A 57,333-nucleotide genomic window follows, 5' to 3' on the forward strand; every position below is an offset into this window, starting at 1 on the left:
CTTGTATTCTGAAAGCCCTTTTGTAAATGCTTCTGGATTTTCTGCCAAATGGTATCTTGGGTCCTCAATGTCTTCAACAATAACCTCTCGGAATTTCGGATTTGATTTGTAAAGCAGCACTTTACAATCTTCACTCAAATGCTTTAATTTTACCTGCTTTCCTGCAGACTCATACTTTTCAACTAAACTATAAATGGCTTCAATAGCTGAATGATCACTAACTCTTGATTCAACAAAATCTATTTCAACCTTATCAGGATCATTTTTCACATCAAACTTTTCATTAAAAGCAATAATTGATCCAAAAAACAAAGGCCCCCAAATTTCATAAACCTTAGTACCATCGTCCTTCATTCGTTTACGAGCCCGAATACGTTTTGCATTCTCCCATGAAAACACCAAGGCACTAATAATAACGCCTGCTATTACGGCTATAGCTAAATCAAAAATTACGGTTAACGACGATACAGCTACTAAAACGATAACATCGCTCACTGGAATTTTATTTAAGATTCTAAAACTACTCCATGCAAAAGTTCCGATAACCACCATAAACATAACACCCACTAAAGCAGCAATAGGCACTTGTTCTATTAACCCTGATGCAAATAAAATAAACACCAATAATAAAACGGCTGCTACGATTCCAGACAATCTAGTTCTTCCTCCAGACTTGATATTGATTAAGGACTGACCAATCATGGCACAACCTCCCATACCACCAAAAAACCCAGTGATAATATTAGCACCTCCCTGAGCCATACATTCTCTATTGGCATTCCCTCTAGTTTCCGTGAGTTCATCGACTAAATTAAGAGTCATTAAGGATTCAATTAAACCAATAGCGGCAAGAATTAAAGCATAGGGTCCAATAAACTTAATGGTTTGCCAATTAAAAGGTACTTTACTAAAAATGTCAAATTGAAATTGAGGTAAGCCGCCTTTAAGTCCTTCGCCTCCGCCATCTCTAATAAAACTCCCAACAGTTGCCACCTCTAAATTTCCAAAAATAACGATAGCAGATACTACTAAAATAGCAATAAGTGCTTCTGGGAGTTTTTTAGTTAACTTAGGTAATCCATACATAATACCCATAGTAAGAGCTACCAAGGCCAACATAATATATAATTGGTTTCCAGAGAACCAATCACCATTTACATCCTTAAACATTCCCAATTGAGACAAAAATATCACAATTGCCAAACCATTGACAAAACCCATCATAACAGGATGAGGAATGAGTCGAACAAATTTTCCTAGTTTAAAAATGCCAGCAAGCATTTGTATAATTCCCATGAGAATAACGGTAGCAAAGAGATAATATAAGCCTAGCTGCTCGCCTTCAGCCCCCATGGCATTTCCTTCTGCCACCAGACTAACCATAACAACTGCAAGAGCACCCGTGGCTCCACTAATCATTCCTGGCCGACCACCAAAAATGGAAGTGATTAGACCAATCATAAAGGCAGCGTATAAACCAACTAATGGATCGACTCCTGCTACAAAGGCAAAAGCTACGGCCTCTGGCACCAAAGCAAGCGCTACTGTAATTCCACTTAATATATCATTCTTGGCATTTGCTGCTCGTTTTCTTATGAATTCAGTCATGTTAATTTTATTGAAGCTGCAAATTTACGTTTATTATATTGACCTGCAAGTTGAGGCTTTATATTTTAGATTCAAATACACGCAATCGTTTGAAATATGGAACCTCAGAAAAAAACTAAAGACAAAATCTTAACTTTTGTTACCAAATAAAAAAGCCGTTATTTTAGTAATAACGGCTTTCCAATGAATCAACTAAACTAATAAAACAAATTATTTTTCTTTTTCATTCTAGTTTCTAATCATAATTTTCTTAGTTATCGTACGCTGGTCTGAAACAAACTGTACTAAATACACACCTGAATTTAGACGACTAAAATCAAGAGTTTGTTTACCATATTCTAAATCTTTGGCCGCCCCACTCATTACTAAACGACCGCTAACATCCATAACACTATAATTCATAACTTCTTGGTCAAAAACCTCCATTTCTACATTTAAAACATTTACTACAGGATTTGGATAAAATCTAGTTTCCATGTTGTCATCGATAAAAGCATTTTTAAAATCTTCATAACTGTTATATTGGCTAATCAATTGTTCTAAGTCAAGTCCGTCATCTCCTTTATTTGAACCACTCTTACTAGTCACATCACCTCTGTTAAAGTATTTATTAAAGAAATAGCAGAACCATCTCGAACCTATTACAAGATTAACAGCACCTTGAACATCTAATGAGGCACAAATATCATTGTCATTTATGATACCTACTACGTCAAATCCCGTAGTCTGACCCGGAACAACACCACTCAAATCCAAAGTTTCAGGATTGTAGACCAAACTGTGAATTCTGTAAAAGCCACCTTCTGAAACTTCAAACTCAGGTGTGTTAGACACTCCTAAAATAGTCAAAGAAAAGGCCTCAGTAAGTACAAATAATTGGCTATACCCTGATGGAATTGTTGAGGCATCATTGATTCTCGCTGAAATCGATGCAATTCCACCTGTTAAACAATTAATCGGGTTTTTAGAATACATGCTTCCTGAATCCACTACACACACTTCAGATTCCATAACACTAACCTTAGCTCCTGCTACATCTAAACTCGCACATATCATTCCGCCGCCTTGAATCAATAATCCATTAACATCAAAGCCTGTTGTCTGACCTGGTACGACAATATCTGTATCTAAGGTCTCTGGATCAAAGACAATACTGTGAATCGTGTAATCACCCGCTTCTTCTACTTTAAACTCTGGAGTCTCTCCTAAACCTTTTATAACTAAGCCCTCGCCCATAGTGAGTACATAAGCCTGTACATAACCGTCTGGAATATAAGCATCTCCATTAGACATCGCTTGTACTGTGGCCTTACCATCTATCAAGCTTACCATTGGCATATCCGTACTCATTGTTCCTGCCATAGCTTTACACTCCTCTACACTAACCTTAGCTCCTGCTACATCTAAACTCGCACATATCATACCGCCGCCTTGAATCAATAATCCATTAACATCAAAGCCTGTTGTCTGACCTGGTACGACAATACTGGTATCTAATGTCTCTGGATCAAAGACAATACTGTGAATCGTGTAATCACCCGCTTCTTCTACTTTAAACTCTGGAGTCTCTCCTAAACCTTTTATAACTAAGCCCTCGCCCATGGTGAGTACATAAGCCTGTACATAACCGTCTGGAATATAAGCATCTCCATTAGACATCGCTTGTACTGTGGCCTTACCATCTATCAAGCTTACCATTGGCATGTCCGTACTCATTGTTCCTGCCATAGCTTTACACTCCTCTACACTAACCTTAGCTCCTGCTACATCTAAACTCGCACATATCATACCGCCGCCTTGAATCAATAATCCATTAACATCAAAGCCTGTTGTCTGACCTGGTACGACAATACTGGTATCTAAGGTCTCTGGATCAAAGACAATACTGTGAATCGTGTAATCACCCGCTTCTTCTACTTTAAACTCTGGAGTCTCTCCTAAACCTTTTATAACTAAGCCCTCGCCCATAGTGAGTACATAAGCCTGTACATAACCGTCTGGAATATAAGCATCTCCATTAGACATCGCTTGTACTGTAGCCTTACCATCTATCAAGCTTACCATTGGCATATCCGTACTCATTGTTCCTGCCATAGCCGAGCAATTAGTATCTCCAATGATAAACATAATCGTTTTGGTTTGTATTTCTTCCTCTGCATTATCCTTTTTGTACAGTGTCGCTGTGATAGCAAAACTTCCTTTACCTATATCCCAATCACCATTTCCTGCAGGAAATGTATATGGTGGGAGGTTTTCTACAATACTTAACACCTCTCCTGTGTCAATATTGGTCACTTCAAATTTCACGCTTTGCGCATATCCTGAAACATGTGCATTAAGATAAAAGTGACCCGGTAAATCATCGAAAGCGTAACTGCTTCCTTCTTTCACCTGAACAGATTCATGACCGTTTGTAAACTCAAAACCTTCAATTACACCCCATTTTACAGCACCGAAAGATTGTGCTGTTTGAGCTGCGGTTGGCATATAATTGAGAAACAAAATAGAAACAAATAGATAAAGTAGTTTGGGAGTTTGGTAAGATAGTTTTGCTTTCATGCTAATTTTGTTTAAGTTATTATAAGCAAAGTTAAACATTAATTTATTTTGTTTAATTATTTTAACATTTTATTAAACAATAAAATTAACTGTTTATCGAAAAACTATTCCAACAAGGGTTTATTTTGTAAACATATTCCTATTCACTTAATTTACAGAGCAAAAAGCAAGAAAAATAAAAGTATTTCTATTGATTCAAGTGATGGAAAACTAATGAAAGCGCTAAACCAATTGTTTGATATTGGCATACGAATTATCTAGAGCCTTTAGCACTTCACCTTCATTTAACCATGCCACTTTGGTAATTCCTTCATTTTCTTGAGGATAAAGTTTACCATTAAAATCTGTTTTCATTTCAAACCAATAAGTAACCTTTATTTTGTAACGCCCATTGCGTTTAAAAATATGGTAAGTAACCTCCAGAGGCTTGGTTATTTGCAAACCGCTAACACCTGTTTCTTCCGATACTTCGCGTATAGCAGTTTCCTCGATAGTTTCATTTCGCTCCGCCTTACCTTTTGGAAGATCCCATTTATCATTTCGGTAGATAAACAAAACATCGCCATTTTGATTAAAAACTTTACCTCCCCCAGCCACAACATTTGGAAGCTTCTTCAAAAATTTTTTGAGTAGTTTATCTTCATTTTTGTGGATTAAACGTACCTCTTGTAAATCAGAAGCATTCAGTTTTCGTATCACTTTTGGTAGATTTACCGTCTTAAGTAAATAATTCTTGAAATTGGTTTCTCTTTCAACTTTCGAAGTCAAAATTATTGGCTTATCACCAACAAAAATTTTAAACATAGTAAATCCTTATTAGTATTTTGTATCTGGTAAAAATATCATTTTTAGGAAAACACGGCACGTTGTGAAAAAAAATATTTTTTAACCACATCTTGAATTCTGTAGAATCAATTTTATGTTTAATTTTGCTTCTATGATTTTTAATAAAGATACTGCCAAAAAAACAGCTGAGGTTTTATTACAAATAAATGCTATAAAACTGAGTCCTCAAGCCCCTTTTACCTGGGCTTCTGGATGGAAATCTCCAATATATTGTGATAACCGTATTATACTTTCTTTCCCTCCCATAAGGAATTACATTCGTGAGACTATGGGAAAACACATAGAAAGACAATACGGCAAACCAGATGTTATCGCTGGAGTTGCTACTGGTGCTATTGGTATAGGTATGCTGGTGGCAGAATATTTAGGCTTGCCTTTTATTTACGTTAGACCAGACGCTAAAGGTCATGGCCGTAAAAATCAAATAGAAGGATTCGTTGAGAGTGGTCAAAATGTTGTGGTTGTTGAAGACTTAATTAGCACAGGAAAGAGTAGTCTTAACGCAGTTAAAGCCTTGAAAGAAGCTAATGTTAATGTTAAAGGTATGATTGCTATTTTTACTTATGGCTTTGATATTGCTACTGATAATTTCAAAAATGCAGATATCCGTTTAAACACCTTAAGTAATTACGAAAATTTACTAGAGCAAGCTTTAGAAACTAATTACATTTCTAAAAAAGATTTAGAAACCCTATCTGAATGGAATACAAATCCCAGCGAATGGGATGCCAAATAAGTTTACGCCCGTTATAACTATCACTGTAATCAAACAATAATCATGAATTTACAATCTCCAAAAATTAGTATTGACAAATCTCCTGAGGATATCTGCAATTTTTTAGCCAACGTTAAAAACTTTGAATCTCTAATGCCTGAAAATATTAGCAAATTTGAAGTATTATCAGACGATACGTTTGTATTTGCGCTTAAGGGCATGCCAGAAATTGTCTTGAAAAAAAAGGAAGTTATCCCTCCTAATAAGATAGTTTTAGGTGCAGCTGGTGGAAAAATTGATTTTTCTTTAGAAGGTGTAATTACGAAAACGGCCGATGAAAAAAGTGAAGTTCAATTAAATTTTTCTGGAGATTTTAATCCTATGATGGCCATGATGATAAAAAGCCCAATAACGAAATTTATCGAGACATTAGCCTCTAATATTCCACAAGCTATTTAATAAAGAAGGCTTACTTCCTTAAGATCGTATAATTTAGTGACCTGATTTTCTTCAAGAATTTCAAGCTTCCCCGAATCTGAAACCCCTGTAATAAAACCGACAAATGTATTCCCTGCACTACTTTTAAACGTAGAAGGTTTATTCTTTCTAAACAAATGAGACTCATAAGCCCGTTTTATTTCTTGAAACTGACCAGAAGCAAGCTTGTCAAAATACACTTTTAATCTTTTGATTATTAAAATTGCTAATTCATCTAAATTATAATGTATTCCAGTAATACTTTTAAGTGATGAAGCTTTAGGCAAGTTTTCAAATTGGGTTTGGTTAACATTTAAACCTATCCCTACAACAGATGCCGAAATATGTCGCTGTTTTATGACATTCTCAATTAAAACACCGCATATTTTCTTCTCTGCTGACAAAATGTCGTTAGGCCATTTAACTTTTAATCCGGAAATGGATAACATTTGTAAGGTCTTTAATATTGACAACGCTACGACCATACTAATATAAAACTGCCCCTCAATCTCCATCTTACCATAACTCTTGAACACGCTAAAAGTCAGGTTTTTATTAGACTGAGCCTGCCACTGGGTGCCCATTTGACCACGTCCTTCAGTTTGTTCGCCAGCAATTACAACCGTATAATCGTCTAGATTTTCTTGAGTACATAATTCCCTCAAATAACTATTTGTTGATTTGGTGGCACTAAGTTTGATTATACGCATTTGAAAGTTATTATATTACCATAAAATCTTATGATTATTTTGAAGTATAAAGAACTAAAAAAATAATAACTTTGCACAAATTAAATTTAATTAATGGCGAAAGAAAAAATAAGCGCAGACCAATTAATATCGGTAATTCTAAGCGGTATTGAGGATGTTAAAGGAAAAGAGATAAATATTTTAGATTTAAGGGAAATTGAAAACACGGTTTGTGATTACTTTATTATTTGCGAAGGTACTTCAAACACGCAGGTAAATGCTATTGTTAATTCCATTCAGAAAAAAGTTAGCAAAGAACTTAAAGACAACCCATGGCATACAGAAGGTGTAGATAATGCTGAGTGGGTATTAATTGATTATGTAAATGTAGTTGTTCATGTATTTCAAAAACACATTAGAGAGTTTTATGATATAGAAAGTTTGTGGGGTGATGCAAAAACAACCGTAATAGAAACCAGTTACTAAAACACTGAAATGACAAAAGACAATAAAAACATAAAAGATAAAAAACCTAAGTTTAGTCCCTATTGGGTTTATGGCATTTTAATTGCCGTATTTTTAGGATTCCAACTTTTTAGTGGAGGCAGCTACCAAGACGGTAATTTAACAACCCCTTCAGACTTCTTCAAATATTTAGAAGCTGGTGATGTAGAACGCGTTGATATTGTTAAAAATACCCGCGTTGCAAAAGTTTATCTTACAACAGATGCCGAATCTAAAGAAGTACACAAAAATTCAAAACCTCAAACCTTTATTCCATCAACAACAAAGTTACCTAACTACAGGTTTGAATTTGGAGACTTGCAGAACTTCGAGAATAAATTAAACGAATCGACAAAAGATTTGGCCGATAAACCAATAGTAACCTTTGATACAGAAACCAATGATTGGGGAAATTTATTAATGGGTATTCTTCCTTTTATTCTTTTAATTGGTGTATGGATTTTCATCATGAGACGTATGTCTGGTGGTGGTGCTGGTGGTGCTGGTGGTCAAATTTTCAACATCGGAAAGTCAAAAGCTAAACTATTTGATCAAAATACCGAAGTTAAAACAAGCTTTAAAGATGTTGCTGGATTAGAAGGTGCTAAGGAAGAGGTTCAAGAAATTGTAGATTTTCTTAAATACCCAGAAAAATATACAACTCTTGGAGGTAAGATTCCGAAAGGAGCGTTGCTTGTAGGCCCTCCAGGAACAGGTAAAACCCTATTAGCAAAGGCGGTAGCTGGCGAGGCTAAGGTGCCTTTCTTTTCTTTATCGGGCTCCGATTTCGTTGAAATGTTTGTTGGTGTAGGCGCCTCTAGGGTTAGAGACTTATTTAAACAAGCTAAAGAAAAATCGCCCTCTATTATTTTTATTGATGAAATAGATGCCATTGGCCGTGCGAGAGGAAAGAATGCTATGTCTGGGAGTAATGATGAACGTGAAAATACGCTCAACCAACTACTAACAGAAATGGACGGTTTTGGTACGAACACTAATGTTATTGTTATTGCTGCAACTAACAGAGCAGATATTCTTGACAAAGCGTTAATGCGTGCAGGTCGTTTTGACAGACAAATTTTTGTCGATTTGCCTGACGTTCGTGAACGAAAGGAAATTTTTGAAGTGCACTTAAGACCTTTAAAGAAATCTGAAAATTTAGACTTAGACTTCCTTTCAAAACAAACTCCAGGCTTTTCTGGTGCAGATATTGCAAACGTGTGTAACGAAGCAGCCTTAATTGCTGCTAGAAATGGGAAAAAAGCCGTAGACAAGCAAGATTTCCTAGACGCGGTAGATAGAATAATTGGAGGTTTAGAGAAGAAAAACAAAATCATTACGCCCAGCGAGAAAAAAGCCGTTGCTTACCATGAAGCCGGTCACGCCACCGTAAGTTGGATGCTAGAACACGCTGCTCCCTTGGTTAAAGTAACTATAGTCCCTAGAGGTCGTTCTCTTGGTGCTGCTTGGTATTTGCCTGAAGAGCGCTTAATTGTTAGGCCAGAACAGATGCTTGATGAAATGTGTGCTGCTCTTGGAGGTCGAGCCGCTGAAAAAGTAATTTTTGATAAAATATCGACTGGAGCTTTAAGTGATTTGGAGAAAGTAACTAAGCAAGCTAGAGCGATGGTGACTATTTATGGGTTAAGCGATAAAATTGGAAACTTAACCTATTATGATTCTGGACAGAGCGAGTACGGTTTTACAAAGCCTTACAGTGAACAAACAGCGGAACTTATTGATAAAGAGATTTCCAATATTATAGAAGAACAGTATCAAAGAGCCATTAAATTACTTGAAGCTAACAAAGATAAACTTACAGAATTGGCCGAAGTGCTTTTGGAAAAAGAAGTTATTTTTAAAGATAACCTTGAAAAAATATTTGGTAAGCGCGCTTTTGAAAAGGAAGAAGTGGTTAATCCAAACGAAGAAATAAAAACAGAAAAGGAAGAATAAGTGGAAACCTACATGCTTTCTGGGGTTTATGGTAAAAATCTTAAATTAATCGTAGGGTTAATTTAAGATTTTTTATATTTGATAAACCTCTTATGAAACAAGGTTAATAGCATATAACTAGATGAGTCTATTTAGAAAAATTTTTGGTTCCAAATCTAACAAACCTGAAGAGGAACTAAAATCTGATAATAGAGGCAAATATATGCCAGAAATAAAACTGCCCATTGACGAAAGGTTTACTATAAACTTCAAAGCTAATGGGGGTAAGTTCTTGTATTGTGAAAATTTAGATGAGGTTTTTAGTAATTTAGGACATATTATTGTTGAAAATGAATGGCAAGATAAGCAGGTTCTTTTACTAGATTCCAATTTAGAAGATAAATTTAAAGACTGCGACCTAACATCGACCACAAAACTTAGCGAGGCAACATTCTTCTTAACTACTTGCGAAAACTTAATAGCTAATGATGGTTCCTTATTAATATCTTCCAAGCAAATTTTTGAAAAGAAATTACCAGAATTACCTTTTAATTTTATTGTTTTTGCAACTACAAGCCAGATTCTAGAAAATATTGGTGAAGGCTTAAGAGGTATTAAAAATAAGAACAGACAAAAAATACCCACAAACATTACCACTATTAAGCATTTTAAATCTGGAGACGAAAAAGATTTTTTAAGTTATGGAAGCAGTGCTAAAAACCTATACCTCCTGCTTCTGGAAGATTTGTAGAATGAAAGAAACTCTTGTTAGATCACTTTCTGGGTTATTATATGTTTCATTATTAGTTACATGCTTATTTTTCGAACACCTTTTAATCGCACTTTTTTTCGTTTTTGGACTTATCTGTATTGGTGAGTTCAATAAACTTATCCAATTAAAAAGCTACATTCCATACATCATCTTTATTATTTTATTTGCTGTGTTTGGTTATTGGCAAGCTGTTTTGAATACCAACACGGGGATTCATGAGGCCACTCAAATTTTAACCGTTTTATCCATTTTCGTAAACTTATTTCTTATTAAAGATTTATTTTCTGGAAAAACCATTCCTTTATTTAGTACAAAGCGATTTTTACTAACGACCTTCTATTTATCAAGCGCCTTTGTTTTCTTAATTCTTATCGCAAACTACTACCAATCTTATAATCCTTTAATATTATTAGGAGCCTTTATTTTAATATGGGTTAACGATTCCTTTGCGTATCTGGTTGGTAAGAATTTTGGAAAGCAAAAACTTTTTGAGGCCATTTCACCAAAAAAAACAGTTGAAGGCTTCCTGGGAGGTTTATTCTTTTCATGTGTTGCAAGTTATTTTATCGCTACCTTTACTGCAACATTAAACTTTACAAGTTGGTTATTGCTTAGTATTATTATTAGTGTTTTTGGGACTCTGGGAGACTTGATTGAATCTAAATTTAAGCGACAAGCACATGTTAAAGATAGTGGAGTTATAATGCCAGGTCATGGTGGATTATTAGACAGACTAGATAGCATTATATTTGCTGCCCCTTTTATTTATTTATTTTTAAGAATATTACATTATGTTTCATAAAGAAGGCCATAAAATTATCGTTCTCACCCTTATTTTTGTAGTTGGTGGTTTTTTGTTGGCCGACAGTTTTATTAGCGTATATTGGTTAAGAACCCTAATAATGGTTGCGCTGTTAGTTTTCTTAGTCTTAATCCTGCAATTTTTTAGAAACCCTAAAAGGAACACGGTTAAGAATGACAATCATGTAGTCTCTCCCGTTGATGGAAAAGTTGTAGTTATTGAAGAAGTTTTCGAGACGGAGTATTTCAAAGAAAAACGATTACAGGTTAGCGTATTTATGTCGCCAATAAATGTTCATGTAACACGTTATCCTATTGGAGGAAACGTTATTTATAGTAAGTATCATCCAGGCAAATATCTAGTTGCATGGCATCCTAAAGCCAGTGAAGAAAACGAACGAACAACTGTTGTGGTAGAAAACGAGTTTTTCGGTAAGGTTTTATATAGACAAATTGCAGGTGCTTTAGCAAAAAGAATTGTTAATTATGCAAAATTGAATGATAAAGCTTCTCAAGGCGAAGATTCTGGTTTTATAAAATTTGGTTCTAGAGTAGATTTATTCCTACCTATAGACACCAATATTAAAGTTGAACTCAATCAAAAAGTTAGAGGAGGAGAATCTATTATTGCAGAGAAAAAATAATGAGTGAAGACGATTTAGATATAGCATTTAAAGAAGCGGTAAAACGTGTAAATGACCATAAGGAACCTTTTCCTGCAGACACGCTTTTAAAATTATATGCTTATTATAAAAAGGCTACCAATGACTATGGAAGACCCAGAAGCAGAGAGGCACTAATTAACGCCTTTAAAACCAATGCGCTTTTTCAAGCTAAAGAGCTTTCTCAAACTGAAGCCAAACAACTTTATATTGACTTGGTTAACAACTACTTTTTGTACAGAGAATAAAGTCTAGCGTCAAGTTTTTATCTAATCTTTCTTTCTTAGCTTAAAAAATATAGGTCTCAACACATTTCATAGATCTAACGTTTATGGTAGATGTCAAAAATAATTACTGAGCAAGCATAACTCCAGGCTCACTGCCTAAACTACATTCACCATATACAGGCAACTCTGAACGTAAAAAACTACCCTAAACTAGCCAAGCTAGATTTCAAGGTTTCAATTTTGGCCAATGCATCTGCTTCTTTTTTCTTTTCACTGGCTACAACCTGTTCTGGTGCATTATTAACAAAACGTTCGTTAGAAAGTTTCTTTTGCACAGACTTTAAAAACCCTTCCGTATAGCTCAACTCTTCCGTGAGCTTTTTTACTTCAGCCTCCACATCAATACTACCAACCATTGGAATAAAATACTCGTTAGATTTTACTCTAAAGGTTAAAGCACCTTCAACTGCATCATTGGTATAATTAATAGCGTCAAGGTTCCCTAGCTTAGCTATAACACCATCAAACGTGGTGTTAGTCTTTTCATTATTAATAACAGAAAACCCTATCGTTTCTTTAAAGGCAATGTTCTTTTGCTTTCTAATGTTTCTTATTCCTGAAATGACTTCAGAAGCTACTTCAAACTCTTCGATCAAAGTACTGTTTACCCTGCTAGTTTCTGGCCATTTAGCTATAATTAAAGCATCTTCTGGTGTTCTTTCAGACATACACTGCCAAATTTCCTCAGTTAAGAATGGCATAAAAGGATGCAACACCTTTAGGTTATCTTCAAAAATCTCAACAATGGCGTTATATGTTTTAGCGTCTATTGGTTTTTGGTATTCTGGCTTAACAATCTCTAATAACCAACCACAAAAATCATCGTAAATTAACTTATAAAGCCCCATTAAAGCATCACTTAATCGGTACTTACTAAAATGATCTTCAATTTCACCTAATACCTTTTGAAATTTTGACCTATACCACTCCAAAGCCACTTTACTATGCTCTGGTTGCTCTATATCTTTAACATCCCATAAGGTGGTTAAGTAAAAAGCACTCCATACCTTGTTGCCTAAACCCTTTCCTTGCTGGCACAGTGCTTCATCAAACAACAAATCGTTTCCTGCTGCCGAACTTAATAAGAGCCCCACACGAACACCGTCTGCACCATATTGTTCTATAAGCTTTAATGCATCAGGTGAATTCCCTAAGGATTTACTCATTTTTCGACGTTGCTTATCACGCACCAAGCCAGTTAAATACACATTACTAAATGGCTTTTCATCTTTATACTCATATCCTGCAATAATCATACGTGCTACCCAAAAGAAAAGAATATCTGGTCCAGTAACCAAATCGTTTGTTGGGTAGTAGTATTTTATCTCTTCGTTCTCAGGGTTTCTTATACCATCAAAAACACTCATTGGCCATAACCATGATGAAAACCATGTATCTAGAGCGTCTTTATCCTGAGTTAAATCGCTTGCTGATAATTGTGAATTATTTGTGGCTTGTTTAGCCAATTTTACAGCCTCTTCTAAAGATTCTGCTACTACAAAGTCTTCTTTACCATCACCATAGTAATATGCAGGTATTTGCTGTCCCCACATTAATTGACGAGAAATATTCCAATCTCGAATATTCTCCATCCAGTGCCTGTAGGTATTCTCAAACTTTTTAGGAAACAATTTAATATCATCATCTTGTAAAACCGCTTTAATAGCTGGTTTTACAAGGTCTTCCATTTTTAAAAACCACTGATCGCTCAAACGTGGTTCTATAACAGCCTTAGTTCTTTCTGAAGTTCCTACTTTATTTATATGGGTTTCTGTCTTTATTAAAACACCATTTGCTTCTAATTCCTTGGCAATTTCCTTTCTAACAACAAATCGATCTTTGCCTTCATAGTGTAATCCAAAGCTGTTTAACGAGGCATCTTCATTAAAAATATCAACAACTTCTAAATTATGTTTGTCGCCAAGATTCTTATCATTTTCATCATGAGCCGGTGTTACTTTTAAACATCCGGTACCAAATTCAACATCAACATACTCATCTTCAATAATTGGAATAACACGATTGCAAATAGGTACAATAGCTTTTTTGCCTTTTAAATGTGTAAAACGTTCATCATTAGGGTTAATACAAATGGCAGTATCTCCAAAAATAGTTTCAGGTCTTGTTGTTGCAATAGTCAACGTTTCATCACTATCTTCGATTTTGTATTTTAAATAATATAAACTTCCTTGACGCTCTTCATGGATTACTTCTTCATCAGATAATGTGGTTTTCGCCTCAGGATCCCAGTTTACCATACGGTAACCACGATAAATCAATCCTTTTTCATACAAATCCACAAAAACCTTAATTACGCCTTCACTCATATCATCATCCATGGTGAATTTGGTACGGTCCCAATCACAAGAACACCCTAGTTTTTTAAGTTGTTCTAAAATAACACCTCCATATTCTTCTGTCCAGTCCCAAGCGTGTTTCAAAAATTCATCTCGAGACAAATCATTTTTATCTATCCCCTGCTCCTTTAATTTAGCCACTACTTTAGCCTCTGTAGCAATAGAGGCATGATCTGTTCCAGGAACCCAACATGCATTTTTACCTAACAAACGTGCACGACGAATTAAGACATCTTGTATGGTATTATTCAACATATGCCCCATATGCAACACCCCAGTAACATTAGGTGGTGGAATAACAATGGTGTAAGGCTCTCTGTCATCTGGTTCTGAATGAAAATAATTGTGTTTCATCCAGTAATCATACCACTTACTTTCTACCTGACTTGCATCATATTTTGATGGAATTTGCATACTTCGGAATAGTTTTTGAATAATGAAGTGCAAAAGTACTTATATTTCTTTTTCTGTGAAACTAAAAGATGTATTGATAAGCACAGATATTAGGGACAATTTAACAGTATTTAAACCAAAAAATGTCCAAACAATGAATACATTTGATATGTAAAACTAAGGTTAAGAAACATGTATTTCATCTATTTTTTTTGCATATTGTGGAAAAACCGCCTATGTTTGATTAGGTTTTGGACTGGAATTGTATGAATTAACCTAGATATCAAGCCATTATAAATTTTGATAAATAATAAATAAAATCATGAAACAATTAATTACAGTATTATTCGCAGGATTAATTAGCTTTTCTATAAATGCTCAAGCAAAAATTGAGTTTAAAGAAACCACTATTGATTATGGCACTATAGATAAAGGCGCTAATGGTGTTAGAGTTTTTGAATTTACTAACACTGGAGATGAACCTCTTATTATTTCAAAAGTGTCTTCCAGTTGTGGGTGTACCATTCCTAAAAAACCAGAAGACCCTATTTTACCGGGAAAGACAGGACAGATTGAAGTAAAATATGACACAAACAGAGTAAACCCAATTAGAAAAACAATTACCGTAATTTCGAATGCCGAGACCCCTACTGTTGCTTTAAAAATTAAAGGCTTAGTGGTCGATCCAAGCAAAGTAAATGTTATGGAAAAAAAAGATACTAGTGTTATGGAAAAATAGTTTGTTGAATTTTTTCGAAAATATGGCCTTAAACACAGTTTAAGGCCATATTTTTTTAAGAAACTTAAAACAGTGTTTTCAAAACGAAGCTAAAAGTTTTTATTTGTCCGTTTCTATCTACTTTCAACCTAATCTTTTTACCATTTTCTTCATAGAAACTTTGTATCACTTCTTGTAATGAAAGTCCTTTCGTGTTTTTTGAGTTAATACTTAACACAATATCGCCCTTTTGTAAACCCGACTTTGCTGCCGGAGATCCTGGTCTAATCTCAACAATAGCATAGGCAGGCATAAGCACTAATCGATAGCTTTCATTTTTACGAATGCTTATATTACCATAAGTTTTATTACTACTAGGGTAACCACTCCCTTTTAAAGGTTTATCATTAAATACCTTAACAAGTCTGGCTCCAGAATGAGCCAATTCTATCCCACTTTTATTATAAGTAAAGGGATCATTAAAATATTTGTTCTTTTTTAAAACTAAAAGTTTTTTATTGTAATCAAAGACAACATTAAATCGTTTCAATATATTTCCAGACAAACTGCCATTTCTATTTTCTATTTTCTTGGCAAAGTATACAGATTCAGAATCTGGAAAAGACACATTAACATTCTTGAGCTTGAATTTTTTTAGAGAAAATAACGTTACTTTGGAACGCTTGCCATAAACACTACCAGTTAACCCATGCCCCAAAAAATCCTTAAAAAACAGCTTGCCAGAACTTATACCTTCAGAATCATTCTCAAACAGCCATAAAGCGTCACTACTTCCAGAATCAATTAATAATTTTACAGGAATAGCTTTTTCATCAATTGTTACTTCTGCCTTTATATAAGGTTTTTTATTATGAAAAACCAAACCAAAATACTCGCAAGGTTTACAAGGTTTATGTTCAAAGTATTCAGGTTCTGTTAAAACTATGGTTTGCATAGAATAATTAATTTGCACCACTAAATGCTCAAACAAATCATGCCCTATGATACCATGCACTGGTATCCCTAATTTTGGAGCCAAATTGAGATTAGCATTATATACAGCATATAAGTCTTGATTTAGCTTTATGGCATCCCCAATTTTAAAAACATTGTTTTTAGATTTTAATGCTTCAATAGTTTCTTCTCCTCCCAACCCTCTTAAGCGAATAGTTTCTGTGTCTTTTATCTTAAGAGTGTCTGATACGTTTAAATAATTAAATATAATAGGCTTACTAACACCTGTGTCTAATAGAAAGGATAAAGTAACACCATTAACTTCTACAGGAAGAACAATCAAGTTATTGATTAGTTTAAACTTTATTTTATCAGACTTTTGTTTGTTTTGAATAACAAACTGATTTTGAGAAAAGCCAAAAAAACCCATAAACAAAAGCAGAAAACCTAAGAACATTCTTCTTTTCATAGTTTAAAAAGGTTAATGACAACTTTAAATTACAAATCTTTAGCTATGTAAAGCGTATTTCGGTCAATATTTAAAAAAACTTTAAGAATATTTTCTCAACTTTGCAACCAAATTTTTAGTAATGCCAACAATATCAAAAAAGGGTTATAATATGCCTGCTTCACCAATAAGAAAGCTAGTTCCTTACGCTGAACAAGCCTTGCAACATGGTAAAAGCATATACTATTTAAACATTGGGCAACCCGATATTAAAACCCCGGATATTGCCTTAAAGGCTGTTAAGGAGAATGATATTGATATACTTGCTTATTCAAGATCTGAAGGATCGGAATCTTACAGAGAAAAATTGGCTAAGTACTACAGTAAGCATAATATAAAGGTTTCCCCAAAAGATATTATTGTTACTACAGGGGCCAGCGAAGCTTTATTGTTTTTATTTAGCAGTATCATGGACCCTGAAGATGAAGTCATTATCTCTGAGCCATTTTACGCTAATTATATAGCTTTTTCTACCGCTACAGGCGTTAACGTTGTTCCTGCAATATGTAATATTGATGATAATTTTGCACTACCGTCTGTTGCTTCCTTTGAAAAACTTATTACGTCAAAAACAAAAGCTATTTTAATTTGTAACCCTGGAAACCCTACAGGCGCGCTTTATTCTAAAGAAGATATAAAGCAACTTGCAGACCTAGCTGTAAAGCATGACTTATTTTTGGTAGCTGATGAAGTTTACAGAGAATTTATTTATGATGGAGCATCACATTACTCAATAATGGAAGTTCCGGGCATTGAGAAACACGCTGTTATTATTGATTCTGTTTCAAAACGATACAGTATGTGCGGTGCACGAGTTGGTTGTCTTGTTTCAAAAAACAAAATAGTCATGGAAACGGTATTAAAATTTGCACAAGCAAGATTAAGTCCTCCCACCTATGCTCAAATAGCCAGTGAAGCTGCCTTGGATACACCGCAAAGCTATTTTGATAACGTGATTTCCGAATATGCTGAAAGAAGAAATACTTTAGTTTCAGAACTAAAAAAAATAAAGGGTATTAAAGTTGCATTACCCAAAGGTGCATTTTACTGTATGGTAGAACTACCCGTAAAAAACTCTGACCACTTTGCGCAATGGCTTTTGGAGCATTTTGATGTTGATGGAGAAACTATAATGGTTGCTCCCGCTGGCGGATTTTACTCAACACCAAACGTTGGTTTAAACCAAATAAGAATTGCTTACGTACTTAATAAAGAAAGCTTGATTAAAGCTGTAAATATCCTTAAAGAAGCTCTAAAAATTTACAAGGACTAGTGCATATAGAACAAAATATTTCTCTTAAACATTACAACACCTTTGGCATAGACGTTGTTGCCAAATATTTTATTTCCATTAAAAATATAACAGAGCTTAAAGAAGTTCTCTCTTTGGAAGGATATGACCAAAAGTTGATTTTAGGAGGAGGAAGTAATATTCTTTTAACGAAAAATTTTGATGGCCTAGTAATTAATAATAATATTAAAGGCATTGAGATTGTTTCAGAAAACCAGGATTTTGTATATGTAAAGGCAAATGCTGGCGAAAATTGGCATGATTTTGTTTCTTGGTGTATTAATCGTGACTATGGCGGTGTAGAAAACTTATCCCTAATTCCAGGTAATGTAGGCACCGCTCCCATTCAAAATATAGGGGCCTATGGTGTGGAGTTAAAAGATGTTTTTGAGTCATGCCAAGCTTTAAACAAAGAGCGCAAAAAACTAGAATCTTTTGATAAAGACAAATGCGATTTTGGATACAGAAATTCAATATTTAAACAACAAGCTAAAGGAGAATATATTATTACCAGTGTAACTTTTAAACTTACAAAACACAGTCATATTCTAAACATAGATTACGGTGTTATTGCTCTAGAATTGGATAAAAAGGACCTCAAAACACCATCAATTAAAGATGTTTCAGAAGCTGTAATAAGAATAAGAGAAAGTAAATTACCTAACCCAAAAGAAATAGGGAACAGTGGTAGCTTCTTTAAAAACCCTGTTATTTCTAAAACTCAATACCAAGAATTACTTAACAACTTTAGTGACATGCCCTGTTATACAGTTTCTGATAATAAGGTGAAAGTTCCTGCGGGATGGCTTATTGAAAAATCAGGGTTTAAAGGAAAAACTTTTGGTAATTATGGTGTGCATAAAAAACAAGCCTTAGTACTCGTTAATTATGGAGGAGCCAAAGGTTCTGACATCTTAAAGCTTTCGGAATTAATTCAAAAAACCGTTAGCCGTATTTTTAGTATTACTCTTGAAGCCGAAGTTAACATCTTATAATAAAAAAGAAATTTCTAACTTTGAATTAGGAAATTTGTAGTATTTCTCATTATTTAAAAAAATCTGACTTGATTACAGCAATAGAAAAACAAATAGTAAGTTTATTACAAGATGGCGATAAAAAAGCCATTAGCTTGCTTTATGAGAACTATGCTGACTCCCTATACGGTGTTATTCAAAAGATCATTACAGATGAAGATACAGCGCAAGATGTGCTTCAAGAAACCTTTGTTAAAATTTGGCGCTATGCTAAAAAATACGATTCGAGCAAAGCAAAACTATTTACTTGGCTCTATAGAATAGCTTACAATACGGCTATTGATAAAGTGAGATCACAAAAAAATAAAACTGGAAATGAAGTCCAGATTGAAACATCTGCCGTATATAAAATAACATCCACCGAATTAAATCAGGATGTTATGGATATAAAAAAGCATCTAAAAAGTTTAGATGAAAAGTATCAAATAGTTATTGACGCCTTATTTTTTGAAGGTATGACGCAGCAGGAAGCTAGCGATGAGTTAAATATCCCTCTAGGGACTATAAAATCACGATTAAAAATTGGTTTGAGAGAATTGAAAAAGATTTACAATCCTTAAAACATAAAGTCATGAATGAGAAAATAAATACTTTTTTAAGTTCTGGCCTATTAGAAAAATATCTTTTAGGTGATACCACAACTGTGGAAGCAGAAATGGTTGAGTCTTATATTGCAAAATATCCTGATGTGCATAATGCATACAATACATTGCAATTTAATTTGGAAGTTGTTGCTAAAAGCAATGCTATTGAAGCTCCAAAGAAAGTCCTGTTAGACATCTTGGATGAACTTAATGAAAAGCCCGTTATTACTTTAAGTAGTACTAAGAAGACCTATAAGAAATGGTACAAATATAGCGTTGCCGCCAGTGTTGCAGCCTTAATTTTTGCTGGTACTTCTTATATATTCTATAATCAGAATCAAAAATTATCCGAAGAAAACCAGATAGTTGTTGACGAAATTTTTGATTTAAGAAATGACATTGATCAAAACAATAAAATGCTTGATAATGTCATGAGACAGCTTTTAAAACTGAATAACCCTGAGACCGAAAAATACATTATTAAGGGTAATGAAAGGGCTAAAGATTTAAAGACCGTTGCTTATATTAATGCGAAAGAAAAGACATCGATGATTGATGTTGTTTCATTACCAGAGCTACCACCCGAACAATGCTACCAAATATGGGCAGAGCTACAAGGAAAAATGGTTAATCTTGGTGTATTAGATAAAGCAGATAGAAAACTTAGAAACATTCCTTACATGGAAGATGCCTTAGCTTTAAGTATAACTATAGAGCCTAAAGGAGGTAATAGTATTGCTTCTGTTGAAAACTCTGTAGCACAAATTAGTTTACAATAAAATCCATTGAACTAAAAAGTGAAAGCCTCGTTTAAAAAAACGAGGCTTTTTTGTATTCATTAAATTAAAATACATTATTCTTTATCAAATAAGGCTTTATGAATAAAGCCTGCAACTATAGCCCCAGCAATAGGTGCTACCCAAAATAACCATAACTGACCAACAAATTCACCACCAGCAAATATAGCCTGACTCGTTGATCTTGCAGGATTTACAGAGGTATTGGTTATAGGAATACTTATTAAATGAATCAGTGTAAGTCCTAAACCTATAGCTATAGGCGCAAACCCTTTTGGCGCTCTTTCATTAGTACTCCCTAAAATAATCAACAGAAAAAACATGGTCAATAAAAATTCGGCAATTAGTGCTGCCGTCATAGAATATCCATCGGGCGATAAGTCGCCATAACCGTTTGCAGCAAAGCCACCAAGGCTTGTAAAATCAGTCTTATTTGTTACTATTAAATAGAGCGCTCCAGCTGCTACAAATGCCCCTATTAATTGCGCAATTATATAGCCTGCCAAATCTTTTGTTTCAAACTTGCCTCCTGCCCATAACCCAAATGAAACCGCAGGATTAAAATGGCCACCAGAAATATGCCCTACAGCATAAGCCATGGTTAACACAGTAAGACCAAAGGCCAAAGACACTCCTACAAAGCCAATGCCTAAATCTGGGTATCCTGCCGCAAAAATAGCACTACCACAGCCGCCAAAGACAAGCCAAAAAGTTCCAAAAAACTCTGCAAATAATTTTTTCATAATCATAATGATTTTAAAAGGTTAGTAATTAAATGTACGAATAATTTGTAAATAGGACCCAAAACAAATAGTTAGTCACTTCTTTTTAGCCCATTTTCTTATATAAATTAGCGCCTAAAACTATATCTTTGCGTAAACCCTTTATGATTTATAAATGAAACTTCTTTTAATTACCATTGTACTCTTAGGAATAGGAATTGCTGGCATTGCCATTAAAATATGGGCGAAAAAAGACGGTAAATTTGCTGGTACTTGTGCTAGTCAAAACCCCGTTCTAAATAGGGAAGGTGAAGCTTGTGGGTTTTGTGGTAAAACACCCGACCAATTTAGTGAATGTAAAGAACCTCAACATTCATAAATAATTCATGGGGCTTATTGATCTGGTTTTCTACACATTTCTAGTTGTAGTTATTATTCAAATTACCTTTTACTTGCTGCTATTTTCAAGGTTTTCATTCTTGAAACCAGAGAAAACCGTTTTAAAAGAAGTTCCAGTATCTGTTATTATCTGTGCTAAGAATGAAGCTGAAAATTTAAAGACTTTTTTACCTTCAATAATCGATCAGGAATATTCAGAATTTGAAATTTTACTTATCAATGATTCTTCAAAAGACAATACTCTGGAGGTTATGGAGTATTTTGAGAACCTTCATAACAATGTTAAGATTGTTGATGTAAAAAGTACCGAAGCTTTTTGGGGTAATAAAAAATATGCTCTAACATTGGGCATCAAAGCATCAACTCATAACCACTTAATATTCACAGATGCAGACTGCAAACCTTTATCAAAATATTGGATTAAGGAAATGAGTGCCCGATTTAATACGAAGAAAGAAATTATTTTAGGTTATGGCGCCTATTCAAAAATTAAAAATTCATTTTTGAACAAAGTTGTAAGGTTTGAAACCATGGTTACAGCCATAAACTATTTTTCTTTTGCTTTAGTGGGAATGCCATATATGGGTGTTGGAAGAAATTTGGCGTATACAAAAAAAGCCTTTTTCAAGGCAAACGGATTTATTAATCATATTAAAGTAAAATCTGGTGATGATGATTTATTTGTTAATCAAGTAGCCAATGCAGAGAATACTGCCATATGCGTATTGAAAGAAACATTTACAGAATCTAAGCCAAAAACAACTTTTGCGACATGGTTTAAACAAAAAAGGAGACATGTATCTACCGCTAAATACTATAAACCATCTCATAAAGTAATTTTAAGCGTCCTATATGTTTCAGGTTTATTATTTTGGTTACTCGCAATTTTGTTATGCCTAAATAGCTTTAAATGGCCGATAGTTTTAGGCTTGTTTTTATTAAAAATTATAATCCAGTATATCGTATTTGTGCCAGCTTCAAAAAAACTAAATGAAACAGATCTTTTGGTTGTGCTTCCCTTTTTAGAAATCTTTTTAATTATTTCTCAATTGATTATCTTTATAAACAATCTTATTTCAAAACCCAACCATTGGAAATAAACGAAGCTATTAAACTTGCCAAAAAAAATGACCAAAAGGCATTTAATTACTTATTGGACATATATTGGGATAGTGTTTACGGTTTTCAACTAAAGCGCACTCAAAATGAAAATGACGCTGAGGATATTACCATACAAACTTTCTCAAGAGCTTTTGATAAAATTGATACATTTGATGAAAATTACAAGTTTAAAACTTGGCTTATTTCGATTTCTAAAAATATTCATATTGATTTATTAAGAAAGGAAAAAAATTCGATCGCTCAAATCTTATCAAAAAACGATAAAGAAGCCTATCAAATACTTGATGAATCTCCTTCTCCCGAAGACAAACTCATTACAGAGCAGCACTTAGCTAAACTATTAAGAGATATTAAAAAACTAAAACCACACTATCAAGAAATTATTAACTTAAGATATTTTCAAGAATTGAGTTATAAAGAAATCTCTCAACAGTTGGATGAACCAATGAATAATATAAAAGTTAAATTATTGCGGGCAAAGAAGCTACTTTCCGAAATTATTAGAGAAAAATAAATGCTTTCGAAATTAAAAAATCTTGGTCCGGGGCTATTATTTGCAGGAGCAGCCATTGGAGTTTCTCATTTAGTACAATCTACTAGAGCCGGAGCCGATTTTGGCCTAGGGTTTGTTTGGGCACTGTTACTTGTTAACCTATTTAAATATCCTTTTTTTCAATTTGGCCCTAGGTATGCTACAGCTACTGGCGAAACACTATTAGACGGTTACAAAAAACTTGGTAGAGGTGTCTTAATTGCTTATTTAATATTAAGTTTAGCAACAATTTTCACCATTCAAACAGCAGTAACCATTGTAACAGCCGGGCTAGCCTCTTCTATTTTTGGGGATTTCATTAGTATTGAAATGTGGACTATCATTGTTTTACTGGTTTGCTTAGGGTTATTAATTGTTGGTCGATATAAACTACTTGACAACCTTATAAAAATTATTATTGTCACTCTTACATTAAGTACTATTGTAGCAGTAAGTATTGCACTCTTTAATAACACCTCACATATCTCTTTCAATCAAATTCTACCTAAAAACGGTGTTGAAATAGCTTTTTTAATTGCCTTTATGGGCTGGATGCCTGCCCCTCTCGATATTTCCATTTGGCAATCATTATGGTCCATTGAAAAAAATAAAGCTACTAAAAGCTACAACACCAAATCTGCCTTATTCGACTTTAATGTGGGGTATATGGGAACCATTACCCTAGGCTTAGGGTTTCTTCTTTTAGGAACACTAGTAATGTATAAAAGCGGCGAAGTATTTAGTAATTCAGCTGGAGTTTTTTCTAGCCAGTTAATAAAAATGTACACCACAAATCTAGGTAATTGGTCTTATATTATAATAGGAATAGCTGCTTTTACCACCATGTTTAGCACAACACTAACCACCTTAGATGCTTCTCCAAGAGCCATGAGTAAAACGGTCGAATTACTGTCAAATAAAACTTCCTATTTTAATTATAAATTTTGGATTACATTGCTCTCGTTGGGAACTATTGGCATTTTTATTTTTTTGGCTTCAGAAATGGGATTTCTCATAAAAGTGGCAACAATTTTATCTTTTATAACAGCTCCTTTTTATGCGATAATTAATTATATTTTGATTTCTGGAAAACATACACCAAAAAAGTGGAGACCTTCCAAATTTATGCATGGTTTAAGCATTTCAGGTATTCTTTTTTTAATAGGATTTAGCCTATGGTATCTTGCAACGCTTTAGGATAATTTCAAAAGAATACTTTGTATCTTTGCAGCTCATATTTTTTTGATTATGGACAGTAATACTACTTCAAATATCTTACCAGAACGTCAGGCCAAACCCAAATGGCTACGCGTTAAACTACCAACAGGAAAAAAATACACAGAACTAAGGGGTTTAGTAGATAAGTATAAGCTTAATACGATATGCACCTCTGGTAGTTGTCCTAATATGGGTGAATGTTGGGGAGAAGGTACTGCAACCTTTATGATTTTAGGTAATATTTGTACAAGATCTTGTGGTTTTTGTGGGGTAAAAACAGGTAGGCCAGAAACTGTAGATTGGGATGAACCCGAAAAAGTGGCTCGATCCATAAAAATTATGAATATCAAACATGCCGTTCTAACTAGTGTGGATCGGGACGATTTAAAAGATATGGGGAGCATTATGTGGTCTGAAACTGTAAAAGCAGTAAGACGCATGAACCCCAATACAACACTGGAAACACTCATCCCTGATTTTCAAGGTATTGAAAGACATATTGATAGAATTATTGATGTAGCACCCGAAGTAGTTTCACATAATATTGAAACGGTTCGCCGCCTTACAAGACAGGTTAGAATTCAAGCTCAGTACGACAGAAGCATGGGAGTTCTTAAGTATTTAAAAACCCAAGGCCAGCGCAGAACAAAATCAGGGATTATGCTTGGATTAGGAGAAACGCGAGAAGAGGTTATACAAACGCTTAACGACTTAAAAGAAAATGATGTAGACGTTGTAACTATTGGTCAATATTTACAACCAAGTAAAAAGCATTTGCCGGTAAAACAATTTATAACCCCAGATCAATTTAAAGAATACGAAGAAATTGGTTTGGGCTTAGGGTTCCGTCATGTAGAAAGTAGCGCCCTAGTTAGGTCTTCATATAGAGCTCAAAAGCACATCAACTAGTATGATTAATATTGCTATCAATGGTTTTGGTAGAATAGGAAGACGGGTGTTTAGGTTGCTCGATAATCACCCCGATTTTCAAGTGGTTGCTATCAACGATTTGGCAAACCCTGAAACACTAAGTCATTTACTAAAGTATGACAGCGTTCATGGAACCTACCAACGTGAAATTAGTTTTAGCCAAAATCAGATTGAAGTAGCAGGCGCAAAAATCCCAATTCTAAATCATAAACATCCCAAGCTAATAAACTGGAAGCCCTTTAAGGTGGATTTTGTTATTGAATCCTCCGGAAAGTTTAAAACTTCTCGAGAGTTAAATTATCATATAAAAAATGGGGCTCAACAAGTTATTTTAAGTGTTCCTGCTGCAGAAGACCAAATTAAAACCATTGTTTTAGGAGTTAACCACCATATTATTACTGGGGAAGAACGCATTATATCTAACGCTTCTTGTACTACCAATAATGCAGCCCCAATGATAGATGTTATTAATGAGCTATGTGGTATCAAGCAAGCTTATATTACAACTGTACATTCATATACCACTGACCAAAGTTTACATGACCAACCCCACCGAGACCTAAGACGTTCTCGTGCCGCAGGGCAGTCCATTGTTCCAACTACCACAGGTGCCGCTAAAGCCCTCACAAAAATATTTCCAGAGTTATCAGAAGTTATTGGTGGTTGCGGCATTAGAGTCCCTGTTATCAATGGTTCTTTAACAGATATCACATTTAATGTTGAAAAGGAAGTTTCTATTGAGGAGGTAAATCAAGCGTTTAAAGCGGCTTCAAAAAATAAATACAAAGGTATTTTAGAGTATACCAAAGATCCTATTGTCTCTATTGATATTGTAGGGAACCCGCATTCTTGTATATTCGACTCGAAAATGACATCAGTCATTGGAACCATGGTTAAAATTATTGGCTGGTATGACAATGAAACAGGATATTCTCAAAGAATAATTGACTTAATATGTAATTTGTCGGAAAAAAAGTGTCTTTTATCGATAAAATAATTATATTTGTCGATGAATCTTAAGTAATTATGTCCCATAATAAACATTACATATATATCATAATTTTACTTTTCAGCTGTTGCCTATCAGCTCAGAAGTCGATAGAGGAAGATCCAGAAATAGCCCAAAATAACATTAGTTATCGTATTTCTCAATCTCAGATTGAACTAAAAAAATACAACTATTTTAATGCGCAGAAACATTTGGATGATGCATTATTACTGGCCGAAAAATTAGATAATAAGAAAAGTATTGGCTTAATATATGCGCTCAAGGGGCGTATCCAGCTTCTTATTGAACAAGAAGACAGAGCTATAAAATCCCTAAATAAGGCCATTGAGGTTCAAAGAATCATCGATGATAACTTTAATCTTGGGGGCTCTTATAAAACTTTTGGCGATGTATATTTAGCTAAAGCAGACTATTATTCAGCATTGGATTCTTATAGAGCGGCCAAATCGAAATTTGAAGAAGAAGAATTAAACGAGGAACTTGCGGAAACCTTGCTTTGCGAAGGCAAAACCTATATTGCTTTAAAAAACTATAATAAAGCCAGAGATGTTATTGAACAAGCACTGGCTATTACTATAAAGTATGATTATCCTAGAACACAAAGTGAAGCTTTAATTAACCATGCTCTGGTTTATGACAAGCTTGGAAATAATGACAAGGCTTTGGCTGTAGGCATAGAAGGTATTCAAATAGCAAAACAGGCAAACTATAGCAATATATTAAATGAGGGGTATCTTATACTTAGTAATCTTTACAACAATATTGGAGATTATAAAGCTTCTAGAAACTATTTAAATGCCTATTTAAAGTTATCTGATTCTATAAGGGGTTTAACTAAAATTCATTCCTCCCAAGATCAAGAAACTCAATATTTACTCAATGAAGAAATTGAAAAGAACAACCAAATTGTTGAAAAACTAGAACAGGCTGAAGACGATAAAAATTTAGGAACTTTAATTTCTATTTTAAGTGTTGCTTTAATTACCATCTTATCGCTTCTAACCTTATCACTCTACAAAAACAACAATATTAGACTAAAAACCAATAATATGCTCCATAAAAAAAACGGGGAGTTAATTATTGCAAAAGAAAAGGCTGAGTTAGCATCTAAGACAAAAGCTAATTTCTTATCTACCGTAACACACGAGTTAAGAACACCTTTGTACGCAGTTACTGGTTTAAGTAATATGCTTCTCGAAGAAAACCCGAAACCAGAACAAGTTCAGCATTTAAAATCTTTAAAGTTTTCGGGAGATTATTTGTTAACCTTTATAAATGATATTCTTCAAATTAATAAAATTGAGGCTAATAAGGTTGAGGTAGAATTAGAACCTTTTAATCTTAAAAAGAAGATAAACAACATTATTCTTGCACTAAACAACTCTGCTCAAGACAATAATGTTAAAATTCACTTTGAATACGATCAAAATCTGACTGAAAACTTTATCGCAGATCAACTGAAGATTTCTCAGATACTAATCAATTTAGTTGGTAACTCAATTAAATTCACCAAAGATGGAGATATCTGGATTCGCGTTTATAAAATTGAAGAAGCTGGTAAAATTTACACCTTAAGATTTGAAGTTGAAGACAATGGTATTGGTATAAGTCAAGAAAAGCAGGATCATATGTTTGAGAGTTTCTCTCAAGGCTCTATTCAAATCAATCGTAAATACGGCGGTACAGGATTAGGGTTATCCATTGTAAAAGGGCTTATCGATATTCTTAAAGGTAAAATATACGTTAAAAGTGAATTAGAAAAAGGAACGACTTTCTATTTTGAAATTCCTCTTGAGCATACTACTGTAGAAGAAGCTAAAGAGAAAAAAGTGAATTATTTTGATGGTAACAAAGAAGATCTAGACTTAACCAATGTGAAGATTTTAGTGGTTGAAGACAACAAAATAAACCAAATGATCACTAAAAAGATTCTTACCAAAATGGAGTTAAAATGTGATATTGTAGACAATGGAGAAGATGCTGTAGATATGATAAAAGCCAACGACTATAACATAATTTTAATGGATATTCATATGCCAGGAATAAGTGGTATTGAAGCGACTAAAATTGTTAGGTCATTTGATAAAGAATTAACCATATTCGCACTTACAGCAGTTACTATTGAAGATAAAATGCATGAATTTGAAGAAGCTGGTTTTACAGATATTATACCCAAACCTTTCAAACAAGAAGAATTCGAGAAAAAGCTTTATAACGCCCTAGCTTCAAAAAAAGGAAGTTCTACGAATGCTTAACAAAGTCTAAAATGTACTCATTAAATCCTGCGGCGTCATCAATAGTAACAGCTATTGGTAAATAATAGAGCTTATGTTCAAGTATTTCATATTGTTTTAAGCGCATAAAGTCTTTTTCGGTAGTTAGTATTAACTCTTTTTTAGACAGATTCATAATATCATCTTCAGAAAAATTATGATGATCGTTAAACTCTAAATGATCAAATAATAGAGTTTCACCTTTTAGAAAATCTACTAACGGGAAGGCATTGGCAATACCAGTAACCAACGTAAATCTTCGCAAAGAACTAAGTTCGATAGAATCATTGGTAGAATAAACCAATTTTGAATAGGATATTGCACTAAAAAAAACTTTTTGATGTGCTAATGGGCTTATATACTTTATTATCTTATTTTTTTCTGAATCATTTAAGTCTGGAGGGCACTTCGTAACAACAATTGCATTGGCTCGTTTAGCCCCACTTTTAGGTTCACGCAAGTCACCAAATGGCAAAACAATATCTTTATAATAAGGTTTTTTAAATGTGGTAAGTAAAATATTAAAGCCTGCCTTCACCTTTCTGTGCTGATAGGCATCGTCTAATAAGATAACCTCTGGTTCAAATGCCTTTAAGTTATTAATCCCACGTCGCCTATTAGCATCTACTGCAACGCCAACACCATCGTTATGATACTTTGTGTAAAATTGAAATGGTTCATCTCCAATAGTATCGGCAGAGTCATTAGAATCTGCTAAACGGAAACCTTGTGTTTTTCTTTTATATCCCCTACTTAATGTTGCTACTTTATAATCATCTTTTAATGACTCTATTAAATACTCTATCATGGGTGTTTTTCCTGTACCCCCAACACTTAAATTCCCAACACAAATTACTGGGAAGTTATATGATATAGAAGGTTTCATTCCAACATCATATAACTTGTTTCGCAACCAAGTAACCATATAATAAATGGGAACAACAGGAAACAATAATTTTCTTAGTAGGTTCATAGCAACGAAAGTAATTCTTTTATCTTTGAAATTAAATACAAATTAGTATGATTGTACAAGACGTTATAAACCATATTGAAGAATTTGCGCCATTGGCCTATGCAGAAGACTTTGACAATGTAGGGCTTCTGGTAGGAGACAAACAACAAAAAGTTACTGGCATTCTGGTTACACTTGACACCCTTGAATCTGTTGTTGACGAAGCTATTTCAGAAAAATGTAATGTAATTGTTAGTTTTCATCCCATAATCTTTAAAGGTTTAAAAAAACTAAATGGTAAAAACTATGTTGAACGTGCCGTAATGAAAGCCATAAAAAACGATATTGCCATTTACAGCATGCATACAGCCTTAGATAATGCCATAAACGGCGTGAATAGTATGATCTGTGATCGATTGGAGTTGATTAATAAACGTATTTTAATACCACAAAATGGGAATATTAAAAAACTAACAACCTATGTTCCTGCAGCTGAAGCAGACTTGTTAAGGACAGCTTTGTTTAAAGCTGGAGCAGGGAAGATTGGTAACTATAGCGACTGTAGTTTTAATATTGATGGTATTGGGACCTTTAACGGTAATAAGGAATCAAATCCTACTAAAGGCATAAAAGGAACTATTCACAAGGAAAATGAAACCAAAATAACTGTAACCTTTGAAAAGCATTTAGAATCTAGAATTTTAAAAGCACTGTTTAAAAATCATTCTTACGAAGAGGTGGCCTATGAAGTGATTAGTTTAGAAAACAAAAATCAAGCTATTGGTATGGGCATGATTGCGGAGCTCCCCGAATCGTTAAGCGAACCGAAGTTTCTGGACTATCTAAAAACCAAAATGAACACACCTTGTATAAGACATTCTGCTTTTTTAAACAAACCGGTCAAAAAAATAGCTGTTTTAGGAGGCTCAGGTAGTTTTGCTATTCAAGCCGCCAAAGCAGCAGGTGCAGACGTTTTTGTAACTTCAGATTTAAAATATCACGATTTTTTTACGGCAGAAGATAGCATCCTTTTAGCTGATATTGGTCATTACGAAAGTGAGCAATTCACAAAAAATGGTTTAGTAGCGCTTCTTACAAAAAAAATTACTAATTTTGCAATCATTTTATCAAAGACAAATACCAATCCTGTTAAGTATTTTTAAAGTATGGCTAAAAAGAAAGAAGTAACTGTTGAAGAGCGCTTAAGAGCTTTATACGATTTACAACTCATCGATTCTCGTATAGATGAAATAAGAAATGTTCGCGGAGAACTTCCTTTAGAAGTTCGTGATTTAGAGGATGAAGTTGCTGGATTAAACATAAGACTAGAAAAACTGGTTGCTAACTTGGAAGTAATAGATAATGATATTGCTGGAAAAAAGAATTTGATTGAAGAATCAAAAGCTTTAATGAAAAAATATGCCGAACAGCAAAAAAATGTTAGAAACAACAGAGAATATAATTCTTTGACTAAAGAAATTGAATTTCAAGAGTTAGAAATAGAGTTAGCTGAAAAGCATATTAAAGAATTTAAAGCTCAGATTGAGCAGAAGAAAGAAGTTATTTCTGAGACCAAAGAGCGTTTAAAAGAACGTGAAAATCACTTAAAGCACAAAAAAGGTGAACTTGATGCTATATTAGCGGAAACCGAAAAGGAAGAGCAAGCTTTGCTTGAAAAATCGGAGGAATACAAGAGACAAATCGAAGAACGCTTAGTCTCTGCCTATACAAGAATAAGAACCAACGTAAAGAACGGATTAGCAGTAGTACCTATTGAAAGAGGAGCTTCAGGAGGTTCTTTCTTTACCATCCCACCACAAATACAGGTTGAAATTGCTTCTCGTAAAAAAGTAATTACAGACGAGCATAGTGGAAGAATTTTAGTGGATGCCGTTTTAGCTGAAGAACAAAAAGAAAAAATGGAAAAACTTTTTTCAAAACTTTAATCCATTTTAATCATAAAGATTAAGCCTCCATTTATTGGGGGCTTTTTTTGTGATAAATTTTTTACCATACTATTAAGGTTTTAAGTTTTTATTCGTCTACTATCAAGTAAGACTTTAATAAAATTACCTTTAATTAGGAAATGAAACCTATTATTTCAAATGAAAAAGCTAATACCATTATTGATCGTAACCATTCTGTTTAGTTGTCACAATACGGCTCAAGTGAGCTCAAAACAACAAGCAGTTATAACAGCGCAGCCTGTTGAAGTACCCATAAAAGAAGGAAAAGCCCGAGCCTATTTTGCAAGTGGTTGTTTTTGGTGTGTTGAAGCCATTTACGAAAGCGTAAAAGGCGTTGAAGAATCCATATCAGGGTATTCTGGTGGCTACACTAATAACCCCACTTATAAGGCTAGCAATACAGGGAAAACTGGACATGCCGAAGCCGTTGAAATTATTTACGATCCTAAAGTTGTAAGTTTTGAAACCTTGGTGAATGTATATTTTGCCTCTCAAAACGTGACTCAAGTCAACGGGCAAGGTAACGACAAAGGCTCGCAATACCGTTCTATCATTTTTTATCAAAACGAAAACCAAAAAGCCATCATTTTAAAAAAGAAGGACTCATTGGAAAAGACTTTAAAAATAAAGGTAGCGGCAGAAGTTTATCCCTTTCAAAAGTTCTGGATTGCTGAAGATTATCACCAAGATTTTGAAAAACGCAACCCCAATCATCCATATATTCAGAATGTATCCATTCCGAGATTAAATAGATTTAAGTCTAAGTTCCCAAAAGAGTTTTTAAAACATTAAATATTTAAAAACACAAACCCTTACTATGTTAAAAATAGTAAGGGTTTAACGTTTATAATATATCAGCCTATTTCGAAAAAAAGAATAATATAAATCTAAGAATAAAAGAGGGCTTACAATTTCATAGTAACCCCTAAGGCTCCAGCTGTTCCTTGGGTACTGCCTCCACCAAACTCTAAGAAAATACCCCATTTATCATTCCAAAACCATCTTCCACCAACATGGAGTCCTATGTCAAATCCACTACTATCATTTCCGTCTCCAATATGTATGGCATATCCTGCGCCAGCTCCACCATAAACATCCCAGGCCTCATCTGTTAAACCAAAGATATTATCAAAATAATAATTTGCTCGAACAGCTAAGGTTAACCAATCCAAATTAAGATTAGTTCCAGCACCAGGAGCAATTGTAATATCATTATGCACTGGAATCTCATAGTTTACTCCTACAAAACCAAAGTTAAGCTCACTTCTGGCTTGACCAAAAACATGAGTAGAAAGGCACATAATTAGTAGTGCTGTAAAAAAAAGTGTTTTCTTCATAATTAATAAGTTTTTATGGTTGTAATGTTTAATCTAATTTACAATTTATTTCTAAGCTACAACTATTTTATACTTCTAATCTGATGCTTTTTACCTAAGGTTTAGTTGCTTTAATTTCAAAAATTAAAGGATACAACTTATCCTTTGTTATATACATACCCGACTGTGTCCTTATTAAATTAGGCAGAACATTATAGGGACTTTCGTTATGTTCCCTCAAAAATTCGATTCGCAGACCTGCTTCGCTTAAAGCTGAAATTATTTCACCCAAACCATGATTCCAGGTATACTCTTTACTCATAATTTTTGAACTTTCATCTGCATAAGTTCCTTCATATGCTTCATAAATAACATCTTTTTGCATGTAGCCGTATTTTAACTTTGGTACATTTTCTAAATAATCAAACATCCATACTATCGGATGAAATTCTGCCATAAAAAAAACACCCCCTGGTTTTAAACACTCAGCAATCATTTGTCCCCAAGGCTCTAAATCTGGCAACCATCCTATTACACCGTAACTAGTAAAAACAATATCGAAAGTCTCTTTTATAACACTAGACGTATCTAAAACATTACAACAAATAAACTTGGCATCTAAATTCAATTCCTTATTTAATTGTTTAGCGAAAACAATACCTTCATCACTCAAATCTACACCCGTGCATTTAGCACCTAACCTACTCCAACTTAATGTATCTTGTCCAAAATGACATTGCAAATGCAATAATGATTTCCCTGAAACATCGCCTAAAGTGGCCAATTCATAAGGCATTAGAGACGATTTACCGTTCATAAAAGATTCTAAACTATACATATCACTTTTTGCATGCACTTTCACCTTAGCATTCCAAGTGGCTTTATTAGTTTCAAAATAATTATCGTTATTAGTCATTTTCAAGTAATATCTTTGTTAAAATCTAAATTATGAAAAAACTTCTTTACTCCTTTTGCTTCCTTACAATAATAACAAGTTGCAAACAAAAGCAAGCTTCTAAAATTCTTATAAATAAGCTCTCTACAGAAGAAAAAATAGCCAATGCACATGGTTTTGAAAACTGGAAAAACGTTTCTGAAATTCAATTTACTTTCAACAAAAAAAGGAATTGGATATGGCAACCAAAAACTGATGATGTAACGTTAATAACAGAAACGGACACTATAAACTACAACAGAAAATCAATAGACAGTCTATCCAAAAAAACAGACCGCGCTTTTACAAACGATAAATTTTGGTTATTAATTCCATTTCAGTTGGTTTGGGATGCTGGAACAACAATTTCGGAACCTATTAAAGAGATAGCTCCTATTAGTAAAACTGAAATGAATAAAATTACCCTTTTGTATGGCTCGGAAGGAGGCTATACACCGGGTGATGCTTACGACATTTATTTTGACGACACTTATACTATTAAAGAATGGGGCTTTAGAAAAGGAAATAAGCCAAAAGCTGGATTAATAAACACCTTTGAAAACTACAAGGATTTTAACGGTATAAAAATTGCTCAAGATCATAAAAGAAACAAAGGCGACTGGAATTTGACGCTTACCGATATTAGCGTTAAGACAAATTAAATTTTTTTAACTCTAACCGTAAGTAAAACATCTAAATACTGACCCATTATCGTATATAAAGTATAGTAGTATTTTCCGCGTTATGCGTCTATATATATTTAAAGTGCTTAAATCAATGGTTTAAGCACTTTGTTTTTCTAGCCAATAAATTGTGATTTTACATGAGACCCGTCGCAATAAGGCTTATTGTGGGAAGCTCCGCACCTACAAAAGGCGGTGGTTTTATTTTTTATTTCTGAAGTGCCGTCCTTATTTACCACATTCAACGTACCGTAAACTAACAACGGACCATTTTCTAGAACTTCAACTTTCGTATCTAAAGTAGCGGCCGAATGATCTTCTTTGTTATTCATATAAAAGCTTAAGGCTCCAGAAGGACACTGTTTCACTTGATTAATTAAATCTTCTGTTTCAGCCTTATCAATTCTAATCCAAGGTCTTACTTTGGGTCTAAACACGTTTGGGAGCCCTTTTACACAAATTCCTGAGTGAATACATGATGCTGCCTCCCAAACAATAGTAACCTCTCCATTAGTATATTCTTTTACTTTCCCCATAATTTGAAGTTTTTACTAAATATACGAAAAAATCCGCCTCGAAATCTTATGTTTTCACTCATAAGTTCTAAGTTTATATTGTTTATTTTTGTTAGAAACCGAAAACTAAATCACCTTGTCTAATTATAAATCTGGACTTGAATACGCCCTAGAGCAAGATCTAAATGACCCATTAAAAGCATACAGAAATCTATTTCATATACCAAAGAACGAACGTGGTAACGAATGGATTTATATGACGGGTAACTCATTGGGGCTTCAGCCTAAAAGCACAAAAAAATATATCAATCAAGAATTAGGCGACTGGGCAAATCTGGGTGTTGAAGGACATACCCAAGGTAAAACACCATGGCTTCCTTACCATGAATTTTTAACCAAATCTATGGCAAAAATTGTAGGGGCCAAACCTATAGAAGTCGTTGTTATGAATACCCTTACGGTAAACCTCCATCTCATGATGGTATCCTTTTACCAACCTACCAAATCGCGTTATAAAATACTTATTGAAAGTGATGCCTTTCCTTCCGATAAGTACGCTGTTGAATCTCAACTACGTCATCACGGCTTTAATGATAAGGAAGGTGTTGTTTTATGGAAACCCAGAAAAAACGAAACCTTACTCCGATATGATGATTTAGAAGATATTCTTGAAAAACAGGGGAATGAAATCGCCTTAATCATGATAGGTGGCGTAAATTATTACACTGGCCAGTTTTTTGATTTGAAACGAATTTCCAAACTTGGACATGACAAAGGTTGTGTTGTTGGTTTTGATTGTGCTCATGGCGCTGGGAATGTTAAACTTAATTTACATGATTCTGGAGCGGATTTTGCTGTTTGGTGTACCTATAAATATTTAAACGCTGGTCCTGGCAGTTTAGCAGGATGTTTTATTCATGAACGGCATGCTCACAATAAAAACCTAAACCGATTTACAGGATGGTGGAGCCATAATAAGAATACGCGATTTAATATGCGAGATGAATTTGACCAACTTCCCGGCGCTGAAGGCTGGCAATTAAGCAACCCCCCTATTCTATCTCTAGCAGCCATAAAAGCCTCATTAGACATGTTCGAAGAAGTTGGAATGGACAACCTTGTGGTTAAATCGAAAAAACTAACTGGCTATTTTGAATTTCTGCTAAAAAATCTTGGGGAAGATATTGTCAAAATTATTACTCCAAACGATGTAAACCAACGAGGGTGCCAACTCTCTATTCAGGTTAAACGTAACAATAAAGCGTTACACGATAAATTAAACAGTCAAGGCTTTATTAGTGACTGGAGAGAACCTGATGTGATTAGGTGCGCCCCAGTACCACTGTATAATACATTTGAAGACGTCTATAAATTTGTGGAAAAACTAAAAGCTATTATAAATGAATAAACAACAAAACGTTCTCATTATTGGTGCTGGGCTTTGCGGAAGCCTTTTAGCGCTTAGATTAGGTCAAAGAGGCTATAACGTAAACGTTTATGAAAAAAGACCTGATCTACGAAAGGTAAATATAAGTTCAGGACGCTCGATAAATTTAGCATTTTCAAATAGAGGCCTGAAAGCTATGAAATTAGTGGGATTACAAGATTTGGTTACTAAGCTATGTATTCCCATGCATGGAAGAATGATTCATGATAGTCATGGAAATGTATTTCTATCCAATTACAGCGGAAGATCGAATGAGTATATTAACTCTGTTTCTCGGGAAGGCCTTAACGCACTTCTTTTAAATGAAGCTGAAAAACATGAGAATGTAAATCTATTTTTCAATAAAAAATGTAAATCTGTAGACTTTCAAAAAACAACCGCATTATTCAAGGACTATGGTAGTAAAAACGAATTTATTGAAGATGCCGATGTTATTATCGCAACCGATGGAGCAGGATCCGTTATGAGGAAAAGTTATTATTTGGGAAAGAAGTTTTTATTTAGTTTTTCTCAACAGTATTTAACTCATGGTTATAAAGAGCTGTGTATTCTTCCAAAAGAAAATGGTGATTTTAGAATTGAAAAAAACGCACTTCATATATGGCCAAGAGGCAGTTTTATGCTCATTGCACTGCCAAATTTAGATGGTAGTTTTACCGTTACACTTTTCTTGAGTTTTGATGAAGGCAACTACAATTTTAACAATCTAAAATCAGAAGATGCCGTCTTGGAGTTTTTTCAGAAAGAATTTCCAGATGCCCTAGCCCTGATGCCAAATTTAATTGATGATTTTTTCAACAACCCAACCTCTCCTTTGGGAACTATAAAATGTAACCCTTGGCATTATAAAGGGAATACCCTTTTAATGGGTGATGCCGCTCATGCCATAGTTCCTTTTTATGGCCAAGGCATGAACGCCTCTTTTGAAGATGTGGTAGAGTTTGATAAGGTATTAGACCAGAATTTAGGTAATTGGGAAGCAACCTTTAAGACATACGAGGCTACCAGGAAAAAAGATACTAATGCTATTGCTGATTTAGCTATTGATAATTTTCATGAGATGAAAGACCATGTTGCTAACCCCATTTTTATTGAAAAGCGCAAACTTGAAATGGCTCTAGAAAACCAATTCCCAACAAAATATGCATCAAAGTATTCTATGGTCACATTCAATGAAAATATGGGATATAACGAGGCGATGCTAAAAGGAAGAGCACAGGATAAAGCAATAATAAACCTATTATCTCAAAATAACTTTAATTTAGAAGACGATTTAGAGTTAACTCTTAATAAAATAAATCAAGAAACCGAAACCATTCTTGAAGAAGATAGAATTGCTGGTTTTAAACATGATTAGAAACCTATTTAACCTATTCTTAAAGTAGAATACAACCATAATGCTTAATGACTGAAATCGCAAAAGGGGTTTATTTTTCATCGGATTATACACAAATGAATTTTGACCTAATTTATGATGTTATAAAGAATTCATATTGGGGGAAGTCAAGAACAAAACAACAGCAGTTATTAGCAATGAACAGCAGTATTAATTTTGGCCTTTTCATTAATAAAAAACAAGTTGCCTACACCCGAGTTTTAACAGATTATTCTTTTTTTGCATACCTTATGGATGTTTTTGTTGTAAAAAACGAACAAGGAAAAGGATACTCTAAATTATTGCTTCAAGCCGTTTTTCAATTCCCAAAATTAAACAACATTGATAAATGGATGCTAGCAACTAAAGACGCTCATAGCCTTTACAATAAGTTTGGATTTAATACCATAGAGAGCCCTGAAAAACTGATGGAAAAACTAAATACTAAAGCAAAAAAACATATTTGAATAACAATGGATCTTAAACTCAATAATAAAAACGCACTTGTTTGTGGTAGCACGCAAGGAATTGGAAAAGCAACAGCTTTCACTTTGGCTGCTGAAGGCGTTAATGTTACGCTAGTAGCTAGAAATAGAGAAAAGCTTAAAGCGGTTTTAGCTGAGTTACCTCAGCACAGAAATCATAGTTATATTGTTGCAGATTTTTCAAATCCTAGAGACCTTCAAGAGCAAGTTATTAAGTTTATTGAAAAACAGCATGGCTTTCATATTTTAGTAAATAATACGGGAGGCCCAAGAAGTGGCGATATTTTACATGCTAGTCTAGATGAATTTGAAAACGCCTTTACTAAACACGTTAAATGTAATCATATATTGGCACAAGCTACAATACCCTATATGAAAGATATAGGTTTTGGAAGAATTATTAACATAATTTCAACCTCAGTAAAAGAACCTATTCCTGGGCTTGGCGTGAGTAATACCATTAGAGGTGCGGTTGGTAATTGGAGTAAAACTCTTTCTGTTGAAGTCGGGGCTTTTGGAATTACAGTTAATAACGTTTTACCAGGTTTTACAGATACAGAAAGATTGGCTGAAATTATTGCAATTAAGGCCAAATCTGAAGAAACCAATGAAGATGAAATGACAGAGATTATGAAAAACTATACACCGGCTAAACGATTTGCTCAGCCAGAAGAAACAGCAAGTTTAATAGCCTATTTAGCAAGTGAATCTGCAGGATATATCAACGGTGTAAATATTCCTGTTGATGGTGGCCGAACAAAATCTTTATAAATACCATTAATTTTTACAGTTAGCATTTCAGATTAGCAAAACCAGTTAATCTTTTTTATCTTTAACTATAAAGTTTTTTAAGATAAACCAAACTCAAAGTTTAATTTGAGTGACTCTCTACTGGGGAGATAAACGTATTTTTTTCTATGAGTCATTTAACGTCTCCTATAAATTTTAAAGCTTGGATTGAAGAAAACAGACACCTTTTAAAACCACCTGTTGGTAATAGAGTGGTATGGAAAGATGGCGATTTTATTGTTATGGTTGTAGGTGGTCCTAACAACAGGAAAGACTATCACTACAATGAAACTCCAGAGTTTTTCTATCAAGTTGAAGGTGATATAGTTTTAAAAATTATTGACAAAGGCACACCTAAAGATGTACATATAAAAGAAGGCGATATTTATTTGCTACCCCCAAAAGTACCACATTCACCTCAGCGCGGGGCTAATACCGTTGGTTTGGTTATTGAGTATAAAAGACCCAAAGGCATTCGGGACGCCTTACTCTGGTTTTGCGAAAATTGCGTCACTAAACTCTATGAAGAAGACTTTACCTTAGAAAATATTGAAACAGATATGCCTAAAATTTTTGACACGTATTACAAGGACAAAGACAAACGAAGCTGTCCAAATTGTGGTCATATTATGGAACCGCCAAAGAAAGTTAAAATTGATTAAAATGAAAAACGTCATTACCAGAAAGTTATGACGAAGTAATTTCTTAATAATAAATAGATTGCCAGAGCTAGTGCCTCGCAATGACATCATGGAAACACGTAAGCTTAGAATTAACGGTCATTCTCATCTACTTCCCTATCCAGAAGAGATTCCTAAATTTATGCATGAAAAAGGAATTTTTTGGGTAGATAAAGACCGTAAATTTATGCTTCAAAAAGGATGGAAACGCCCTGTTACAGACTCTAGTTTTTTTTTAAATGAAAAGCTTGAGTGGATGGAGCGAAACCAGTTAGATCATGCCGTTGTTTTAAATCTTTCTCAGCTCTATGGAAACGGATTACGCGTGGAAGAAATGAAAAAAGCGCTTAGATTTCAAAATGATTTTAATGCTAGAATACAACATGACCATCCCGATAAATTTACATGTGGATTTGTGGTACATCCTGGTTTTGTAAGAAGTGCTTGTTGGGAAATTGAGCGCTGCGTTGAACAACACGGGCTGCAACTACTTTGTTTACCAACTCATTACATGGATACTATTGGCACCTGGCGGTGTATTTTTGACGAAGAAAACGAACCTATTTTTGAATTAGCAAATCAATACAATTTGGCGGTAGAAATACATCCTTATGATGGTGAAAAATTTATTAAGCTAGAGAACACCTCGTGGCGATTTCATCTTATCTGGATGTTAGCCCAATGTGCAGATGCCTATCACTTCTTAACTCTTAATGGCTACCAAGAGAAATACCCCAATATGCGCACCTGTTTTGCTCATGGTGGACAACTAGCACAAATTAATTTAGGCCGACGTATACAAGGCTTTGACGGTAGACCTGATTTATTTGAAGGCAAGCACCACCCAAGAAAAGCAGTAGGTCATAAAAATATTTTCTTTGATACATTGGTTCATGATACTGGTGGCTTAGAACTCTTAATACGGAATCATGGATCTAAACAAGTTATTATGGGACTGGACGATCCTTACCCTTTAGGGGAAATGGAAAGCGATAAACAATCATCTTATCCTGGGAAAATATTAGATTTGGCCATAAAGAGAAAGATTATTGATCAAGCAGACTATGATGCTATTTGGGAAGGTAATGTTATTAGGTGGCTTTGTGGCGATGATATTATTGCTAAAAAACAATTAATTAATAGAATCTTAAATTAATGCATTTTATACCAGAAAACTTAGACGATTATGTAGTGGCACATTCAGAAGACGAACCTGAATTATTACAGCAATTAAACCGAGAAACCAATCAAAAAATCCTACAACCACGTATGCTTAGCGGGCATTACCAAGGACGGCTGTTAAGCATGATTTCAAAGCTGGTTAACCCAAAAAACATATTAGAAATTGGCACCTACACAGGTTATTCGGCACTATGTTTAGCTGAAGGCATGCAGGCTTCTGGACAACTTCATACTATTGATATAAATGAAGAATTATTTGATTTCCAAAGGAAGTATTTCGACAAATCTGGTTTGGGTAAACATATCATACAGCACCTTGGTAATGCATTAGACATCATCCCTAAACTTGAAAATACTTTTGATTTAGTTTTTATAGACGCCGATAAAGAAAATTACTCCAATTATTTTAATGTCGTTATAGACAAACTAAACCCTGGTGGTATTATTTTATCAGATAATGTTCTTTGGAGTGGCAAAGTACTTGAAAGTACCTTTAAAAAAGAAGATACGTCCACCCCAGCCCTAATTGCTTATAATGCCCTTTTAAAAGAAGATAATAGAGTAGAGACCGTGATGCTCCCTATAAGAGATGGTTTGACTATAAGTAGAAAAATATAACACCACGCTAGGATGCCTTTATATGGGTTTTCTTGTAGGAATCACGATCGCAAAGCGTATGTGTTAGTTTAATCTGGTTTTTTACCAAATCGATTAAATGATCTTTAACCATTGGTTTTTCTATGATATCGTTAAAACCAATAAACAGAAGGTCTTCAAATGCTTTAGCGGACAATGAATAATCTGTTACCCCCAAAACAGGTATGTGCTTATTCGATTTTCTAATGGCTTTAGTAGCTTCACACCCATTCAATATTGGCATTTGCAAGTCCATAATAATTAAGTCATACTTGCAGGTCTCAAAAGCACAAATGGCTTCCCAGCCGTTTTCTACGCTATTTACCTTAAAATGTTCCTGCTCTAATATGTCGGCAATATTATTTTGGCTTATTATATCATCTTCAGCTATCAGAATAGTAAATGAGTTGGTTTTATTGGTTTGTTCAAAACTTTGATGAATTAATCTTTTATTGTAAGACGATGAATGCGGCCTAGCTAAACTAAATTCAAAACCATTGTTATTTTTAGTTTGCCGCTGCAGTTGTGGTTTAGAACGTCTATTTACTTCAAATTTATCTGAAAAAAGTGAACGCCAACAACTACTAAGTAGATTGATTTTCATGAGGTTAAATTCTTAGTTTTGGGATAACTAATCTAGAAAAATCAACTATTAAAATATTTTTTCTATCAAAAATTTCGTTGAAACGAATATTTTTAATGACAAAGAAAAAAAGCTCACATTAAAAATCGGTAAAACTAATTGATTCTAAAATTTACGTTTTACAGAGCCTGTAAAATCTTCTAAATCATCTTTAACCTTATCTAACTCCTTTTTCACATCGGAGGTAATACTGGTATCTATACCGTTGTTTTCTGCCGTTTTGGTTATTTCATGCTTAATATCATTAGTGGCGTCTTTTAAAGTTCTCATGCCTTTACCAAGTCCTCGTGCTATTTCTGGTAATTTATCTGCACCAAACACCATGATGACAATAAATAGAATAAAAGCTATTTCTGCACCGCTGATAAATAAAAATGTAGTTTGTTGTATCACGACACAAATATAGTGAGTTGTTTGCTTAGAATAAAAAAAGCCGATTTAAAAAACCGGCTCTTTATAAATATTATCCTTTTACTTTTTTCTTAAATTGCTCGAACTCGCTTGGTTCTTCTTTTCGAGGCCAAGAATTATTTGAGGTATCAATATCGGCTGTTTCTTCATTTGGATCAATTACAATCGACACAATCTCTTTTTCTGAAGCTATAGCTTTGCTTACTTCATTATCATTAAACCTCCATATTTGAGCTGGATATGTTTCTGTTTTCGAGGTACCATCGGCGTAAACATACTTCACAATTATAGGCATAACTAACCCCCCTGGCTTTTCGAAAGTAATATTGTAGAAAAATTTTGGTGATTTCATATTGGCTCTTTCTTCCGCAGTAAAATTATCCATAAGATATTCTTTCACGGGTACTGAACTCTCTAAAAGCGATTTCCCTTTCATACTTGTCTTATAGTCCTCACTACCCTCTTCTACCATATAAACTAATGGTGCTAAATCTTTAAGCTTAAGTCCTCTTTCTTCTGCTATATCTTTAACATATCTATTAGGTTTAGAGCTCACATAATACTTTTTCACTTCTTTGACTCCAATATCTACCCAATCGGTTGTGTAAAACCAACCTCTCCAATACCAATCTAAATCGAAGGCAGAGGCGTCTTCCATCGTTCTAAAAAAGTCCTCTGGTGTGGGGTGCTTAAATTTCCAACGATTAGCATATTCTTTAAAGGCATAATCAAACAACTCCTTGCCCATTACGGTTTCTCTAAGAATATTTAATGCCGTTGCTGGTTTTCCATAGGCGTTATTACCAAATTGATAGGTATTTAGACCCTTGGTCATTATTGGAGCTATGTAATCCTGATTACCACTCATGTATGGTACAATCATTTTTGCTGGACCCCTATCTGAAGGGAAGTGTTTATCATCAGGTGACAAGGCAGCCGGATATTTTTCTCCAAAATCTTGTTCGGCTACGTATTGTAAAAAGGTATTTAAGCCCTCGTCCATCCATGTCCATTGACGCTCGTCACTATTAACAATCATAGGAAAAAAGTTATGTCCTACTTCATGAATTATAACGCCCATCATGCCATACTTTACCCTATCACTATATGTTCCATCTGCTTTAGGCCTTCCATAATTCCAGCATATCATGGGGTATTCCATACCCTGTTGTTTGGCATGCACCGATATCGCTTTATGGTAAGGATAATTGAATGTCATTCTTGAATACGTTTCAAGAGTACTTGCAACAGCCTTGGTAGACCATTCTTCCCACAAGGGGTTACCTTCTTTAGGATATAAGGACACAGCCATAACGTCTTTATCTCCAATTTTTACGGCCATCATATCCAAAATAAACTTTCGCGAAGTCGCAAAACCAAAGTCGCGCACGTTTTCAGCTTTGAATTTCCAGGTTTTTGTGGCTTCTGAAAAACCTTGTTCCTTTAATCTCGCTTCGGTTTCATCAACAATTATAATAGGAGTATCAAATGATTTCTTTGCTTGTTCATACCGTTGCATCATTACTTTCGTGTAAACCTCTTTTCTATTGGTTAGTACCCCAGTTCCATCCAAAATATGATCTGCAGGTACTGTAATGTTTACCTCATAATCGCCAAATGGCAGGGCAAACTCATCTCGTCCCCAAAATTGAGAATTCTGCCACCCTTCAACATCACTATATACCGCCATTCTTGGAAAAAACTGAGCTATTACATAAGCTTTATTACCATCTTTTGGGAAATATTCGTAACCCGATCGACCATCTTCAACAACATGGTCGTTTATATTATACCACCACTTAATTGAAAAGGAAAACGTATCACCATGGTTTAATGGTTGCGGAAGCTCAATTCGCATCATCGTTCTGTTTATCATGTGCTGTAATGGATTACCACCTGTATCTGAGACTTCTAAAATATTAAAACCTCTTTCTTGCGGTTCCTTCAAATAACTATTGGTAAACCCTTCTGGTCTAAAAACAGGATCAAAACTCCCACTTTCAATTAACGGCGACTTAGAATCTTTGGCTCGCTTATTTTGCTCAAGCTGAACCCATAAATATTTTAATTGATCTGGAGAATTATTCGTGTAAGTAATGGTTTCGTAACCAGATAATTTAGAGTTTTTGTCATCTAGTACAATATCCATCTTGTAATCTGCCTGCTGCTGATAATACGCATGTCCTGGTGCTCCAGAAGCTGATCGATACATATTTGGGGTAGCAAACTCATCATATAATTGCTTAAACTTATTCGTATTGGTATGTCCTTTTTGAGGCTCTTTTAGTTCCTGCTCTTGAGTGAACCCGACAAATGACATTAAAATTAAGCATAACAAGCTGCAAGTAATTTTTCTCATAACACTCTTAGTTTATTTAGATAGCGCTTTATTTATTCTTTTATGTAATAAATTCCAATAAAAAGTTGTCGAAAGTAATAAATTTACGAGGTTATTAACCTTTTTTAATTAAATTTTAACACCGCAGTGTCCTTTTTAGGATATAAAATAAAACTCTTTTCTTTAGAGTTAATTTTAGTCTTTACAATATTTTGCTGATCACTGAACACATCAAATAATACTTTATTGCTTACCTCGAAACTTTTAACATCCTTAATATTAATTATTTCGAGATAACATTTAACAACATCGACATCATATTCCTTCCCGATATAATTGAGTTCAACTGGAGTTTCGTTAATCTTAATTTTTAATTTTTCTTTTAAATAGCGTTCAATATAGAGCTCAACGATTTTCTGTTCGGTTTTGCCTGCAAGAATGATATTTTCATCATAACGCTCTTGCAGTAACTTTTCAAAATCATCAATAAAAATTCTAGATATTATTTGAATCGATTGTTTATCTTGAACATACTCTACCTGAGTAACACTCACATAATACTTATGCATACCTGAAAATGCAAGTAATGGTATTGCAACAAAGAATAAAATTATTCGAAGATATCTCATAATATCATTTTTGGCTAAAGTAATTAAAGAATAGAACTTCTATTACCTTTAAGTGGTTGTATCTTTTTCAAAAAACATTCTATAAAAACACTCTAGTCTTTATCTTCTCTTTTATTTTTCATGTATTGTGTATACTTTTCTTCCAAAAAAAGCCAAACTTCGAAATCGGTTTTATTTTGGCACCGCTCTAAAAAATTAGCATCATCCAAACAAAAGTAAAAGTAATCCATTCTATAATCTTGTAACAAAGGATTTAAATGAAAAAAGTCCTTGGATAAACGACTTTTAATACTTTGCATTAAAGTATTTTTCTTTTCAATAAGTATATGTTCTTTAAGCATTTTGGTTCGTCCAGTTATGGCATTTATTATTGGATTTAAAGGAAGTATTCCACCACCTGTTGTAGCTTCATGAAGTCTCCTCTCTGACTGCGTTGCAAGTTTCCCTGTGTATCCCGGAATTCCTAAATCGTAAAAATTTATGGGAGCTTTCCCTTCTGTGTTTTTAACATCATGTAACAAATCTCCAGTAAGTACCTTACCTACTATAACTTCATCCAGCTCGTTTACCTGTGTTTCTAAAGTTACTACCACTACGCCTGATTCCAGTATTTGTTCTGAAATAATTAGTTCTTGCGGCTTATATTGTATGGACGAAAAACTCAAAGTATCATGCAATTTTATTGGAATAACAAATGCTCCTAACGCATCTGTAACGGTAAAACGCCCAGATGTCCTATTTATAACATGAATATTTTCAGTACTCCCTTCTGATTTTGCAATTAATTCGCCATGCAATGCTTTAGACTGACTAAAACCAGAAAGTGAAATTATGCATAGTGAAATAACAAGAAAAAAAGACTTCAAACTACGGACTTTTGTTTTCTAAAGAACGTATTTCAAATCTTAAATAAAGTGTAAAGAGGTTATAATACTTTGTTAAAGATTATACAATATCAGCTTTTGTCTTTCAAAAATTCGATACTTTTTTTGTTGATGTACTCTAAAAATTCCATTTCATTTCCATAATTGAGCAGATTATAATCAAAATTATCTGCTTCAACGAATTGAATAAATTCTTGAACTCTATGTTCAGGAATGCTAAAATTATCAACCAAAAACTCTGCTCCAAAATAATACTTAATGGATTCAATAGGAACTTCTGGAACCCCAGACTTTTTCTTATCGGGAACTTCACTTCTAAATAATGGAAGTAATAACTGATCCACAACATTAACAATATTTAATCCGTTTATCATGTGCTGCTGCTGATAGTTCATTCCTAAATTACTTACCTGAGTTTTTTCATCTGTTTCAAAATTATACTCAGAACTATGTCGAACTCCAAAATATAGCGCGTCTAATTTAGGGTTAAACGAATCACTATCCTCTACATCGGCTCCCAAATTACCTGTAAGTCCCTTTGTACTAACAACAACCTCATCTAATTTATTTATCTCTTCAATCAAAAAGAGTTTCATCTTTCTGGACTCCATTATTGCTTCATTTACAGAAAACTTAATATTTTGATATTGCAGCGCACTAACCTCTATATTATCGTTAAGAAGCACCTGAATCTTGAACTCGCCATTTTCGTCGGTAATGGTACCATTATTAGATGTGGTATTAAAAATGGTAATCCCTGCAACATCGCTACCTTCTACAATAATTTTTCCAGATACCTCAACACGAGTTGCATTTTGAGCTGAAACTAAAAATGATATTAAGAATGCAAAAATTGGAACTATTCGTTTCATACACTTTTTATTTTCAAATTACTACTTTAATTTTTATTCTTAAAGTAAATAGATTATTTTTTTAAAAGTAAATTTAACGCGCCTAATACATTTTTTTATGAAGCATATTATTATTGCCAGCACTTCTACCATTCATGGAAGTACTTATTTAGAGTATATACTTGAAGATTTACAGGTTTTTTTTAAAGATGTTGAAAGTATTTTATTTATTCCTTATGCCAGACCCAGTGGCATCTCTCACGACGATTATACCATAAAAGCAAAAAGTGCCTTTGAAAAAATTGGAATAGCTGTTCGTGGCATCCACGAATATGACCAACCGAAAGATGCCATAGAAAAAGCTGAAGCTATTTTTGTAGGAGGCGGCAATACTTTTGTACTTACCAATCAATTGTATAAAAACGATTTAATTTCTACTTTAAAAAGAACCATCAATAGAGGTACGCCTTACCTTGGAACTAGTGCAGGAAGTAATATTTGTGGGCTTTCAATTAAAACTACCAACGACATGCCCATAGTTTATCCTCCTAGTTTTAATGCATTGGGCTTGGTGTCTTTTAATATTAATCCACATTATCTTGATCCTGATGCCTCTAGTACGCATATGGGAGAAACCAGAGAAACGCGAATTCAGGAGTTTCACCATTACAATACACAGCCAGTTATTGGCCTTAGAGAAGGAAGTTGGTTAGAAGTTAAAGAAAACTCTATCTTACTAAAAGGAGCGCTTACAGCAAGAGTGTTTGAGTACAACAAACCTCCTTATGAAATAGCTCCTAATTCTGAATTAAGAGATTTAAAATAAAAAAGCTTCATCGTTATGATGAAGCTTTTTGAGCGGGAGACCGGGTTCGAACCGGCGACATTCAGCTTGGAAGGCTGACGCTCTACCAACTGAGCTACTCCCGCAATAATTCGGATGCAAATATATATAAACCCCGTTATCTTTCCCAAGAAAAAATTACAACTTTTTTAAAAAATGAAATCCTAATATCTTGAAACCCTCATTAAAATAAAACTTATGTGACGAAGCATTTGTAACATAGGTATTTAGCTCCATAGCCTCACAACCTTTGGTTCTAACATGATTATAAATCCAATTAAAAAAATCTTTACCTATACCCTTTCCTCGATAAGCTTTCTCGATAAAAACATGATCTGGCTCAACACTTTTGCCAGAATAATGCCTTGTACAGTACCAAAGCCCACAAACCCCCACTAGGGAACCTGAATCGTAAATACCCATACACTCATAATTCTGGGTAAACATTTCCTCAAATCTGGCTCTTAAAACTGTGACAGAAACCTCATTATTATTAAGTTTTTGCACCAACGGAATAACATCGCCTATTCTATTAGCTTCCACTCTACTAAAAGTAATATTCATACTAAAATTATAACATCCTGTTAATTATGGCTAAAATTTTCTAAGTTTGAGATAATAACAATAATAATAAATAACACTGAATCATCAATACCTCTAACTATCATATAAAACTAATCAATTCTGAAGAGACTTATAAGGTTAGACACCCTGTTTTAAGAACCAATAAACCAATTAAGACCTGTGTCTTTAATGGAGATAACCTCCCATCTACCTTACATATAGGTCTTTACAGTAATAACAATATAATTGGTGTGGTCTCTTTTTTTAAAAATACGCACAAAACCATATTTGGTCCCAATCAATATCAATTAAGGGGTATGGCTGTTTTGGAGGAATTTCAGGGTAGAGGCTTAGGGACTAAATTACTCAAGTTTGGCGAAAATATTTTAAAAGAAAAAAACATAGACATAGTTTGGTGCAATGCTAGAGAGATAGCCGTTCCATTCTATAATAAAAACAACTACAAGACTACTGGAGAACCTTTTACAATACAGAGTATTGGTATTCATTATGTTATGTGTAAACCACTAGGAACTTAATGTTTGCAGTTTTTTGTGACTTAATATCAAAATAGGGTCTAAATATTATCGCCAAAAAATTTTGTAATTTTAGTTACTAATCAGTTTTAAAATGAGAGGAAGAAATCTAAAAGTACGTTTGTTAATAGGTGCTGCTATTGCATTATTTTTTGTTTTTAAAAAATGTAGTCAGCAAGAAGTAAATCCTTATACTGGGAGAACTCAAACTATTTCAATGACGCCCGATAAAGAAATTGCCATTGGCTTACAAAGTGCACCTCAAATGGCACAACAGCATGGCGGACTTCATCCTAACAACCAATATCAGGCACTGGTTGATAACGTAGGCAGTAAATTAGTTACTAATAGCATAGCAAAAGAAACTCCATATCAATATGAATTTCATCTATTAAGAGATCCCAAAACCATTAATGCCTTTGCACTTCCTGGAGGTCAAATATTCATTACATACGCTTTATTTTCAAAATTAGAAAATGAAGATCAACTAGCTGGTGTTTTAGGACATGAAATAGGACATGTACTAGGAAGACACAGTGCCGAAAGAATTGCTGAAAGCGAATATTGGCAAGGTCTTGCAACAGCAGGTTCTGTTGGTGCCGATATGGGTGGCGTTGTTGCAGGAATCGGGCAAAATACCCTTTTAACTAACGGAAGAGATGACGAACTTGAAAGTGATGACCTAGGTGTGAGGTTCATGATAAAAGCGGGTTATAACCCAGAAGAAATGATTGGTGTAATGGAAATATTAAAATCTGCTGCTGGCCCCAATAGAGTACCGGAATTTCAAAGCACCCACCCCGATCCAGATAACCGAATTGAGAAAATTCAAGAGTCCATAGAAAAGTATAAAAACATGTAAAATAAAAGCCTTGATAATCAAGGCTTTTTGTACTGAGTGACTAACTCAAAATAATTATACTATTTCAATAATTACTTTTTCTTTTTCTTTGCTGTAGCTTGCTCTATAATAGCCAAAGCATCTTTTGCTCCATGCAATTCAGCATAATCTGCAGCCGTCATTTTTTTATCAGATCTGGCTTTTAAATTGGCACCTTCAGCAATAAGTAAATTTAAAATCTCAACCCGATTAAACTTTGCGGCGTACATCGCTGGAGTCATTCCATTAGACTTCGCATTTACATCTGCTCCTCGATCGATAAGTTTTTTTACGGTCTCGAAATCACCTTTGGCTATAGATACGCAAAAAGAATTCACTTTAAAAAAAGCTTCAACGTCATAATTCTTAACTACTGGGTGGTCTGTTTCTGCATTAACGGTCAAAATAGAAAAGCATAATGCAACGGCGGAAATAATGATTGTTTTTTTCATGATGAAAGAATTTAAGTTTGATTAATGATTTTTACGTTTTTTGATATATTAAAGAGACGATTTTATTTTTAAACTGTTACACCAAAATTTATAAATAACTTATTTTTAACGTTTGATTCACAATTTTTTAACGAAAACGTTTTCTTTAAAAAAAACATGAAAACTCCTTAAAAAACAAGGTTTTTACTGACCTTTATCAGGCTCTTTTCTGGTTAACTTATGTATCTTTGCGTAGTTTTAAATTTTAACAAAAAATGAATAAAAAAGTTATTTTAATGATACTTGACGGGTGGGGAAATTCGCCCGATCCTAAAGTTTCTGCTATTGATCACGCCAAAACACCATTTATAGATTCACTTTATAAAAAATATCCATACGCCACCTTACGTACAGATGGCTTACATGTTGGACTACCTGAGGGTCAAATGGGAAATAGTGAAGTAGGACATATGAATTTAGGAGCTGGACGTATTGTTTATCAAGATCTAGTAAAAGTTAATTTAGCTGTTGAAAATAAAACACTTAATAATGAGAAAGTATTAGTGGATGCCTTTGAATATGCTAAAAACAATAACAAAGATGTTCATTTTTTAGGTTTACTAAGTAATGGCGGTGTACATTCTCATATTAACCACTTAAAAGGGTTAATTGATGCTGCCAATGGGTATGGACTAAAAAACACCTATGTGCATGGTTTTACAGATGGACGCGATGTAGATCCTAAATCGGGTGCTGGCTTTATTAAGGATTTAGAGTCTCATATTGAAAATACCAATACGGAAATAGCATCTATCTCTGGCAGGTACTATGCTATGGATAGAGACAAACGCTGGGAACGTATAAAACTTGTTTATGATGCCTTAGTAAATGGCGTCGGCGTAAAAGCCAAGCACGTTGTTGAAAAAATTGAAGCCAATTATGCCGAAGATATTACAGATGAATTTATCAAACCAATTATAGCTGTAGATGACACCAACGAACCAAAAACTAGAATAAAAAATGGAGATGTTATCATTTTTTTCAATTTTAGAACGGATCGCGGACGAGAGCTTACCGAAGCCTTATCTCAGGTAGATTTTCCAGAATTTGGTATGCAAAAACTAGACCTTCATTACGTAACACTTACAAATTATAACGATACTTATAAAAATGTAAATGTTATTTTCAACAAGGAAAACCTAACCGAAACTTTAGGTGAAGTTCTTGCGAAGCACAACAAAAAACAAATTAGAATTGCAGAAACAGAAAAGTACCCTCACGTAACGTTCTTTTTCTCTGGGGGAAGAGAGGCCGAATTTGAAGGAGAAAAGCGTCTATTGCGAAACTCACCAAAAGTTGCAACCTATGATTTAAAGCCAGAAATGAGTGCCTACGAACTCCGTGATGCTTTAATCCCTGAATTACAAGAAGGTGAGGTTGATTTTGTTTGTCTAAATTTTGCAAATGGAGATATGGTTGGCCACACCGGCGTTATGGAAGCCGCCATCAAAGCCTGCGAGGCTGTTGATGCATGTGTAAAAGATGTTGTTGAAACGGCTTTAGACAATGGCTATACCACCCTGTTAATTGCAGATCATGGAAATTGCGAAACTATGATTAACCCAGATGGTACACCAAACACGGCGCATACAACCAACCCAGTTCCAGTTATTTTAATTGACAACGAATTAAAAGAGATTAAAGATGGTATTTTAGGAGATATGGCACCGACCATCTTGAAACTTATGGACGTACCTCAACCAGAAGCCATGACAAGACATGCTCTTATTTAGAACCGAATAAGTTTATTAATTATTTAAAACCCTGCTAATTAAAACAAGTAGGGTTTGTTTTTATATCTAGTCATTAACAATCATTGCTCAAAATTTATTGTATTTTTGCAATAAACCCGATTCTTTTACTTTAATATGAACTTTAGCCTAGATACCCTTATAATAGCTGTTGATTTTGATGGTACCATCGTAGAAGATGCTTATCCTAAAATTGGAAAACCGCAAATTTTCGCTTTTGAAACCTTAAAAATGCTTCAAGAAGAAGGGCATAGATTAATTCTTTGGACTTATAGATCTGGCGATAAATTAAATGAGGCCGTTCAGTTCTGTAAAGATAATGGCATTCATTTTTATGCTGTAAACCAGAGCTTTCCGGAAGAAGAATATGATTTTTCGATAAGCAGAAAAATTCATGCCGATTTGTTTATTGATGATCGAAATATTGGTGGATTCCCGGGTTGGGGTGAAGTATACCAGAAACTAACGAATACCCCCCCTCCTATTCCTCAAAAAAAGAAAGGCTTCTTTGGACTATTTAAGTAATTTACGTTTTCTTATAGCAGCTTAAAACAGTTTGACTTTTTAAGTATCTTTGCACTCATATATTTTGCGACTATGATCATTGTTAAAACAAGAGAAGAAATTGAATTAATGCGTGCAAGCGCTTTAATTGTTTCTAAAACATTAGGCGAACTAGCTAAAGAGATTAAACCAGGTGTTACCACCTTACAATTGGACAAAATTGCAGAAACGTGCATTCGGGATCATGGCGCTGTTCCAGGTTTTTTAGGGTTATACGATTTTCCAAACACCTTATGTATGAGCCCAAATTCGCAAGTGGTACATGGTATTCCCAATGGAGACCCTCTAAAAGAAGGTGATATAATCTCTATAGATTGTGGCGCTTTAAAAGATGGTTTTTATGGTGATCATGCTTACACTTTTCCTGTTGGGGAAATAGATGCCGAAACTAAAAAACTACTTCAAGTAACTAAAGAGTCTCTTTATGTTGGCATTAAAGAATTTAAGGCTAATAATCGTGTTGGAGATGTTGGATATGCCATTCAAAAGTATTGTGAAGATCATGGTTATGGTGTTGTTCGCGAACTCGTAGGGCATGGTTTAGGGCGTAAAATGCATGAAGATCCTGAAATGCCTAATTATGGAAGAAGAGGTCGAGGTAAAAAATTTATTGAAGGTATGGTTGTAGCCATTGAACCTATGATTAATATGGGAACACATCGTATAAAGCAACATAGAGATGGCTGGACGATAACCACCCTAGACAATAAACCTTCTGCTCATTTTGAGCATGATGTGGCTCTTATTGATGGTCAACCGGAGTTGCTTTCAACCTTTGCCTATATTTATGAAGCTTTAGGAATTACTTCGGATGAAGAAGATGAATTTCGACAAAAAGCGCTCGTGCTTTAATGAAAAAACTCTTTAAAGTTGTTCTGAACATAGTTCCTAGACCGATATTAATAAGGTTAAGCTATGTTATTCGTCCTGTTTTAGCCTTTGCTTTAAAAGGTAATAACTTTACCGATCCTATTGATGGTAAATCATTTAGGTCGTTCTTGCCCTATGGTTATGGAAGTCAGCGACAAAATGTTTTGTCACCATCAACGCTTTCTTTAGAGAGACATAGGTTACTGTGGTTATACCTTAAAAATGAAACTAGTTTTTTCTCGGATAATTTGAAGGTATTGCATTTTGCTCCTGAGCAAGCGTTTTACAAACGATTTAGAAATATGGCTAACTTAGAGTATGTTACCACAGATTTAAATTCGCCTTTAGCAGATGTTAAAGCTGACATATGTGAACTGCCTTTTAGTGATAACGAATTTGATGTTGTTTTATGCAATCATGTTTTAGAACATATTCCTAACGACAATCAAGCTATGAAAGAGCTTTACCGCGTACTAAAACCTGGCGGCATGGGGATATTTCAAATTCCACAGGATTTAAATAGAGACAAAACCTTTGAGGATAATAGCATTACTGATAAAAAAGAACGTGCTCAAATATTTGGCCAGTATGATCATGTTCGCGTTTATGGTCGGGACTTTTTTGATAAGCTGAGACAAGTTGGTTTTCAAGTTAATGAGGTTGATTACACAAAAACGCTTTCCTCTTTAGAGGTAAGCTCCTATTGCTTAGCTAAAGGTGAAATTATTCCGGTAGTGTCAAAATAATTATTTATGATTAACCAAGATATTATAATCATTACAGGAGCGCTATTTGGCATGCTAGCTGTTATACTTAGTGCTTTTGGCGCACATGGATTAAAAAAAAGACTTTCTTCAGAACAATTAAAGAACTTTGAAACTGGAGTGAAATATCAAATGTATCATGCCATTGTCTTACTTTTATTGGGTTTTAATGACATTAACTCCTCTGCTTTATATAGCTGCTTTACCTTTGGAATCCTATTCTTTTCCTTTAGTATTTATGGCTTGGTAATATCTGATACTTTCAGTAAAAAACTACGTTTTCTTGGTCCCATAACACCACTAGGCGGACTATTGTTAATTATTGGGTGGCTACTAGTTATTTTTGAAGTTTTATAATACCGTTATTCTTTAGGGAAGTTATTCAAAGCCAAAGTTTCTAGCTCGTTATTTTCGTTTTCAAATATTAAAAACACCTTTAGCTCTGGGTGTGTTTTTAAAAACGATTTAACCTTATCAATTCCCATAGCCTTAAAGGCAGTGGCATAAGCATCAGCCATCATACAAGTTTTTGCAATAACAGATATACTCAATAAGTTAGTTTTACTAGGGTATCCTGTTTTAGTATCAATAATGTGGGCATATCTATTGCCAGTTTCATCTATTTTAAACTTTCGGTAAGTTCCAGAGGTGGCCATTGCGTTATCTTCTAGAGGTATAGCCATTAAAATAGATTGCTTCCCATCAAAATTTGGATTCTCAACCCCTACGGTCCAAGGTAACTGTTTCTCAACATTTATGCCTTTAACCCTAATCTCTCCACCTATTTCAACCAAATAATTTGTAACATTCTTAGACTCCAAATACTCCCCAATAACATCAACTCCATATCCTTTCGCAATAGCATTAAAATCAATAAAAGCCCCGTGAGGTTTAATTACTTGATTACCTTTACTAACGACTTTATTCAAACCAACAGAAAGCATCAAGCTATCAATTTTTAAGCTATCAAGGTTTTTAATACCGCCTTGTGGTCCAAAATCCCAAGCATTCACAACCGCTCCTATTGTTGGATCAAACACACCATTAGTTTCATTATAAACCTTTCTAGACGCCTCAAGTACCTTAATAAAATGTTTATCAACTTGCACAGATTCATTCCTATTCAACTTAGAAATATCAGAGTCTATTTGGTAGGTAGACATCGATTGGTTTACCATATTAAACAAGCTATCAAAAGCTTGTTTGTAATCAACTTCCGATGCATAAATAACTGAGTAACTTGTACCAAAAACAGAACCAGTCAACTTGGTATTCTTTGGCTCTTTACTACAAGATAAAACCAGACAGGTAGTTAGTAAACACAATAAAAGCCTTTTCATGATTGATTTTTTAGACATAGAAAGAAAAAGTTAGTTTAAGTTAGTCTCTAAAACCTGAATACCATTATACTCCAACAGGTAATCTTGATTTAAATAAATAGGTTGTTTTTCTCCTTCCGTACTTCCAATACCAACCCCAGCGTAAAGCACTATGGCATCTTTCTCTCTGGCATGTTTTTTAAAAGACTCCATCCAAACAACATCATAGTTGTTCGGGTTATCAGGCAAAATCACGGCTCTTACAATTACAAAATAATATTGACTTTTTTTATCAATACACACGAATTGCGGATGTTTTTTTAGTTTACTATTTACGGCAATAAATTCAAAACCACGCTTTTCTAGGTCTTTACCCACATGATTCATGGCTAGGTTATGTAATTCTTGTTCTGTAAGGGGTTTACTCATGCTACAAATGTAAGATTAAAATTCATAATTTTTTTGTAACTTAATGCAAAAGAAAGCTTATGAAAACGTCAAAACGATTCGATCTTGCCATAAAAAAACTTTACACAGCGTTTCATGATAACACCCTACATCCTGAATGCGCAAAGCAATGTGCTGTTGGAAACATTTTGGACCACACTGATAGTTGGAAACATCTATCTGACTTACATGGTTCCTTAAAATTGAATTATGTGGGTAGGGTACATCAAAATTTGGGCAGAAAATTTAACGGCTATTCTCCTCAGGAATTACTTCGTATTGAGGTCGCATTTTTGGTTGGTTGTGGATATCGTGTTCCCTTAAACTATCAAAATACCAAGCCTAAAAACATAAAAGATAAAGATTTACTTTTTAAAGGACTTTGTGCTGTTATTGAATATTTATGCAAGCTAGAAGGTAAACAAAATATTATGGACTACACGAAATTGCTTGATTACGAACCTGTAGCGTGTCATATTCATAAGCAATTGGAGACCACGCATTAAATAAAGTCTTTTTTAATTATGGATATTCTATCCAAAAGCAAATAAGACTAAGCAAAGTAATAGTTTTAGATACCGTAGGCCAAAAAAAATCCCAGCTAATTAATGCTGGGATTTTTTTTATTATGATAATGATATTCTATTAGTTATCCTCCAAAGTCATCAAAACGGATGTTTTCGTCTGGTATACCAAAATCTTCACCCATTTTTTGAACCGCTTTATTCATTAATGGCGGTCCACAGAAGTATAATTCAATATCTTCAGGTGCATCATGCTTACTTAAATAGTTGTCAATCACACAATTATGAATAAACCCAACAAAACCATCACCTTCAGTATCATGAATATCTTTCTTTTCTTTCCAGTTATCTTCTGGTAAAGGCTCA

The 57,333-nt window shown here is 34.2% G+C and carries 62 protein-coding genes and 1 tRNA gene (2 of these 63 only partly in view); 40 read left to right on the forward strand and 23 right to left on the reverse strand.

The annotated features are described in order from the left end of the window. The 3 genes from E5D58_RS00835 to E5D58_RS00845 form a co-directional block, all read right to left on the reverse strand. Positions 1-1,608 carry the 5' portion of a SulP family inorganic anion transporter gene (locus E5D58_RS00835; RefSeq protein ID WP_136479936.1) on the reverse strand. Its footprint begins 6 nt before the window's first position, so the window shows 1,608 of its 1,614 coding nt (coding positions 1-1,608); the start codon lies at positions 1,606-1,608; the stop codon falls past the left edge of the window. Positions 1,609-1,836: 228 nt separating this feature from the next. After that, entirely contained in the window at positions 1,837-4,167 is a 2,331-nt protein-coding gene (locus E5D58_RS00840; RefSeq protein ID WP_168796604.1) for a T9SS type A sorting domain-containing protein, read from the reverse strand. 222 nt (positions 4,168-4,389) lie between these two features. Continuing rightward, entirely contained in the window at positions 4,390-4,971 is a 582-nt protein-coding gene (locus tag E5D58_RS00845) for an NUDIX hydrolase (protein WP_136479938.1), read from the reverse strand. A gap of 133 nt (positions 4,972-5,104) precedes the next feature. Between E5D58_RS00845 and pyrE the strand changes: the two genes are divergently transcribed. Beyond that, the gene (gene pyrE, locus E5D58_RS00850) at positions 5,105-5,749 is read left to right on the forward strand and encodes an orotate phosphoribosyltransferase (protein ID WP_136479939.1); all 645 of its coding nucleotides are present in this window, start codon (positions 5,105-5,107) and stop codon (positions 5,747-5,749) included. A 42-nt stretch (positions 5,750-5,791) separates the two neighbouring features. Beyond that, on the forward strand, positions 5,792-6,187 hold the full coding sequence (locus tag E5D58_RS00855) for an SRPBCC family protein (protein ID WP_136479940.1): 396 nt from the start codon (positions 5,792-5,794) through the stop codon (positions 6,185-6,187). On the opposite strand, the gene E5D58_RS00860 is transcribed toward E5D58_RS00855, so the two are convergent. Next, on the reverse strand, positions 6,184-6,915 hold the full coding sequence (locus tag E5D58_RS00860) for a biotin--[acetyl-CoA-carboxylase] ligase (protein WP_136479941.1): 732 nt from the start codon (positions 6,913-6,915) through the stop codon (positions 6,184-6,186). The genes E5D58_RS00855 and E5D58_RS00860 overlap by 4 nt on opposite strands. A gap of 93 nt (positions 6,916-7,008) precedes the next feature. Here E5D58_RS00860 and rsfS point away from each other — a divergent pair, with 93 nt between their 5' ends. The 6 genes from rsfS (at position 7,009) to E5D58_RS00890 (ending at position 11,816) form a co-directional block, all read left to right on the forward strand. Next, positions 7,009-7,380, forward strand: coding sequence for a ribosome silencing factor (gene rsfS, locus E5D58_RS00865; protein ID WP_136479942.1), 372 nt, complete (start codon positions 7,009-7,011; stop codon positions 7,378-7,380). A gap of 9 nt (positions 7,381-7,389) precedes the next feature. Further along, positions 7,390-9,354: an ATP-dependent zinc metalloprotease FtsH gene (gene ftsH, locus E5D58_RS00870; protein WP_136479943.1), complete on the forward strand. Its 1,965-nt coding sequence runs from the start codon at positions 7,390-7,392 to the stop codon at positions 9,352-9,354. A 121-nt stretch (positions 9,355-9,475) separates the two neighbouring features. Next, on the forward strand, positions 9,476-10,084 hold the full coding sequence (locus E5D58_RS00875; RefSeq protein ID WP_136479944.1) for an LUD domain-containing protein: 609 nt from the start codon (positions 9,476-9,478) through the stop codon (positions 10,082-10,084). A gap of 1 nt (position 10,085) precedes the next feature. After that, positions 10,086-10,907 (forward strand): phosphatidate cytidylyltransferase, encoded by an 822-nt coding sequence (locus E5D58_RS00880; protein WP_136479945.1) that lies wholly within the window; start codon positions 10,086-10,088, stop codon positions 10,905-10,907. Continuing rightward, positions 10,897-11,550: a phosphatidylserine decarboxylase family protein gene (locus E5D58_RS00885; protein ID WP_136479946.1), complete on the forward strand. Its 654-nt coding sequence runs from the start codon at positions 10,897-10,899 to the stop codon at positions 11,548-11,550. Before E5D58_RS00880 ends, E5D58_RS00885 begins: the two co-directional genes overlap by 11 nt. Beyond that, positions 11,550-11,816, forward strand: coding sequence for an acyl-CoA-binding protein (locus E5D58_RS00890; protein WP_136479947.1), 267 nt, complete (start codon positions 11,550-11,552; stop codon positions 11,814-11,816). The genes E5D58_RS00885 and E5D58_RS00890 overlap by 1 nt, the downstream gene beginning before the upstream one ends. A gap of 179 nt (positions 11,817-11,995) precedes the next feature. On the opposite strand, the gene E5D58_RS00895 is transcribed toward E5D58_RS00890, so the two are convergent. Further along, a complete protein-coding gene (locus E5D58_RS00895) occupies positions 11,996-14,626 on the reverse strand; it encodes a valine--tRNA ligase (RefSeq protein ID WP_136479948.1) in 2,631 nt (876 codons plus the stop codon). A 301-nt stretch (positions 14,627-14,927) separates the two neighbouring features. Between E5D58_RS00895 and E5D58_RS00900 the strand changes: the two genes are divergently transcribed. Further along, positions 14,928-15,344 (forward strand): DUF1573 domain-containing protein, encoded by a 417-nt coding sequence (locus E5D58_RS00900; RefSeq protein WP_136479949.1) that lies wholly within the window; start codon positions 14,928-14,930, stop codon positions 15,342-15,344. Between the two features lie 64 nt (positions 15,345-15,408). On the opposite strand, the gene E5D58_RS00905 is transcribed toward E5D58_RS00900, so the two are convergent. Next, on the reverse strand, positions 15,409-16,746 hold the full coding sequence (locus E5D58_RS00905) for a pepsin/retropepsin-like aspartic protease family protein (protein ID WP_136479950.1): 1,338 nt from the start codon (positions 16,744-16,746) through the stop codon (positions 15,409-15,411). A 121-nt stretch (positions 16,747-16,867) separates the two neighbouring features. On the opposite strand from E5D58_RS00905, the gene E5D58_RS00910 reads away from it, so the two are divergent. The 4 genes from E5D58_RS00910 to E5D58_RS00925 all read left to right on the forward strand — a co-directional run bounded on the left by E5D58_RS00910 (position 16,868) and on the right by E5D58_RS00925 (position 20,473). Beyond that, positions 16,868-18,058 carry a pyridoxal phosphate-dependent aminotransferase gene (locus E5D58_RS00910; protein ID WP_136479951.1) on the forward strand — a complete coding sequence of 397 codons (1,191 nt, stop codon included), beginning with the start codon at positions 16,868-16,870 and terminating at the stop codon, positions 18,056-18,058. Continuing rightward, the gene (gene murB, locus E5D58_RS00915; protein ID WP_136479952.1) at positions 18,058-19,071 is read left to right on the forward strand and encodes a UDP-N-acetylmuramate dehydrogenase; all 1,014 of its coding nucleotides are present in this window, start codon (positions 18,058-18,060) and stop codon (positions 19,069-19,071) included. The genes E5D58_RS00910 and murB overlap by 1 nt, the downstream gene beginning before the upstream one ends. A gap of 68 nt (positions 19,072-19,139) precedes the next feature. Continuing rightward, positions 19,140-19,670, forward strand: coding sequence for an RNA polymerase sigma factor (locus tag E5D58_RS00920; RefSeq protein ID WP_136479953.1), 531 nt, complete (start codon positions 19,140-19,142; stop codon positions 19,668-19,670). An 11-nt stretch (positions 19,671-19,681) separates the two neighbouring features. Beyond that, complete coding sequence (locus tag E5D58_RS00925) at positions 19,682-20,473, forward strand: anti-sigma factor (RefSeq protein WP_136479954.1); 792 nt, start codon at positions 19,682-19,684, stop codon at positions 20,471-20,473. A 74-nt stretch (positions 20,474-20,547) separates the two neighbouring features. On the opposite strand, the gene aqpZ is transcribed toward E5D58_RS00925, so the two are convergent. Next, positions 20,548-21,234, reverse strand: coding sequence for an aquaporin Z (aqpZ, locus tag E5D58_RS00930; protein ID WP_136479955.1), 687 nt, complete (start codon positions 21,232-21,234; stop codon positions 20,548-20,550). Between the two features lie 154 nt (positions 21,235-21,388). On the opposite strand from aqpZ, the gene E5D58_RS00935 reads away from it, so the two are divergent. From E5D58_RS00935 to E5D58_RS00965, 7 genes are read left to right on the forward strand one after another with little or no spacing between them, the layout of a single operon-like run. Then, a complete protein-coding gene (locus E5D58_RS00935) occupies positions 21,389-21,592 on the forward strand; it encodes a membrane or secreted protein (protein WP_136479956.1) in 204 nt (67 codons plus the stop codon). A gap of 7 nt (positions 21,593-21,599) precedes the next feature. Then, a complete protein-coding gene (locus E5D58_RS00940) occupies positions 21,600-22,712 on the forward strand; it encodes a glycosyltransferase (RefSeq protein WP_136479957.1) in 1,113 nt (370 codons plus the stop codon). After that, positions 22,703-23,248 carry an RNA polymerase sigma factor gene (locus tag E5D58_RS00945; protein ID WP_136479958.1) on the forward strand — a complete coding sequence of 182 codons (546 nt, stop codon included), beginning with the start codon at positions 22,703-22,705 and terminating at the stop codon, positions 23,246-23,248. The genes E5D58_RS00940 and E5D58_RS00945 overlap by 10 nt, the downstream gene beginning before the upstream one ends. Next, complete coding sequence (locus tag E5D58_RS00950; protein ID WP_136479959.1) at positions 23,249-24,463, forward strand: Nramp family divalent metal transporter; 1,215 nt, start codon at positions 23,249-23,251, stop codon at positions 24,461-24,463. Positions 24,464-24,514: 51 nt separating this feature from the next. Further along, a complete protein-coding gene (lipA, locus tag E5D58_RS00955; protein WP_136479960.1) occupies positions 24,515-25,393 on the forward strand; it encodes a lipoyl synthase in 879 nt (292 codons plus the stop codon). A gap of 1 nt (position 25,394) precedes the next feature. After that, on the forward strand, positions 25,395-26,411 hold the full coding sequence (gene gap, locus E5D58_RS00960; protein ID WP_136479961.1) for a type I glyceraldehyde-3-phosphate dehydrogenase: 1,017 nt from the start codon (positions 25,395-25,397) through the stop codon (positions 26,409-26,411). A gap of 29 nt (positions 26,412-26,440) precedes the next feature. Then, positions 26,441-28,678, forward strand: a complete 2,238-nt coding sequence (locus E5D58_RS00965) for an ATP-binding protein (protein WP_136479962.1) — start codon at positions 26,441-26,443, stop codon at positions 28,676-28,678. On the opposite strand, the gene lpxK is transcribed toward E5D58_RS00965, so the two are convergent. After that, on the reverse strand, positions 28,665-29,669 hold the full coding sequence (lpxK, locus tag E5D58_RS00970; protein WP_136479963.1) for a tetraacyldisaccharide 4'-kinase: 1,005 nt from the start codon (positions 29,667-29,669) through the stop codon (positions 28,665-28,667). The two genes, E5D58_RS00965 and lpxK, sit on opposite strands and share 14 nt — an antisense overlap. Before the next feature lie 47 nt (positions 29,670-29,716). On the opposite strand from lpxK, the gene E5D58_RS00975 reads away from it, so the two are divergent. The 3 genes from E5D58_RS00975 (at position 29,717) to msrA (ending at position 32,407) form a co-directional block, all read left to right on the forward strand. Then, positions 29,717-30,811 carry a Nif3-like dinuclear metal center hexameric protein gene (locus E5D58_RS00975; protein ID WP_136479964.1) on the forward strand — a complete coding sequence of 365 codons (1,095 nt, stop codon included), beginning with the start codon at positions 29,717-29,719 and terminating at the stop codon, positions 30,809-30,811. 3 nt (positions 30,812-30,814) lie between these two features. Then, positions 30,815-31,594: a zinc ribbon domain-containing protein gene (locus tag E5D58_RS00980; RefSeq protein WP_136479965.1), complete on the forward strand. Its 780-nt coding sequence runs from the start codon at positions 30,815-30,817 to the stop codon at positions 31,592-31,594. A gap of 159 nt (positions 31,595-31,753) precedes the next feature. After that, positions 31,754-32,407: a peptide-methionine (S)-S-oxide reductase MsrA gene (gene msrA, locus E5D58_RS00985; RefSeq protein ID WP_136479966.1), complete on the forward strand. Its 654-nt coding sequence runs from the start codon at positions 31,754-31,756 to the stop codon at positions 32,405-32,407. A 113-nt stretch (positions 32,408-32,520) separates the two neighbouring features. Here the strand turns inward: msrA and E5D58_RS00990 are convergent, their stop codons facing one another. Further along, complete coding sequence (locus E5D58_RS00990) at positions 32,521-32,952, reverse strand: hypothetical protein (protein WP_136479967.1); 432 nt, start codon at positions 32,950-32,952, stop codon at positions 32,521-32,523. A 94-nt stretch (positions 32,953-33,046) separates the two neighbouring features. Further along, positions 33,047-33,847: a class I SAM-dependent methyltransferase gene (locus tag E5D58_RS00995; protein WP_136479968.1), complete on the reverse strand. Its 801-nt coding sequence runs from the start codon at positions 33,845-33,847 to the stop codon at positions 33,047-33,049. 32 nt (positions 33,848-33,879) lie between these two features. Here E5D58_RS00995 and E5D58_RS01000 point away from each other — a divergent pair, with 32 nt between their 5' ends. After that, the gene (locus tag E5D58_RS01000; protein WP_136479969.1) at positions 33,880-34,527 is read left to right on the forward strand and encodes a hypothetical protein; all 648 of its coding nucleotides are present in this window, start codon (positions 33,880-33,882) and stop codon (positions 34,525-34,527) included. Positions 34,528-34,664: 137 nt separating this feature from the next. On the opposite strand, the gene E5D58_RS01005 is transcribed toward E5D58_RS01000, so the two are convergent. Continuing rightward, positions 34,665-35,084, reverse strand: coding sequence for a (4Fe-4S)-binding protein (locus E5D58_RS01005; RefSeq protein ID WP_136479970.1), 420 nt, complete (start codon positions 35,082-35,084; stop codon positions 34,665-34,667). A gap of 115 nt (positions 35,085-35,199) precedes the next feature. Here E5D58_RS01005 and kynU point away from each other — a divergent pair, with 115 nt between their 5' ends. The 7 genes from kynU (at position 35,200) to E5D58_RS01040 (ending at position 41,639) form a co-directional block, all read left to right on the forward strand. Then, on the forward strand, positions 35,200-36,471 hold the full coding sequence (kynU, locus tag E5D58_RS01010) for a kynureninase (protein WP_136479971.1): 1,272 nt from the start codon (positions 35,200-35,202) through the stop codon (positions 36,469-36,471). Next, positions 36,464-37,867 carry an FAD-dependent oxidoreductase gene (locus E5D58_RS01015; RefSeq protein WP_136479972.1) on the forward strand — a complete coding sequence of 468 codons (1,404 nt, stop codon included), beginning with the start codon at positions 36,464-36,466 and terminating at the stop codon, positions 37,865-37,867. Before kynU ends, E5D58_RS01015 begins: the two co-directional genes overlap by 8 nt. A gap of 47 nt (positions 37,868-37,914) precedes the next feature. Next, positions 37,915-38,352, forward strand: coding sequence for a GNAT family N-acetyltransferase (locus tag E5D58_RS01020; protein WP_136479973.1), 438 nt, complete (start codon positions 37,915-37,917; stop codon positions 38,350-38,352). Positions 38,353-38,358: 6 nt separating this feature from the next. Further along, complete coding sequence (locus tag E5D58_RS01025) at positions 38,359-39,141, forward strand: SDR family oxidoreductase (protein ID WP_136479974.1); 783 nt, start codon at positions 38,359-38,361, stop codon at positions 39,139-39,141. A 146-nt stretch (positions 39,142-39,287) separates the two neighbouring features. Further along, positions 39,288-39,821: a 3-hydroxyanthranilate 3,4-dioxygenase gene (locus E5D58_RS01030; protein WP_136479975.1), complete on the forward strand. Its 534-nt coding sequence runs from the start codon at positions 39,288-39,290 to the stop codon at positions 39,819-39,821. An 88-nt stretch (positions 39,822-39,909) separates the two neighbouring features. Continuing rightward, the gene (locus E5D58_RS01035; protein ID WP_136479976.1) at positions 39,910-40,995 is read left to right on the forward strand and encodes an amidohydrolase family protein; all 1,086 of its coding nucleotides are present in this window, start codon (positions 39,910-39,912) and stop codon (positions 40,993-40,995) included. Further along, positions 40,995-41,639 (forward strand): O-methyltransferase, encoded by a 645-nt coding sequence (locus E5D58_RS01040; protein WP_136479977.1) that lies wholly within the window; start codon positions 40,995-40,997, stop codon positions 41,637-41,639. Before E5D58_RS01035 ends, E5D58_RS01040 begins: the two co-directional genes overlap by 1 nt. Before the next feature lie 7 nt (positions 41,640-41,646). On the opposite strand, the gene E5D58_RS01045 is transcribed toward E5D58_RS01040, so the two are convergent. The 6 genes from E5D58_RS01045 to E5D58_RS01070 all read right to left on the reverse strand — a co-directional run bounded on the left by E5D58_RS01045 (position 41,647) and on the right by E5D58_RS01070 (position 47,434). Then, positions 41,647-42,261: a response regulator gene (locus E5D58_RS01045; protein WP_136479978.1), complete on the reverse strand. Its 615-nt coding sequence runs from the start codon at positions 42,259-42,261 to the stop codon at positions 41,647-41,649. 144 nt (positions 42,262-42,405) lie between these two features. Then, on the reverse strand, positions 42,406-42,693 hold the full coding sequence (locus tag E5D58_RS01050; protein ID WP_136479979.1) for a Sec-independent protein translocase subunit TatA/TatB: 288 nt from the start codon (positions 42,691-42,693) through the stop codon (positions 42,406-42,408). Between the two features lie 70 nt (positions 42,694-42,763). Then, positions 42,764-45,070, reverse strand: coding sequence for a M1 family metallopeptidase (locus tag E5D58_RS01055; RefSeq protein ID WP_136479980.1), 2,307 nt, complete (start codon positions 45,068-45,070; stop codon positions 42,764-42,766). A gap of 104 nt (positions 45,071-45,174) precedes the next feature. Then, on the reverse strand, positions 45,175-45,678 hold the full coding sequence (locus E5D58_RS01060; protein ID WP_136479981.1) for a DUF6702 family protein: 504 nt from the start codon (positions 45,676-45,678) through the stop codon (positions 45,175-45,177). Between the two features lie 92 nt (positions 45,679-45,770). Beyond that, positions 45,771-46,544 carry a peptidase associated/transthyretin-like domain-containing protein gene (locus E5D58_RS01065; protein WP_136479982.1) on the reverse strand — a complete coding sequence of 258 codons (774 nt, stop codon included), beginning with the start codon at positions 46,542-46,544 and terminating at the stop codon, positions 45,771-45,773. Positions 46,545-46,633: 89 nt separating this feature from the next. Continuing rightward, positions 46,634-47,434, reverse strand: a complete 801-nt coding sequence (locus E5D58_RS01070; RefSeq protein WP_136479983.1) for a carboxypeptidase-like regulatory domain-containing protein — start codon at positions 47,432-47,434, stop codon at positions 46,634-46,636. Between the two features lie 97 nt (positions 47,435-47,531). Here E5D58_RS01070 and pepE point away from each other — a divergent pair, with 97 nt between their 5' ends. Then, the gene (gene pepE / locus E5D58_RS01075; protein ID WP_136479984.1) at positions 47,532-48,239 is read left to right on the forward strand and encodes a dipeptidase PepE; all 708 of its coding nucleotides are present in this window, start codon (positions 47,532-47,534) and stop codon (positions 48,237-48,239) included. A 31-nt stretch (positions 48,240-48,270) separates the two neighbouring features. Here the strand turns inward: pepE and E5D58_RS01080 are convergent. Then, positions 48,271-48,343, reverse strand: a tRNA-Gly gene (locus tag E5D58_RS01080). A 52-nt stretch (positions 48,344-48,395) separates the two neighbouring features. Continuing rightward, on the reverse strand, positions 48,396-48,821 hold the full coding sequence (locus E5D58_RS01085; protein ID WP_136479985.1) for a GNAT family N-acetyltransferase: 426 nt from the start codon (positions 48,819-48,821) through the stop codon (positions 48,396-48,398). 170 nt (positions 48,822-48,991) lie between these two features. On the opposite strand from E5D58_RS01085, the gene E5D58_RS15080 reads away from it, so the two are divergent. Further along, positions 48,992-49,360, forward strand: a complete 369-nt coding sequence (locus E5D58_RS15080; protein ID WP_394345700.1) for a GNAT family N-acetyltransferase — start codon at positions 48,992-48,994, stop codon at positions 49,358-49,360. Positions 49,361-49,451: 91 nt separating this feature from the next. Further along, entirely contained in the window at positions 49,452-50,219 is a 768-nt protein-coding gene (locus tag E5D58_RS01095) for a M48 family metalloprotease (protein ID WP_136479987.1), read from the forward strand. A 71-nt stretch (positions 50,220-50,290) separates the two neighbouring features. On the opposite strand, the gene E5D58_RS01100 is transcribed toward E5D58_RS01095, so the two are convergent. Then, the gene (locus E5D58_RS01100) at positions 50,291-50,689 is read right to left on the reverse strand and encodes an ankyrin repeat domain-containing protein (protein WP_136479988.1); all 399 of its coding nucleotides are present in this window, start codon (positions 50,687-50,689) and stop codon (positions 50,291-50,293) included. 254 nt (positions 50,690-50,943) lie between these two features. Here E5D58_RS01100 and gpmI point away from each other — a divergent pair, with 254 nt between their 5' ends. From gpmI to E5D58_RS01125, 5 genes are all read left to right on the forward strand, one after another. Continuing rightward, complete coding sequence (gene gpmI, locus E5D58_RS01105; protein ID WP_136479989.1) at positions 50,944-52,461, forward strand: 2,3-bisphosphoglycerate-independent phosphoglycerate mutase; 1,518 nt, start codon at positions 50,944-50,946, stop codon at positions 52,459-52,461. A gap of 135 nt (positions 52,462-52,596) precedes the next feature. Beyond that, entirely contained in the window at positions 52,597-53,004 is a 408-nt protein-coding gene (locus E5D58_RS01110; protein WP_136479990.1) for a BT0820 family HAD-type phosphatase, read from the forward strand. Positions 53,005-53,076: 72 nt separating this feature from the next. Beyond that, the gene (gene map, locus E5D58_RS01115) at positions 53,077-53,895 is read left to right on the forward strand and encodes a type I methionyl aminopeptidase (protein WP_136479991.1); all 819 of its coding nucleotides are present in this window, start codon (positions 53,077-53,079) and stop codon (positions 53,893-53,895) included. Next, complete coding sequence (locus E5D58_RS01120; RefSeq protein ID WP_136479992.1) at positions 53,895-54,659, forward strand: class I SAM-dependent methyltransferase; 765 nt, start codon at positions 53,895-53,897, stop codon at positions 54,657-54,659. The genes map and E5D58_RS01120 overlap by 1 nt, the downstream gene beginning before the upstream one ends. 6 nt (positions 54,660-54,665) lie before the next feature. Beyond that, complete coding sequence (locus E5D58_RS01125; RefSeq protein ID WP_136479993.1) at positions 54,666-55,034, forward strand: DUF423 domain-containing protein; 369 nt, start codon at positions 54,666-54,668, stop codon at positions 55,032-55,034. 5 nt (positions 55,035-55,039) lie between these two features. Here the strand turns inward: E5D58_RS01125 and E5D58_RS01130 are convergent, their stop codons facing one another. Then, positions 55,040-56,017, reverse strand: coding sequence for an FAD:protein FMN transferase (locus tag E5D58_RS01130; RefSeq protein WP_136479994.1), 978 nt, complete (start codon positions 56,015-56,017; stop codon positions 55,040-55,042). A gap of 30 nt (positions 56,018-56,047) precedes the next feature. Further along, entirely contained in the window at positions 56,048-56,425 is a 378-nt protein-coding gene (locus tag E5D58_RS01135) for a Na(+)-translocating NADH-quinone reductase subunit F (RefSeq protein WP_136479995.1), read from the reverse strand. 59 nt (positions 56,426-56,484) lie between these two features. Between E5D58_RS01135 and E5D58_RS01140 the strand changes: the two genes are divergently transcribed. Further along, a complete protein-coding gene (locus tag E5D58_RS01140) occupies positions 56,485-56,949 on the forward strand; it encodes a Na(+)-translocating NADH-quinone reductase subunit F (RefSeq protein WP_136479996.1) in 465 nt (154 codons plus the stop codon). A 143-nt stretch (positions 56,950-57,092) separates the two neighbouring features. Here the strand turns inward: E5D58_RS01140 and nqrF are convergent, their stop codons facing one another. After that, on the reverse strand, positions 57,093-57,333 hold the 3' end of the coding sequence (nqrF, locus tag E5D58_RS01145; RefSeq protein ID WP_136480498.1) for an NADH:ubiquinone reductase (Na(+)-transporting) subunit F. 1,070 nt of this gene lie beyond the right edge of the window; 241 of the gene's 1,311 nt are visible here — the last part of the coding sequence; its start codon lies off the right edge, out of view; its stop codon occupies positions 57,093-57,095.

This window comes from Cognatitamlana onchidii (genome assembly GCF_004804355.1).
GTDB lineage: Bacteria > Bacteroidota > Bacteroidia > Flavobacteriales > Flavobacteriaceae > Cognatitamlana > Cognatitamlana onchidii.

Excerpts from the sequence above, each read along its gene's own strand:
- E5D58_RS00885 (WP_136479946.1), top strand. The coding sequence starts at position 10,897 with ATGTTTCATAAAGAAGGCCATAAAATTATCGTTCTCACCCTTATTTTT.
- E5D58_RS01015 (WP_136479972.1), top strand. The coding sequence starts at position 36,464 with ATGAATAAACAACAAAACGTTCTCATTATTGGTGCTGGGCTTTGCGGA.
- E5D58_RS01000 (WP_136479969.1), top strand. The coding sequence starts at position 33,880 with ATGAAAAAACTTCTTTACTCCTTTTGCTTCCTTACAATAATAACAAGT.
- E5D58_RS01135 (WP_136479995.1), bottom strand. The coding sequence starts at position 56,425 with ATGAGTAAACCCCTTACAGAACAAGAATTACATAACCTAGCCATGAAT.
- E5D58_RS00860 (WP_136479941.1), bottom strand. The coding sequence starts at position 6,915 with ATGCGTATAATCAAACTTAGTGCCACCAAATCAACAAATAGTTATTTG.
- lpxK (WP_136479963.1), bottom strand. The coding sequence starts at position 29,669 with ATGAACCTACTAAGAAAATTATTGTTTCCTGTTGTTCCCATTTATTAT.
- E5D58_RS01005 (WP_136479970.1), bottom strand. The coding sequence starts at position 35,084 with ATGGGGAAAGTAAAAGAATATACTAATGGAGAGGTTACTATTGTTTGG.
- E5D58_RS01110 (WP_136479990.1), top strand. The coding sequence starts at position 52,597 with ATGAACTTTAGCCTAGATACCCTTATAATAGCTGTTGATTTTGATGGT.
- E5D58_RS00995 (WP_136479968.1), bottom strand. The coding sequence starts at position 33,847 with ATGACTAATAACGATAATTATTTTGAAACTAATAAAGCCACTTGGAAT.
- msrA (WP_136479966.1), top strand. The coding sequence starts at position 31,754 with ATGAAAAAGCTAATACCATTATTGATCGTAACCATTCTGTTTAGTTGT.
- aqpZ (WP_136479955.1), bottom strand. The coding sequence starts at position 21,234 with ATGAAAAAATTATTTGCAGAGTTTTTTGGAACTTTTTGGCTTGTCTTT.
- E5D58_RS00880 (WP_136479945.1), top strand. The coding sequence starts at position 10,086 with ATGAAAGAAACTCTTGTTAGATCACTTTCTGGGTTATTATATGTTTCA.
- E5D58_RS00840 (WP_168796604.1), bottom strand. The coding sequence starts at position 4,167 with ATGAAAGCAAAACTATCTTACCAAACTCCCAAACTACTTTATCTATTT.
- E5D58_RS00895 (WP_136479948.1), bottom strand. The coding sequence starts at position 14,626 with ATGCAAATTCCATCAAAATATGATGCAAGTCAGGTAGAAAGTAAGTGG.
- E5D58_RS01100 (WP_136479988.1), bottom strand. The coding sequence starts at position 50,689 with ATGAAAAAAACAATCATTATTTCCGCCGTTGCATTATGCTTTTCTATT.
- E5D58_RS01095 (WP_136479987.1), top strand. The coding sequence starts at position 49,452 with ATGAGAGGAAGAAATCTAAAAGTACGTTTGTTAATAGGTGCTGCTATT.
- E5D58_RS00965 (WP_136479962.1), top strand. The coding sequence starts at position 26,441 with ATGTCCCATAATAAACATTACATATATATCATAATTTTACTTTTCAGC.
- pyrE (WP_136479939.1), top strand. The coding sequence starts at position 5,105 with ATGATTTTTAATAAAGATACTGCCAAAAAAACAGCTGAGGTTTTATTA.
- E5D58_RS01125 (WP_136479993.1), top strand. The coding sequence starts at position 54,666 with ATGATTAACCAAGATATTATAATCATTACAGGAGCGCTATTTGGCATG.
- E5D58_RS01020 (WP_136479973.1), top strand. The coding sequence starts at position 37,915 with ATGACTGAAATCGCAAAAGGGGTTTATTTTTCATCGGATTATACACAA.
- E5D58_RS00905 (WP_136479950.1), bottom strand. The coding sequence starts at position 16,746 with ATGAAAAGAAGAATGTTCTTAGGTTTTCTGCTTTTGTTTATGGGTTTT.
- E5D58_RS01130 (WP_136479994.1), bottom strand. The coding sequence starts at position 56,017 with ATGAAAAGGCTTTTATTGTGTTTACTAACTACCTGTCTGGTTTTATCT.
- E5D58_RS01055 (WP_136479980.1), bottom strand. The coding sequence starts at position 45,070 with ATGAGAAAAATTACTTGCAGCTTGTTATGCTTAATTTTAATGTCATTT.
- E5D58_RS00910 (WP_136479951.1), top strand. The coding sequence starts at position 16,868 with ATGCCAACAATATCAAAAAAGGGTTATAATATGCCTGCTTCACCAATA.
- E5D58_RS01045 (WP_136479978.1), bottom strand. The coding sequence starts at position 42,261 with ATGAAAATCAATCTACTTAGTAGTTGTTGGCGTTCACTTTTTTCAGAT.
- E5D58_RS01120 (WP_136479992.1), top strand. The coding sequence starts at position 53,895 with ATGAAAAAACTCTTTAAAGTTGTTCTGAACATAGTTCCTAGACCGATA.
- gpmI (WP_136479989.1), top strand. The coding sequence starts at position 50,944 with ATGAATAAAAAAGTTATTTTAATGATACTTGACGGGTGGGGAAATTCG.
- E5D58_RS00940 (WP_136479957.1), top strand. The coding sequence starts at position 21,600 with ATGGGGCTTATTGATCTGGTTTTCTACACATTTCTAGTTGTAGTTATT.
- E5D58_RS01025 (WP_136479974.1), top strand. The coding sequence starts at position 38,359 with ATGGATCTTAAACTCAATAATAAAAACGCACTTGTTTGTGGTAGCACG.
- E5D58_RS00980 (WP_136479965.1), top strand. The coding sequence starts at position 30,815 with ATGGCTAAAAAGAAAGAAGTAACTGTTGAAGAGCGCTTAAGAGCTTTA.
- E5D58_RS00935 (WP_136479956.1), top strand. The coding sequence starts at position 21,389 with ATGAAACTTCTTTTAATTACCATTGTACTCTTAGGAATAGGAATTGCT.
- E5D58_RS00925 (WP_136479954.1), top strand. The coding sequence starts at position 19,682 with ATGAATGAGAAAATAAATACTTTTTTAAGTTCTGGCCTATTAGAAAAA.
- E5D58_RS01040 (WP_136479977.1), top strand. The coding sequence starts at position 40,995 with ATGCATTTTATACCAGAAAACTTAGACGATTATGTAGTGGCACATTCA.
- E5D58_RS01070 (WP_136479983.1), bottom strand. The coding sequence starts at position 47,434 with ATGAAACGAATAGTTCCAATTTTTGCATTCTTAATATCATTTTTAGTT.
- E5D58_RS00855 (WP_136479940.1), top strand. The coding sequence starts at position 5,792 with ATGAATTTACAATCTCCAAAAATTAGTATTGACAAATCTCCTGAGGAT.
- lipA (WP_136479960.1), top strand. The coding sequence starts at position 24,515 with ATGGACAGTAATACTACTTCAAATATCTTACCAGAACGTCAGGCCAAA.
- E5D58_RS01035 (WP_136479976.1), top strand. The coding sequence starts at position 39,910 with ATGGAAACACGTAAGCTTAGAATTAACGGTCATTCTCATCTACTTCCC.
- E5D58_RS01030 (WP_136479975.1), top strand. The coding sequence starts at position 39,288 with ATGAGTCATTTAACGTCTCCTATAAATTTTAAAGCTTGGATTGAAGAA.
- ftsH (WP_136479943.1), top strand. The coding sequence starts at position 7,390 with ATGACAAAAGACAATAAAAACATAAAAGATAAAAAACCTAAGTTTAGT.
- pepE (WP_136479984.1), top strand. The coding sequence starts at position 47,532 with ATGAAGCATATTATTATTGCCAGCACTTCTACCATTCATGGAAGTACT.
- map (WP_136479991.1), top strand. The coding sequence starts at position 53,077 with ATGATCATTGTTAAAACAAGAGAAGAAATTGAATTAATGCGTGCAAGC.
- gap (WP_136479961.1), top strand. The coding sequence starts at position 25,395 with ATGATTAATATTGCTATCAATGGTTTTGGTAGAATAGGAAGACGGGTG.
- E5D58_RS00890 (WP_136479947.1), top strand. The coding sequence starts at position 11,550 with ATGAGTGAAGACGATTTAGATATAGCATTTAAAGAAGCGGTAAAACGT.
- E5D58_RS01060 (WP_136479981.1), bottom strand. The coding sequence starts at position 45,678 with ATGAGATATCTTCGAATAATTTTATTCTTTGTTGCAATACCATTACTT.
- E5D58_RS00875 (WP_136479944.1), top strand. The coding sequence starts at position 9,476 with ATGAGTCTATTTAGAAAAATTTTTGGTTCCAAATCTAACAAACCTGAA.
- E5D58_RS00990 (WP_136479967.1), bottom strand. The coding sequence starts at position 32,952 with ATGAAGAAAACACTTTTTTTTACAGCACTACTAATTATGTGCCTTTCT.
- E5D58_RS01085 (WP_136479985.1), bottom strand. The coding sequence starts at position 48,821 with ATGAATATTACTTTTAGTAGAGTGGAAGCTAATAGAATAGGCGATGTT.
- E5D58_RS00845 (WP_136479938.1), bottom strand. The coding sequence starts at position 4,971 with ATGTTTAAAATTTTTGTTGGTGATAAGCCAATAATTTTGACTTCGAAA.
- E5D58_RS00950 (WP_136479959.1), top strand. The coding sequence starts at position 23,249 with ATGCTTTCGAAATTAAAAAATCTTGGTCCGGGGCTATTATTTGCAGGA.
- E5D58_RS00900 (WP_136479949.1), top strand. The coding sequence starts at position 14,928 with ATGAAACAATTAATTACAGTATTATTCGCAGGATTAATTAGCTTTTCT.
- rsfS (WP_136479942.1), top strand. The coding sequence starts at position 7,009 with ATGGCGAAAGAAAAAATAAGCGCAGACCAATTAATATCGGTAATTCTA.
- E5D58_RS00975 (WP_136479964.1), top strand. The coding sequence starts at position 29,717 with ATGATTGTACAAGACGTTATAAACCATATTGAAGAATTTGCGCCATTG.
- E5D58_RS01140 (WP_136479996.1), top strand. The coding sequence starts at position 56,485 with ATGAAAACGTCAAAACGATTCGATCTTGCCATAAAAAAACTTTACACA.